The sequence below is a fragment of the Thiomonas sp. SCN 64-16 genome, from assembly GCF_001725585.1.
Taxonomy (GTDB): domain Bacteria; phylum Pseudomonadota; class Gammaproteobacteria; order Burkholderiales; family Burkholderiaceae_C; genus Thiomonas; species Thiomonas arsenitoxydans.
The window spans coordinates 1-54,395 of sequence record NZ_MEGQ01000022.1; the positions used below are offsets into that span (position 1 = coordinate 1).

The 54,395-nt window shown below is 63.5% G+C and carries 48 protein-coding genes, 1 tRNA gene and 2 pseudogenes; 23 read left to right on the forward strand and 28 right to left on the reverse strand.

Annotated elements, in window-relative coordinates:
- On the forward strand, positions 1 to 270 hold a 270-nt coding region (locus ABT24_RS07595), incomplete at its 5' end, for a hypothetical protein (RefSeq protein WP_276708570.1).
- A 159-nt stretch (positions 271 to 429) separates the two neighbouring features.
- Positions 430 to 819, forward strand: a complete 390-nt coding sequence (locus ABT24_RS07600) for an excalibur calcium-binding domain-containing protein (RefSeq protein ID WP_276731832.1) — start codon at positions 430 to 432, stop codon at positions 817 to 819.
- 27 nt (positions 820 to 846) lie between these two features.
- Here ABT24_RS07600 and ABT24_RS07605 read toward each other — a convergent pair whose 3' ends face one another.
- The 5 genes from ABT24_RS07605 to ABT24_RS07625 all read right to left on the reverse strand — a co-directional run bounded on the left by ABT24_RS07605 (position 847) and on the right by ABT24_RS07625 (position 6,234).
- Positions 847 to 2,247, reverse strand: coding sequence for an MFS transporter (locus tag ABT24_RS07605; RefSeq protein WP_276731835.1), 1,401 nt, complete (start codon positions 2,245 to 2,247; stop codon positions 847 to 849).
- A gap of 102 nt (positions 2,248 to 2,349) precedes the next feature.
- Positions 2,350 to 3,351, reverse strand: coding sequence for a serine/threonine protein kinase (locus ABT24_RS07610; protein WP_276731837.1), 1,002 nt, complete (start codon positions 3,349 to 3,351; stop codon positions 2,350 to 2,352).
- A complete protein-coding gene (locus ABT24_RS07615) occupies positions 3,348 to 3,890 on the reverse strand; it encodes a YaeQ family protein (protein WP_013104774.1) in 543 nt (180 codons plus the stop codon). The genes ABT24_RS07610 and ABT24_RS07615 overlap by 4 nt, the downstream gene beginning before the upstream one ends.
- A 52-nt stretch (positions 3,891 to 3,942) precedes the next feature.
- Entirely contained in the window at positions 3,943 to 5,313 is a 1,371-nt protein-coding gene (locus ABT24_RS07620; RefSeq protein WP_276731840.1) for an MDR family MFS transporter, read from the reverse strand.
- Positions 5,314 to 5,571: 258 nt separating this feature from the next.
- Positions 5,572 to 6,234, reverse strand: coding sequence for a hypothetical protein (locus ABT24_RS07625; protein WP_276731843.1), 663 nt, complete (start codon positions 6,232 to 6,234; stop codon positions 5,572 to 5,574).
- A 316-nt stretch (positions 6,235 to 6,550) separates the two neighbouring features.
- On the opposite strand from ABT24_RS07625, the gene ABT24_RS07630 reads away from it, so the two are divergent.
- Both ABT24_RS07630 and ABT24_RS07635 read left to right on the forward strand, forming a co-directional pair.
- Complete coding sequence (locus tag ABT24_RS07630; RefSeq protein WP_276731846.1) at positions 6,551 to 8,950, forward strand: putative bifunctional diguanylate cyclase/phosphodiesterase; 2,400 nt, start codon at positions 6,551 to 6,553, stop codon at positions 8,948 to 8,950.
- 166 nt (positions 8,951 to 9,116) lie between these two features.
- The gene (locus ABT24_RS07635; protein ID WP_276731849.1) at positions 9,117 to 11,522 is read left to right on the forward strand and encodes a putative bifunctional diguanylate cyclase/phosphodiesterase; all 2,406 of its coding nucleotides are present in this window, start codon (positions 9,117 to 9,119) and stop codon (positions 11,520 to 11,522) included.
- 5 nt (positions 11,523 to 11,527) lie between these two features.
- On the opposite strand, the gene purT is transcribed toward ABT24_RS07635, so the two are convergent.
- Positions 11,528 to 12,733 (reverse strand): formate-dependent phosphoribosylglycinamide formyltransferase, encoded by a 1,206-nt coding sequence (gene purT, locus ABT24_RS07640; RefSeq protein WP_276731852.1) that lies wholly within the window; start codon positions 12,731 to 12,733, stop codon positions 11,528 to 11,530.
- Between the two features lie 18 nt (positions 12,734 to 12,751).
- Entirely contained in the window at positions 12,752 to 13,399 is a 648-nt protein-coding gene (locus ABT24_RS07645; RefSeq protein WP_276731855.1) for a DUF1345 domain-containing protein, read from the reverse strand.
- 119 nt (positions 13,400 to 13,518) lie between these two features.
- On the opposite strand from ABT24_RS07645, the gene argB reads away from it, so the two are divergent.
- The 3 genes from argB to ABT24_RS07660 are packed head-to-tail and all read left to right on the forward strand — an operon-like array spanning position 13,519 to position 15,753.
- Positions 13,519 to 14,433, forward strand: coding sequence for an acetylglutamate kinase (gene argB / locus ABT24_RS07650; RefSeq protein WP_013122296.1), 915 nt, complete (start codon positions 13,519 to 13,521; stop codon positions 14,431 to 14,433).
- Positions 14,430 to 15,113, forward strand: coding sequence for a Dph6-related ATP pyrophosphatase (locus tag ABT24_RS07655; protein ID WP_276731859.1), 684 nt, complete (start codon positions 14,430 to 14,432; stop codon positions 15,111 to 15,113). The genes argB and ABT24_RS07655 overlap by 4 nt, the downstream gene beginning before the upstream one ends.
- A complete protein-coding gene (locus tag ABT24_RS07660; RefSeq protein WP_286737626.1) occupies positions 15,103 to 15,753 on the forward strand; it encodes a pyrimidine 5'-nucleotidase in 651 nt (216 codons plus the stop codon). The genes ABT24_RS07655 and ABT24_RS07660 overlap by 11 nt, the downstream gene beginning before the upstream one ends.
- A 201-nt stretch (positions 15,754 to 15,954) precedes the next feature.
- Here ABT24_RS07660 and proC read toward each other — a convergent pair whose 3' ends face one another.
- Positions 15,955 to 16,815, reverse strand: coding sequence for a pyrroline-5-carboxylate reductase (proC, locus tag ABT24_RS07665; protein ID WP_276731866.1), 861 nt, complete (start codon positions 16,813 to 16,815; stop codon positions 15,955 to 15,957).
- Positions 16,816 to 16,870: 55 nt separating this feature from the next.
- Here proC and tsaB point away from each other — a divergent pair, with 55 nt between their 5' ends.
- The 4 genes from tsaB (at position 16,871) to ABT24_RS07685 (ending at position 19,646) form a co-directional block, all read left to right on the forward strand.
- Entirely contained in the window at positions 16,871 to 17,698 is an 828-nt protein-coding gene (gene tsaB, locus ABT24_RS07670) for a tRNA (adenosine(37)-N6)-threonylcarbamoyltransferase complex dimerization subunit type 1 TsaB (protein ID WP_276731869.1), read from the forward strand.
- Positions 17,695 to 18,249 carry a ribosomal protein S18-alanine N-acetyltransferase gene (rimI, locus tag ABT24_RS07675; protein ID WP_156054352.1) on the forward strand — a complete coding sequence of 185 codons (555 nt, stop codon included), beginning with the start codon at positions 17,695 to 17,697 and terminating at the stop codon, positions 18,247 to 18,249. Before tsaB ends, rimI begins: the two co-directional genes overlap by 4 nt.
- 15 nt (positions 18,250 to 18,264) lie before the next feature.
- Positions 18,265 to 19,131: a uracil-DNA glycosylase gene (locus tag ABT24_RS07680; protein WP_276731872.1), complete on the forward strand. Its 867-nt coding sequence runs from the start codon at positions 18,265 to 18,267 to the stop codon at positions 19,129 to 19,131.
- Positions 19,132 to 19,346: 215 nt separating this feature from the next.
- A complete protein-coding gene (locus tag ABT24_RS07685; protein WP_013122289.1) occupies positions 19,347 to 19,646 on the forward strand; it encodes a hypothetical protein in 300 nt (99 codons plus the stop codon).
- Between the two features lie 74 nt (positions 19,647 to 19,720).
- Here the strand turns inward: ABT24_RS07685 and ABT24_RS07690 are convergent, their stop codons facing one another.
- The 3 genes from ABT24_RS07690 to ABT24_RS07700 form a co-directional block, all read right to left on the reverse strand.
- Positions 19,721 to 20,086 carry a c-type cytochrome gene (locus ABT24_RS07690; RefSeq protein WP_156054350.1) on the reverse strand — a complete coding sequence of 122 codons (366 nt, stop codon included), beginning with the start codon at positions 20,084 to 20,086 and terminating at the stop codon, positions 19,721 to 19,723.
- Positions 20,087 to 20,104: 18 nt separating this feature from the next.
- Entirely contained in the window at positions 20,105 to 20,470 is a 366-nt protein-coding gene (locus ABT24_RS07695) for a c-type cytochrome (RefSeq protein ID WP_013122287.1), read from the reverse strand.
- A 110-nt stretch (positions 20,471 to 20,580) separates the two neighbouring features.
- Entirely contained in the window at positions 20,581 to 21,195 is a 615-nt protein-coding gene (locus ABT24_RS07700; protein ID WP_276731874.1) for a hypothetical protein, read from the reverse strand.
- Positions 21,196 to 21,429: 234 nt separating this feature from the next.
- Between ABT24_RS07700 and ABT24_RS07705 the strand changes: the two genes are divergently transcribed.
- Positions 21,430 to 22,251, forward strand: coding sequence for an undecaprenyl-diphosphate phosphatase (locus ABT24_RS07705; protein WP_276731876.1), 822 nt, complete (start codon positions 21,430 to 21,432; stop codon positions 22,249 to 22,251).
- 65 nt (positions 22,252 to 22,316) lie between these two features.
- Here ABT24_RS07705 and ABT24_RS07710 read toward each other — a convergent pair whose 3' ends face one another.
- Together ABT24_RS07710 and ABT24_RS07715 are read right to left on the reverse strand one after the other, a co-directional pair.
- Positions 22,317 to 23,141: a LytR/AlgR family response regulator transcription factor gene (locus tag ABT24_RS07710; protein WP_276731878.1), complete on the reverse strand. Its 825-nt coding sequence runs from the start codon at positions 23,139 to 23,141 to the stop codon at positions 22,317 to 22,319.
- On the reverse strand, positions 23,138 to 24,172 hold the full coding sequence (locus ABT24_RS07715) for a sensor histidine kinase (protein ID WP_276731879.1): 1,035 nt from the start codon (positions 24,170 to 24,172) through the stop codon (positions 23,138 to 23,140). The genes ABT24_RS07710 and ABT24_RS07715 overlap by 4 nt, the downstream gene beginning before the upstream one ends.
- Positions 24,173 to 24,272: 100 nt before the next feature.
- Here ABT24_RS07715 and argH point away from each other — a divergent pair, with 100 nt between their 5' ends.
- Complete coding sequence (gene argH / locus ABT24_RS07720; protein WP_276731881.1) at positions 24,273 to 25,673, forward strand: argininosuccinate lyase; 1,401 nt, start codon at positions 24,273 to 24,275, stop codon at positions 25,671 to 25,673.
- 10 nt (positions 25,674 to 25,683) lie between these two features.
- Here argH and dcd read toward each other — a convergent pair whose 3' ends face one another.
- From dcd to ABT24_RS07765, 9 genes and pseudogenes are all read right to left on the reverse strand, one after another.
- Positions 25,684 to 26,250 carry a dCTP deaminase gene (gene dcd, locus ABT24_RS07725; RefSeq protein ID WP_013122281.1) on the reverse strand — a complete coding sequence of 189 codons (567 nt, stop codon included), beginning with the start codon at positions 26,248 to 26,250 and terminating at the stop codon, positions 25,684 to 25,686.
- 177 nt (positions 26,251 to 26,427) lie between these two features.
- Positions 26,428 to 26,865: pseudogene (locus tag ABT24_RS07730) on the reverse strand (histone); the annotation flags it as partial.
- A 428-nt stretch (positions 26,866 to 27,293) separates the two neighbouring features.
- Complete coding sequence (locus ABT24_RS07735) at positions 27,294 to 28,496, reverse strand: ribonucleotide-diphosphate reductase subunit beta (protein WP_276731941.1); 1,203 nt, start codon at positions 28,494 to 28,496, stop codon at positions 27,294 to 27,296.
- Positions 28,497 to 28,650: 154 nt separating this feature from the next.
- On the reverse strand, positions 28,651 to 31,587 hold the full coding sequence (locus tag ABT24_RS07740; RefSeq protein ID WP_276731887.1) for a ribonucleoside-diphosphate reductase subunit alpha: 2,937 nt from the start codon (positions 31,585 to 31,587) through the stop codon (positions 28,651 to 28,653).
- A 351-nt stretch (positions 31,588 to 31,938) separates the two neighbouring features.
- On the reverse strand, positions 31,939 to 32,526 hold the full coding sequence (gene ampD, locus ABT24_RS07745; RefSeq protein WP_276731890.1) for a 1,6-anhydro-N-acetylmuramyl-L-alanine amidase AmpD: 588 nt from the start codon (positions 32,524 to 32,526) through the stop codon (positions 31,939 to 31,941).
- Positions 32,527 to 32,528: 2 nt separating this feature from the next.
- Complete coding sequence (locus ABT24_RS07750) at positions 32,529 to 34,073, reverse strand: sigma-54-dependent transcriptional regulator (RefSeq protein WP_276731892.1); 1,545 nt, start codon at positions 34,071 to 34,073, stop codon at positions 32,529 to 32,531.
- Positions 34,074 to 34,076: 3 nt separating this feature from the next.
- Positions 34,077 to 35,741 (reverse strand): sensor histidine kinase, encoded by a 1,665-nt coding sequence (locus ABT24_RS07755; RefSeq protein ID WP_276731943.1) that lies wholly within the window; start codon positions 35,739 to 35,741, stop codon positions 34,077 to 34,079.
- 43 nt (positions 35,742 to 35,784) lie between these two features.
- The gene (locus tag ABT24_RS07760; protein ID WP_013104740.1) at positions 35,785 to 36,012 is read right to left on the reverse strand and encodes a PP0621 family protein; all 228 of its coding nucleotides are present in this window, start codon (positions 36,010 to 36,012) and stop codon (positions 35,785 to 35,787) included.
- A complete protein-coding gene (locus ABT24_RS07765; protein ID WP_276731894.1) occupies positions 36,009 to 36,848 on the reverse strand; it encodes a cytochrome C assembly family protein in 840 nt (279 codons plus the stop codon). The genes ABT24_RS07760 and ABT24_RS07765 overlap by 4 nt, the downstream gene beginning before the upstream one ends.
- A gap of 127 nt (positions 36,849 to 36,975) precedes the next feature.
- Between ABT24_RS07765 and ffh the strand changes: the two genes are divergently transcribed.
- On the forward strand, positions 36,976 to 38,325 hold the full coding sequence (gene ffh, locus ABT24_RS07770) for a signal recognition particle protein (RefSeq protein WP_276731897.1): 1,350 nt from the start codon (positions 36,976 to 36,978) through the stop codon (positions 38,323 to 38,325).
- Between the two features lie 22 nt (positions 38,326 to 38,347).
- Here the strand turns inward: ffh and ABT24_RS07775 are convergent, their stop codons facing one another.
- Positions 38,348 to 38,995 carry a lytic transglycosylase domain-containing protein gene (locus ABT24_RS07775; RefSeq protein ID WP_276731900.1) on the reverse strand — a complete coding sequence of 216 codons (648 nt, stop codon included), beginning with the start codon at positions 38,993 to 38,995 and terminating at the stop codon, positions 38,348 to 38,350.
- A 20-nt stretch (positions 38,996 to 39,015) separates the two neighbouring features.
- On the reverse strand, positions 39,016 to 40,746 hold the full coding sequence (locus ABT24_RS07780) for a proline--tRNA ligase (RefSeq protein WP_276731903.1): 1,731 nt from the start codon (positions 40,744 to 40,746) through the stop codon (positions 39,016 to 39,018).
- 176 nt (positions 40,747 to 40,922) lie between these two features.
- Between ABT24_RS07780 and ABT24_RS07785 the strand changes: the two genes are divergently transcribed.
- The gene (locus tag ABT24_RS07785) at positions 40,923 to 41,519 is read left to right on the forward strand and encodes an RNA pyrophosphohydrolase (RefSeq protein WP_276731907.1); all 597 of its coding nucleotides are present in this window, start codon (positions 40,923 to 40,925) and stop codon (positions 41,517 to 41,519) included.
- On the forward strand, positions 41,516 to 42,082 hold the full coding sequence (locus ABT24_RS07790) for a CNP1-like family protein (protein WP_276731910.1): 567 nt from the start codon (positions 41,516 to 41,518) through the stop codon (positions 42,080 to 42,082). Before ABT24_RS07785 ends, ABT24_RS07790 begins: the two co-directional genes overlap by 4 nt.
- Before the next feature lie 20 nt (positions 42,083 to 42,102).
- Here ABT24_RS07790 and proB read toward each other — a convergent pair whose 3' ends face one another.
- The 4 genes from proB to rplU form a co-directional block, all read right to left on the reverse strand.
- Complete coding sequence (proB, locus tag ABT24_RS07795; protein ID WP_013104733.1) at positions 42,103 to 43,230, reverse strand: glutamate 5-kinase; 1,128 nt, start codon at positions 43,228 to 43,230, stop codon at positions 42,103 to 42,105.
- Position 43,231: 1 nt separating this feature from the next.
- Positions 43,232 to 44,296: an Obg family GTPase CgtA gene (gene cgtA, locus ABT24_RS07800; protein WP_276731916.1), complete on the reverse strand. Its 1,065-nt coding sequence runs from the start codon at positions 44,294 to 44,296 to the stop codon at positions 43,232 to 43,234.
- Between the two features lie 138 nt (positions 44,297 to 44,434).
- Positions 44,435 to 44,692 (reverse strand): 50S ribosomal protein L27, encoded by a 258-nt coding sequence (rpmA, locus tag ABT24_RS07805; RefSeq protein ID WP_013104731.1) that lies wholly within the window; start codon positions 44,690 to 44,692, stop codon positions 44,435 to 44,437.
- Between the two features lie 12 nt (positions 44,693 to 44,704).
- A complete protein-coding gene (gene rplU / locus ABT24_RS07810; RefSeq protein ID WP_276731919.1) occupies positions 44,705 to 45,016 on the reverse strand; it encodes a 50S ribosomal protein L21 in 312 nt (103 codons plus the stop codon).
- Between the two features lie 311 nt (positions 45,017 to 45,327).
- Here rplU and ABT24_RS07815 point away from each other — a divergent pair, with 311 nt between their 5' ends.
- The 7 genes and pseudogenes from ABT24_RS07815 to ABT24_RS07845 all read left to right on the forward strand — a co-directional run.
- Positions 45,328 to 46,338: a polyprenyl synthetase family protein gene (locus ABT24_RS07815; protein ID WP_276731920.1), complete on the forward strand. Its 1,011-nt coding sequence runs from the start codon at positions 45,328 to 45,330 to the stop codon at positions 46,336 to 46,338.
- Between the two features lie 72 nt (positions 46,339 to 46,410).
- Positions 46,411 to 46,487 (forward strand) — tRNA-Pro (locus ABT24_RS07820).
- A 960-nt stretch (positions 46,488 to 47,447) separates the two neighbouring features.
- The gene (locus tag ABT24_RS07825) at positions 47,448 to 48,560 is read left to right on the forward strand and encodes a replication protein RepA (RefSeq protein ID WP_276731924.1); all 1,113 of its coding nucleotides are present in this window, start codon (positions 47,448 to 47,450) and stop codon (positions 48,558 to 48,560) included.
- Entirely contained in the window at positions 48,557 to 49,612 is a 1,056-nt protein-coding gene (locus tag ABT24_RS07830; RefSeq protein WP_276731926.1) for a site-specific integrase, read from the forward strand. The genes ABT24_RS07825 and ABT24_RS07830 overlap by 4 nt, the downstream gene beginning before the upstream one ends.
- A gap of 109 nt (positions 49,613 to 49,721) precedes the next feature.
- The gene (locus ABT24_RS07835; protein WP_276731928.1) at positions 49,722 to 50,783 is read left to right on the forward strand and encodes a Fic family protein; all 1,062 of its coding nucleotides are present in this window, start codon (positions 49,722 to 49,724) and stop codon (positions 50,781 to 50,783) included.
- On the forward strand, positions 50,783 to 53,650 hold the full coding sequence (locus tag ABT24_RS07840; RefSeq protein ID WP_276731932.1) for an SNF2-related protein: 2,868 nt from the start codon (positions 50,783 to 50,785) through the stop codon (positions 53,648 to 53,650). Before ABT24_RS07835 ends, ABT24_RS07840 begins: the two co-directional genes overlap by 1 nt.
- Positions 53,650 to 54,395 (forward strand): annotated as a pseudogene (locus ABT24_RS07845) (TrlF family AAA-like ATPase); the annotation flags it as partial. The gene ABT24_RS07840 and the pseudogene ABT24_RS07845, both read left to right, overlap by 1 nt.

Consider the following 54,395-nt stretch of genomic DNA (forward strand, 5'->3'; position numbering starts at 1 on the left):
CTGATTGCTTTGCGCTTCCGCCGTCGCGCGACTTTTGACGTCGTCGAGGCTTCGGTCCAACGATATCTGGATGGCTTGGTCGATGCCAGCGGTCACTGGGATCATGAAGTTGAGCAAGAATTGTCCGACGTGTGCGCTTGCGAGCGAATGCCCAAGATACTGACCCCGAGAAACAAGGCTGATGCAAATGGACGAACCGCTTTATGGGCGACGAAACTGCTACTCAGGCTTGGGCTAGAAGTTGCGCCTGTTTCTTCCGGCGCAGGATAGGACTTTATTTTGTGCGTTTGGCGCATGCACGGCGCCAGTTGATCAAGTCAGGATAGGAGTTTTCGATTTGGAGCGAGAGATGTAGTCTATTTAGATCAACAACTTGCCGACTTTTTAGGATAGAACTTTATTTGATGCAAACAATTCCTGGGTGCCGCTTTGTTTTTTGCTTTGTTCACTTCTGCCGTTGAGGCGGCGCCGATGAACAAATGCGTGGTGAATGGCACAGTCACTTTTCAGCAAACGCCCTGCCCATCTGCTCAAGTGCGAAATCCGCCGTCAATCGAAGAACTGAACGCCGCTGAAAAAAAGAAGCGCGCAGCGCAAGCCGAAGCACAAGCCGCGAAGCAAACCACGCAACCACATGCCACATCGCTGTCGGGCTCCCCGGCGGCAACCGTTTCCGGTTTCACCTGCGATGGACGCATCCATTGCTCGCAGATGCGCTCTTGCGCGGAAGCCAAGTACTTTCTAGCCCACTGCCCCGGCGTGAAGATGGACGGCAACAGGGACGGCACTCCCTGCGAGCAGCAGTGGTGCAGCCGCTAACCCGAGCGCTTGTGCTGACCCGGCGTCTCACGATTTTGCCGTCCCGCCCTGCGCTACACGCATCACGCTGAACAAGGCGCCCAGCGCGGCCAGGCCGGTGGCAACCAGCAGGCCAACCTGAGGGGCGTGGGCTCCGGCCACCAGGTGAAACACCAGCGAGCTGGCCACGGCGCCCGCGGTCTGGCCTGAGAGGCGCGCGGTGGCTTGCATGCCGCCGGCCGCCGCGCTGCGTGCGCGGGGGGCGGCGAGCAGCATGTTGCGGTTGTTCGGCACCTGGAAGAATCCGAAACCCAGGCCGCACAACACGGTACTGGCGACGAGGGGCAGCAGACGCTGTTCCTGCGTCATCCAGGCGGCCAGCAGCAGGCCCGCAGCCAGACAGACGGCGCCAAAGGTGCAGAGAGCGGCGGTCGATACGCGGTCGGCCAGGCGCCCGGCCCAAGGGGCAGCCACGGCGACCGTCAGGGGCCAGGGGGTCAACGCCAGGCCAGTGACCAGCGCGCTTTCGCCGAGGCGGTTTTGAAAGTCGAAGACCAGGGCGACGATGCCCGCGATCTGCGCCGCGAAGCAGCAGATCGAGGCGAACACCGACAGCCGGAACGCGGGCACGCGCAGGAGATCGAGCGGAATGAGCGGCGCTTCAACCTGCCATTCGCGTGCGATCAGCGCCGCAAAGGCCGTGACAGCCACTGCCATCAACACAGCGCCTTGCGCGGGGGAGGCCGCGAGCCAGTCGACGCCGAGCACGAGCGTGGCAAAACCCAGGGCATTCAGGGCCATACTGGGCAGATCGAGCGGGCGCTGACCCGGTGCGCTCTGCGGCAGCCTCCGCAGCGCCAGCAGGGTGATCAAGCCAACCGGCAGGTTGACGGCAAACAGCCAGCGCCAGTCGGCCAGCGAAAGAATCACCGCGCCGAGGGTCGGCCCGGCTGCTGAGGACAGGGCCACGGTCAGTGCGCTCCAGCCGATGGCCCGGCCCAGCATGCGCTGCGGCACGATGGCGCGCAGCAAAGCGGCGTTGAGCGCCATGATGCCCGCACCGCCCAGACCCTGAATGAACCGCGCGGCCACCAGCCAGCCGAAGCTCGGCGCCATGACACACAGGGCCGAGGCCAGGGTGAACACCGCAACGCCGCCGACGTAGAGCGTGCGATGCCCGATCTTGTCGCCGATGGCCGCGCAGGGGAACAGCGCCATGACCAGGGCCATCTGGTAGGCCGTGACCACCCAGATCGCCTGCGACGCGCTGACGTGCAATTCGGTGGAAATCGTGGGCAGGGCGACGTTGACGATGGTGCCGTCGAGCACGACCAGCACCGTCGCGAGCAGCACGCCGACCAAGGCCCAGAGCTGCCCGGGTTCGAGGGAGTCGCCAGTCTCGGTCTGCGCATGGGGCGCTGCATCGCGGCGAGACGGTATCGGTTTCACGGGAAAAGGCAGGGCATGGGGGGAATGATGGAACGCGAGCATAGATGCAAAGAACAGCATCGATGGACCGCCAATGGTTGCATTGATCTCTCCAGGCGGCTCCTAAATCCGCGGCGGTTCCTGCATCAACGCGACTTGCTCGCGCAACTCCAGGATGCGGTCCTGCCAGTAACGCACGCTGCCGAACCAGGGAAACGCCGCGGGAAATGCGGGATCGCTCCAGCGGCTGGCGATCCAGGCGCTGTGATGCAGCAGGCGCAGGGTGCGCAGGGTCTCGACAAGGTGTTTCTCGCGATCATCGAACTCGCGGAACATCTCGTAGCCGCGCAGCAGCGCCGCGAACTGACGTCGCATGTCGGCTTCGTCGCCCGAGAGCAGCATCCACAAATCCTGAATCGCGGGGCCGCTGCGGCTGTCGTCGAAGTCGACGAAATGCGGGCCCTCGTCGGTCCAGAGCAGATTGCCCGGATGGCAATCGCCATGCAGCCGGATCAGCGACACGTCCCCGGCCCGCGCATAGGCCAGGCGCACGGCATCGAGCGCCTGATCGACGACGGCGAGCCAGGCGGCGCGCAGGTCTTCAGGCAGCCAGCCGCCGTCGAGCAACAAGTCGCGCGACGCCACGCCGAAGGTCTGCACATCCAGCGTGGGGCGGGCTTGGTAGGCACGCGCGGCGCCAACGGCATGGAGCCTGCCGAGAGAGCGGCCCAACCATTCCAGCGTCTCGTCCTGTTCGATCTCCGGAGTGCGCCCGCCCTGGCGCGCGAACAGGGCCAGCCGATGCCCGGAGACGGCATGCAGAGTGCGGCCGCCCAAGAGCAGGGGTGGCACGACCGGCACCTCGCGCTCGGCCAGTTCCAGGGTGAAGGCGTGTTCTTCCAGAATGGCCGCGTCGCTCCAGCGGCCGGGGCGGTAGAACTTGGCGATGCGCTGGCTGCCGTCTTCCAGACCTACCTGAAAAACCCGGTTCTCGTAACTGTTGAGCTGCAGCAGCGTGCCGTCGCAGCGCAGGCCCAGGCTGTCGATCGCGTCGAGCACGCCGTCGGGGCTGAGATCGGCGTAGGTGGGAGAGGTCGGGGCGTTCACGCTGGCGGCCTCGCTCACGCGACAGTCTGCAGCGTTTCGAGTTCGACAGCGATCGTTGCCGCTGCGCTGCTCAGCGACACTGCGCCATCCTGCACCAGACATTGCAACTGCATCGTGCGCTCGGTGAGGCCGCCCAGAGCCTGGCTGACCTCAGGCGGCAGACGCAGCACGGTGAGGTTTTTCAGCCGCGCGAGCTTTCCCGCGTTCTGCTTCCACCACACCGGGCAACTGCTGGCATGGCAGACCACGACAACCTGATCCGCGCGCCCGCAGGCTTTGCGCACGCGGCTCTCATCGGGCTGGCCGATGTCGATCCACAGCTTGATCGCGCCGGTGAGGTCTTTCACCCAGATGTCGGGCTCGTCCACGTCGAACAGACCCTTGGTCAGGGCGATGCCCTCCTGCGCGTACAGCGCGTAGAGCAGCACCCGCACCATCATGCGCTCCTCGGTCTCGGAGGGGTGGCAGGCCAGGGTCAGGGCATGGTCGGCGTAGTAATGCCGGTCCATGTCGGCCACCTGCAGGTCGGCTTTGTAAATCGTTGCTTTCAGCGCCATGGCATGCATCACTCGGGAAGGAAACTCTGCATTGTGCGTTGCCGCGTCACTGTCACCCGCCATTCTGCGGCGCCACATGCCCGCTGACGATGGCGCCGTCGTGCGGCTGCAGGCGGGTAAAGACGGGCAAGGCGAGCAGCGGCAGCGCGGCGAGCAGCAGAAAAGATAGATGAAAGGTCGCCAGCGAGGGCATCAAGTGGTGGGGCGTGAACAGGCCCAGCCACGCAGCGCCCAGTGAAACGCCGAAACTCACGGTGAGTTGCTGCAGCAGCCCGCCCAGGCTGGTGGCGCGACTCAGGCGTTGCGCATCGATGTCGGCATAGGCCAGGGTGTTGGAGGTCATGAACTGGGTGGAGCGCACCAGGCCGTAGAACACGATGGCCGCCGCAATCCACGCCGTTTCGGTGTGCGGCCCGATGAGGGCGAAGGTGGACAGGCTGGTGGTGCAGGCCAGGGCACTGATCAGCAGCAGGGTGCGAAAACCCAGCCGCCGCAGGGCGGTGCCGACGAACACCCGCACCACCGGCGAGGCCACGGCCGACAGAAAGGTGAGCGCGCCCGACTGCACCGGGCTCATGCCCAGCCCGAGTTGCAGCATGAGCGGCAACAGATAAACCGGGCCGTTCATCGCAATGCGGCACAGCCCGCCCGCCAGGGTGGCAATGCCGAAGGCGCGCTCGCGCAGCAGACCCAGATCGACCGCCGGATGCGACCGGCCGCGGCTGTGGTGCCAAAACAGGCCCAGCAGCGCCACCGCCCCCAGCAGCAGCGCGGCCAGCCAGGCGACCGGCAGATGGTCAGCGCCTTCCAGACAGACCTGCACCAAGCCCACCGCCAGGCCGAACAACACGAAGCCCCACAGATCGAAAGCTGGCGGCGCTGGGGCATCGAGGTCGCGGATGAAGCGTGCGGTCAGCGCCATGCCCAGCAGACCGAAAGGCAGGTTGACATAGAAAATCCAGCGCCACGACAGCGCCGTGGTGAGATAGCCGCTGAGCAGCGGCCCGATCACCGGCCCGATGATGGCGGGCAGCGTCGCATAGGTCATGGCGCGAACCAGCTGCGAGCGCGGAAAGCTGCGCAGCAAAATGAGGCGTCCGACCGGCGTCATCATCGCCCCGCCCAAACCCTGCAACACCCGCATGGCCACCAGCATGGGAAAACTGTCGGCCAGCCCGCACAGCACCGAGCCGGTGGTGAACAGCCCCAGTGCGGCCACGAACACGCGGCGCCCGCCGAAGCGGTCGGCACACCAGCCGCTCAGCGGAATGAACACGGCCAGGGTCAACACATAGGCGCTCACCGCCAGACTCATCTGCACCGCGCTGACCTGCAGCGAGCGCGCCATGTCGGGAATGGCAGTGGTGACGATGGTGGCGTCGAGCTGCTCCATCAAGAAGGCGATGGCCACGATGATGGCCACCAGCGGGCGTCCTTGCTGAGCCGAGTCGTCCGTGTTCGGCGACGGCTGTTCAGCGGAAGGGGGGATTTGAGACAACGGGGTGGGCGACAAAAAACGAGGGAGGATCAGCGCTGGCGGTGTTGCGTGATTGTCCGCCAGGACACGAATCACCGCTGCGGCAGTCCCACTTGCTTTTGCCCCGCGCCGAAAAGCACAACACCCCGCCGGGGCGGGGTGTTGTGGGGCGTCGTGCAGACGAGGCGTTTACGGCCGCCCGGTTTACTGGCGCTTGAACAGTTCTACCAAATCGTCGCGCATCGGGGCGGTGGCGGCGACGTTGAGTTTGTAGTCTTTGCCGTCGAAAGTGATTTTGTTGATCATGGCCTCTTTTTTGTTCAGATCCAGCGTGACGGCGCGCAGGGTGGCGGTTTCAAAATATTTGGCGATTTTGGGGTTGCGCGCGGCGATCTCTTGCGGCTGCTTTTGCGCCCAAGTGGTGACGTGGAAAATCACACTGCCCTTGTAGTTGTGCTCGGCCAGTTGTTCCAGCGCAACTTCGAGCAGCGCCATGTTTTCTTCCTTCTTCCACTCGCCGCCAAAGGCGAGATAAATGCCGTCTGACGGCAGGAGGTGGGCGACGGCGGAGGCGATCTCGGCCTTGTCCTTCACCGACTCGAAGGTCAGCTGGGAGTCGGCCTTGTTCACCGTCAAGGTGCCGCCGATGCCGCCGGCCAGATCGTTGCAGATCACGGAACGGTTCACCAGAAGGCCCAGATGCGGACGCTGCATGGTCTGAGCCAGGGCGTTGCCCACCACCCCGCCAGCCATGATGCGGATGGTCTGGATTTCGCTGAAGGTCAGCGGCTTTTTCGCTTCTTGCGCAAACGCGGCCGACGAAAAGGCCAGGGCGGAGAGCGCGACGGTTAACAGAGCTTTTTTCATGGACTTCCTTTCAAAAAGAAAGCATGAGTATCAATTAGTTACATGCACTCAAGTCGATTCCATCCACCTCCGCTTTGATGCAGATCAAGCAAATGCTCGACTGTTGCGCAGCAGACCCTTTTCGGTCCGCTTGTGGCGAAAACGTAATGAGTTGTGTGGAAAAAGTACGTTTCCGTCAGATGATCGCCCTTAATTTACAGTGCCTTTCAAGGTCAATCCCTAAACTACGGCAGTTCCGTTGACCTCCAACACGAGACCCCGACACCCCGGGCGACTCGCCCCAGACTGCAGCCCCTTGCAATCCGTTTTCGCACCGATGGATCAATCCCACCCTTCCAACAGATCGCGGCGTCCGCAGCGGGCCCTGTTGGCGCTGAATCTGGTCGGATACGCTGCGGGCGCCCTCACGATTCTGGGCTACGGGCTGATCGGGCTGCTGCCCACTTTTGTGGCCTGGGCCTACTTTCTGGCCGGGGCGCTGGGCAACATCGGGCTGTATTTCTGGATACAGGGCCTGAGCGACGAAGCGGTTCGCACCAAAACCTACCCCACCTACGTCTTTCTGCTGCTCAACGTGGGCGTGCAGCTGGGCTTTGCCATCTGGCAACCGCAGATTGCGTTCATCGCCATGCTGATCCTGATTGGCATCGTGCCCATCGAAGTGCTGCGCTTTCGCCGTCGCCAGATCGTGTTCATGTACGGCCTGATCGCGGCGATGACCCTGATCGCTCTCTTGTTGAGTGCGGGCCGCTGGAGCATTCCCACTAACGGCTGGACGCAGCAGACGCTGCTGTGGATTGCGTTCACCGAAGCGCTGGCTTTCAGCATCGCCACGCAGTTGTTCAAGGAGCGCTTCAGCCGCAAGCTGGTGCAGCACAACGAGCAGATCCGCGACGAGTACAAGACCTATCGCACCATCGCCCATCGCGATGATCTCACCGGCTTGGCCAACCGCCGGGCGTTCATGCAGAAACTGAGCGCCACGCTGGTCAAGCATCCGCATCAGGCTCTGGCCGTGGGCATGATCGATCTCGACCGCTTCAAGATCGTCAACGACCGTCTGGGCCATTCGGTGGGAGATCAACTGCTGGTGGCCGTGGGCCAGCGTCTGCGTAGCGTGCTGCGCCAGACCGATGTGCTGGCGCGGCTGGGCGGAGACGAGTTCGTGGTGATGTTCACCGGGTACACCTCGCTCGACCAGCTGCGCGCAGTGGCCGACCGATTGGTCAAAAGCATGGAGCAGGAGTTCACGGTGCAGAGCCACGCCCTGCAGATCGGGCTGTCGCTGGGCATCGTCATTCAGCAGCAAGCGCAGCCGGTGGATGCGCTCACCTTGATGCGCCGCGCCGATCTGGCGATGTACGCCTCCAAGGAAGGCGGCCGTCAGCAGTACCGCTTTTTCGACCAGCATATGGAAGACGCCCTGCAGGAGCATGATCGCAAGCTCAACTGGGTGCTCGACGCGCTGCATCACAACCGGCTGGAACTGCACTACCAGCCCATTCTGTCACTCGATGGCGGCACGGCTGCGGGCGTGGTTGGCGTCCACAGCGCCGAAGCGCTGCTGCGCCTGCGCGACGCCGACGGCGTGCATACCGCGGGCGCCTTCGAGTCGGTGCTGGATGACGAGCAAATCGGTGTGCCGGTCGGGCGTTTCGTACTGTCTGCCGCGCTCGATCAGGCGCAGCGCTGGCATCTGCAGGGCCGGGAGATTCAGGTCAACGTCAACATCAGCCCGCGCCATTTTCTCGATCCGCAGTTTCTCTCCGACCTGCGCACCGCGCTGGAACGCCATCCGCAATGTCCGCCGGAACGGCTCGTGCTCGAAGTCACCGAGCATGGCTCCGAGCTCGACAGCCGCATGGCCAGCTTTGTCGTCAGCCGGTGCCGCCATCTCGGCGTGCGGGTCGCGCTCGACGACTTCGGCACCGGCAGCGCCAGCCTCACCCATCTGCAACAACTCGAGGTCTCGTCGGTCAAGATCGACCGCAGCTTCACCCGCGACCTGTTCACCAGCGGCGCCGGGCTGAGCATCACTTACGGGCTGCTGCGCACCGCCGCGCTGATGGGCCTGGCCGTGGTGGCCGAGGGGGTGAGCACGCCGCAACACGCGCTGGCGCTGGCCTCCATGTCGTGTCGCCGTTTTCAGGGCTATGCCATCGCCCGGCCGATGACCGCCGAAGCCATGGATGCCTGGCTCACCACCTGGCGCTCGCAACTGCCTTGGGCGGCCTTGCTGCCCAAGCAGGCGCAAATCTCGCCCGATGCGATCCACGCCCTGGTGCAGCACAACAACACCGCGCTGCACGCCGAGCGCGGCACCATCAGCGCGGAAGAACGCAAGCAGCTCATCGAGCCAGATGCCCAGAACGCCTGCGCCCTGGGCCTGTGGTGCCACGAAAACGGCGCGCGTTACAGCAACCGGCCCGGATTTCTGAGACTGATGCGCGAACATCATGTGTTTCACAACCGGCTGCGCGAAGAACTGGCCGAGGCCCCGCTAAGCCCGGAGTCGGCCAGGATCAAGAGCCTGGGCGAGCAAAGCCGCATCATTCGGCACCAGTTCTGGAATCTGATTCTGCTGGGCGTCGACAAGCCCGTCGAATCTGACCAAGAGGAAGTCAACTCAACCGAATTCAACAGCGTGTTCGAGCCGGCTCCGGCCGAGTCCATCGAAGCGCCCTCCACCCCGCCAGCACTCAAACTCGTTCTGTGAGTATTTTTTGGTGAAATGAGCGGGCGCTGCAAGCCTTGCCGCTTGCATTGCCTCTGCGCCGCATGAACACTCCATCACAACAAGACGCTTTCGCTCGTGCGCAGCATGTCCGGCCTCCGCCACTCGTGGGGTGCCCGCCTGCAGCGTGCCGCGGCCCAGACTGAACATGACGCAGCGCGCCCCTGATCAAAACCCAGACAACCGCCCCGCACCGTCCACCGCCCTGCTGAACCGCACTCTCGCAGGTTATGTGCTCTACGCGGTGCTGCTGCTCGTCTATGCCGCAACGGGGCTGCTGCCCTGGCTGGCTGCCGTCGCCTACGGCCTGCTCGGGGTGACGGTCAATCTGCTCCTGCTCAACTGGCTGCTCTACTTCCCCCGGACGCAGAACAGCGCAGAGGATTTTCCGGTCACGCTGTTCCTGCTGCTCAACGCCGGGCTGCAGTTCCTGTTCTTCGCCTTGTTGCCGTCAGTGGGGGCGCTGTTCCTGCTGCCGCTGTTTGCGCTGATTCCAATCGCCGCGCTGCATGTGCGTCGGCTTCAGATTGCCGCCAGCCTGCTGCTGCTTGCGGCGCTCAGCGCGGTGGCGATAGGACTCAGTCCTGGCCGAATTCAGTTGCCCATGGCGGACGGGCAGCAGCGCACACTGGCATGGGCTGCCGTGCTGACCGTGCTTGCCTTCGGCGCCACGCTCATGATGACCGTCGAAGGCTTCAGCCGCGCGCTCATCAAGGACAACCTGCGGCTGACCAAGGCGTTCAAGGCGCTGCGCCGCTTCGCCCTGCGCGACGAGCTGACCGGGCTGGCCAATCGCCGCATCTTTCTCGATCACCTCAACGAGCTGATGCAGCGCCGCCCGAACCAGACGCTGACCATCGGGCTGATGGATCTCGACCGCTTCAAATCCGTCAACGACCGGCTGGGCCACATCATCGGCGATCAGTTGCTGGTCGCCGTGGGACAACGGCTGCGCGGTGTGCTGCGCGAGGGCGATCTGCTGGCGCGTTTCGGCGGCGATGAGTTCGTGGTGCTGCTGCCCGGCTACAGCACCGAACAGCAGCTCAGCTACATCGCCAAACGGCTGGTGAACTGCATCGAAGCGCCGTTCATCATTCAAGGCAACAGCCTGCAGATCGGGCTGTCGCTCGGTCTGGTGGTACAGCAGCCCGATGCGCCCGTCGACGCGCAAACCCTGGTGCGGCGGGCCGACATGGCCATGTATGCGGCGAAGAAAAACGGCCGACAGCAATACCGCATCTTCGATCAGCAAATGGAAGACGCCATGCAGGAGCGGCACCGCAAGCTGCAATGGGTGCAGTCGGCGCTGCGCGACAACCGGCTGGAACTGCAGTATCAGCCGATCCTGTCTCTGCAGGCGGCATCGGCCGCCAAAGGGGCGGAACCGCAGGTGCAGATCGACGGCGCCGAAGCCCTGCTGCGGCTGCGCGACGCGGCGGGCCTGCACCGCGCAGCGACTTTCGAGGCCGTGCTCGACGACGACACCCTGGCCGTGGCGGTGGGCCGTTTCGTGCTGGCCGCGGCCATGCGCCAGGCCGACGCCTGGTTCGGTGCGGGGCGCGCGCTGCAGATCAGCGTCAACATCAGTCCGCGGCATTTTCTCGATCCGCAATTTCTTTCCGACCTGCGCAGCGTGCTGGCCCAGCACCCGCAGTGCCCGCCCGGCCTGCTGGCGCTGGAGCTGACCGAGCACGGCTCCGAGCTCGACGGCGCGATGGCGCGCTTCATGGTCGCGCAATGCCGCCAGCTGGGCGTGCAGGTCATCCTCGACGACTTCGGCACTGGCAGCGCCAGCCTGATCCACCTGCAGCAGCTCGAAATCACCTCGGTCAAGATCGACCGCAGCTTCACCCATGACCTGTTCACCAGCGGCGCGGGCCTGAGCATTTCCTACGGCCTGCTGCGCATCGCCGAGCTCATGGGGCTGGAAGTGATCGGCGAAGGCGTGGGCTCGGCGCAGCATGCGCTGGCGCTGTCGTCCATGGGCTGTCGGCGCTTTCAGGGCTACGCCATTTCGCCGCCGCTGTCGCTGTCCGACTTCGAAGTCTGGCTGGCCAACTGGCCCCAACTCATCCCCTGGACGGCCTCGCTGCGCCACCAGCCGGCCATCTCGGCCGATGCCATTCAGGCCCTGGTGTGGCACAACGCCGTGGCGCTGCGCGCGCAGCAAGACACCCTGAGCGAGAGTGAGCGTCAGCAGTTTCTCAAGCCGAACGGCGCGCTGCAAAGCGAGCTGGGTCTTTGGTGCCAGACCCATCAGGCGATGTATGAAGATCGGCCCGCGTTCCTGCGCCTGATTCGCGAGCTGCACATCTTTCACACCCGACTGCGCGAGCAGCTGGCGACCAGGGCGCCGATCGAGCCGGCGCAGGCCGCGCAGCTCAAGGCGCACAGCCGCGTGGTGCGGCATCAGTTCTGGAATCTGGTGCTGGTGAACATTCCGCCCATGGCGGCGGAATCGGCGTCACGCCAAGCGGGCCGAGATGCCGACCGAAACGCCGACTCGCGCTCCGGCGGTTTCGACAGCTCGATGCACCCCACCTTGCCGCTATAACGCTCTCAGCTTGACGCCAGCACCCGCACCTGCTGCGCGGCGAGCTTGGCGTTGGCGCGCGCGGCGTCGGTCGATTCGGCGCGGGCCAGCGCCACGCCCATGCGGCGTTTCACAAAACTCTCGGGTTTGCCGAACAGCCGCAGATCCGTTCCGGGTATGGCCAGCGCCGCCTCCACCCCTTCGAAGCGCACGCCGCGCGCCTCGACTGCCCCGTAGATCACCGCGCTGGCGCCCGCGGTCTTGAGCGACGGGTCCACCGGCAGGCCGAGTATGGCCCGGGCGTGCAGCTCGAACTCGCTCTGCCACTGGGTGATGAGGGTGACCAGCCCGGTGTCGTGCGGGCGCGGGCTGACCTCGCTGAACCAGACCTGTTCGCCCTTGACGAACAGTTCCACGCCAAAAATGCCGCGCCCGCCCAGCGCTTCGGTGATGCGCCGCGCCATGTCTCGGCTGCGCTCCAGCGCCACCGGGTTCATGGGGTGCGGCTGCCAGCTTTCCACATAGTCGCCAGCCACTTGCACATGGCCGATGGGTTCGCAGAAGTCGGTGCGCACGGCGCCGTCGGCGCCCACGCTGCGCACGGTGAGCTGGGTAATTTCATAATCGAAGTCGATGAAACCCTCGACGATCACACGGCTCTGCGCCACGCGCCCGCCCGACATCGCCGCCTCCCAGGCGGGGCGCACGTCGGCCGGGCCGTCGAGCTTGCTCTGCCCCTTGCCCGAGGAACTCATCACCGGCTTGACCACGCAGGGATAGCCGATGCCGCCATCGATCGCGGTCTGCAGTTGCTCCAGCGAATCGGCGAAGGCATAGGGCGAGGTGGCCAGACCCAACTCTTCGGCGGCCAGTCGGCGGATGCCTTCGCGGTTCATGGTCAGCCGCGCCGCGCGGGCTGTGGGAATGACGGTCACCACACCGGCAGCCTCCAGCTCTTCGAGCACTGGCGTGGCGATGGCCTCGATTTCCGGCACCACCAGATGCGGTTTTTCCTTGAGGATGAGGGCGCGCAAAGCCTCGGGATCGGTCATTTGAATCGTGCGGGCATGGTGCGCCACCTGCTGCCCCGGCGCGTGGTCATAGCGGTCCACCGCGATGGTTTCCACGCCCAGGCGCTGCAGCGCGATGAGCACTTCCTTGCCCAGTTCGCCCGCGCCGAGCAGCATCACGCGGGTGGCCGTAGGGGAAAGCGGGGTGCCAAGGGTCGTCATGTCAAAGTCCTTCACGATTTAGAAAGCGCCGGCCAAGGCATTGACCGTCAGCGCCAGAATCACCACATTGAAAAAGAACGCCGCCACGCTGTGCAGCAACACCAGATGGCGCACATGCCGCCCGGCGATGTTCACGTCCGAGGTCTGAAAGGTCATGCTCAGCACCACGGAAAAATAGAGATAGTCCCAATAATCGGGCACCTGATTGTTGGGGAACATCAGCGCAGGCGTGCCCGCCGTGCGCGCGGTGTAGTCGCTATGGGCGTATTGCAGGGCGAAGATCACCGAAAAAAACAACCAGGACAGCACGATGCTGCTCCCGGCCAGCGCCAGCGTGCCGGGGTGACCGCGCACCGCATGCAACTCCACCGACAGCGCAGCGAACACCGCACCCGACAGCACCAGGCTGAACAGCAGCACCGTCCAGCGTCCTTCGGCCTCCAGCTCGGTGCGGCGCTTGAGGGTTTCGGTCGTGGCGTGCGCCATCATCCAGGCGGTGCTGACAAGAAACAGCAGCGCACTGGCATCAAACGCCCAGAGCAGCGCAATGGTGTGCGGCAAAGTGGCACTGAGCACCACCCACAGCACCACGCCCAGCGCAATGGCCGCGCTCAAACGCGGGCGGTGGCTGAGTGTGCGGTAGAGGGTGAGAAGCGGATTGCGCATGGGACATGAAGTGTAGGGTGAGTTCAAAGCGACATGCCCGGCGATGAATCCGTCGGGCTCCTAGAATTGCGCACCGCAACATCGCGCCCGCCTCTCTCCCTTCACGACCAAGGTTCGCCATGACCGCCGACACGTCCACCGACTTCCCCGATCTGTCGCATATCGCCCCCCGCGAAAAAGCCGAAATCCTCGCCCAGGCCCTGCCCTATATCCGTAAATTTCACGGCAAAACTCTGGTCATCAAATACGGCGGCAACGCCATGACCGACCCGGCCCTGCAGCAAGACTTTGCCGAGGACGTGGTGCTGCTCAAGCTGGTGGGCATGAACCCGGTGGTGGTGCATGGCGGCGGCCCGCAGATTGACGAGGCTTTGAGCCGCGTGGGCAAGAAGGGTACCTTCGTGCAAGGCATGCGCGTGACCGACGACGAAACCATGGAAGTGGTGGAATGGGTGCTGGCCGGCCAGGTGCAGCAAGACATCGTCGGCCTGATCAACCACGCCGGCGGCAAGGCAGTGGGACTGACCGGGCGAGACGGCGGCTTGATTCGCGCGCGCAAACTGCGCATGCGCGACCGCGAGAATCCTGAAGCCGAGATCGACGTGGGCCAGGTGGGCGAAGTGGCGGCCATCGACCCTTCGGTGGTCAAGGCGCTGCAGGACGATCAGTTCATTCCGGTCATCTCGCCCATCGGCTTCGGCGAGGACAACGCCTCGTTCAACATCAACGCCGACGTGGTGGCGGGCAAGCTGGCCGAAGTGCTGCGCGCCGAAAAGCTGCTGCTGCTCACCAATATTCCCGGGGTGATGAACAAGAAAGGCGAACTGCTCACCGATCTCACCGCGCATGAAATCGACGACATGTTCGCCGACGGCACCATTTCCGGCGGCATGCTGCCCAAAATCTCATCCGCGCTGGAAGCCGCCAAATCCGGCGTCAACTCGGTGCACATCGTCGATGGCCGAATTCCGCACGCCATCCTGCTGGAAGTGCTGACCGAACAGGCCTTCGGCACCATGATCCGTTCGCATTGAGTACCCTGGCGCTGGCCTCGTTCAGCGGCGGCAAGGATTCGATGCTCGCCGTGCAGCGCGCCCGCGAAAGCGGGCTGGAGGTGCGCTGGCTGCTGGCCATGCTCGAAGAAACCGGTCAGCGTCTTCGCAGCCACGGCGTGCCGCTGGCGTTAATGCAGGCGCAGGCAGACGCCTTGGGGCTGGAACTGGTGACGGCCGCAGCAAGCTGGGACAACTACCACGCCAGATTCGTCGCGCAGTTGAAGGCGCTGGCCGCGCGCGGCGCGCAGGTCGCGGTGTTTGGCGACATCGACCTGCAGGCCCACCGCGACTGGGAAGAACGGGTCTGCACCCAAGCCGGTTTGCAGGCATGCCTGCCGCTGTGGGGGCAGGCGCGGCTGGCGCTGGTGGACGAGTTTCTGGCGCAGGGCTGGCACGCCCGCGTGGTTTGCGTGGACAGCCGTTTTCTTGACGACGCGTATTGCGGTCGGGAGTTCGATGCCGAATTCATCGCCAGCCTGCCAGCGGGCATTGACGCCTGCGGCGAGAACGGCGAGTTCCACACCTTCGTGTTCGACGGCCCGGCGTTCTCCCGCCCGGTGGAGCATCGCGTTACCGGGCTGACTCCCTGGACCGCACCCGCACGCTTCGGCGCGGTGCGCTACTGTTTTGCCAATCTGGATTTGCCACATGCCGCGTAATCCGGCTTGCGCAGCAAGTCAGACCGTCTGGCTGCTCGACCTCGACAACACCCTGCACGACGCCTCCTGGCGTGTGTTTCCGCTGATGAATGCGCAGATGACTGCCTTCATCGAACGCCATCTGGGCGTGGAGCGAGCGGAAGCCAACCGCATTCGCGCCCATTTCTGGCAACGCTACGGCGCCACACTGCTGGGCCTGATGCACGAGCACGGCGTGGACGCCGCGCAGTTTCTGCGCGAGACGCACGACTTTCCCCACCTGCCGCGCATGCTGCGCTGCGACGGCAGCGAACGCGCCGCGCTGGCGCGTCTGCCGGGTCGCAAGCTGGTGCTCACCAATGCCCCGCGCAACTATGCCCGCCGCGTGCTGAAAACACTCAAACTCTGGCCGCTGGTCGACGGCCTGATCGCGGTGGAAGACATGGGGATGTTCCACAAACTGCGCCCCAAGCCGGATGCGCGCATGCTGCGCCATGTGCTCGCCCGCCACCGACTCAGGCCCGCGCAATGCGTGCTGGTCGAAGACACGCCCGGGCATTTGCAAGCCGCCCGCCGCATCGGCCTGCGCGCGATCTGCCGATGGAACGCACCGGCCTGCACGGACGGCCGGATTTCGTCGCCGCGCGCATACGCAGCCTGAATGAACTCAGGCAAATCTGAATTCAACCCAGATTTTCCATTAGGACATGGGATGATGGTGCGACGGATTGGGGATGGATTTGGCACTGCGCGACAAGCCCATAGCCGTAGCTATGGGCGCGAAGCGCGGGGGCGAAGACGCCCCAATCCGCCCGCCAGCGCCCATGTAGGGGCGTAGCCCCGCCTAATAGAAATTCTGGGTTCAACCCAGATCATCCAGCGCGTCGCCCAGTTCCTTGGCGCGCTGATCGGCCGCGTGCAAGGCGCGGATGATCGTGGTCTGCATATCGGCCGCATCGAACACGCCCAGCGCCGCTGCGGTGGTGCCGCCTTTGCTGGTGACGTTGGCACGCAAGGTGGCCAAGGGCTCGCTGCTGCCCTGCGCCAACGCGGCTGCCCCGGCCAGCGTGGCTAGAGCCAACTCGCGCGCCTGCGCGCCGCTCAAACCGAGTTCTTCGCCAGCGCGCGTCATGGCTTCGGCCAGGTAAAACGCATACGCCGGGCCCGAGCCAGACACCGCGGTGACCGCATCGAGCAGGTCTTCACGCTGCACCCACACCCGCCGACCCGCAGGGGCCAGCAGGGCATCGGCCAGGGCGCGATCGGCCTCGCTGGCCTGCGCGCTGGCGAACAGTCCGGTGATGCCCTGACCGATGAGCGCCGGGGTGTTGGGCATGGTGCGCACCATGCGCTGCGCGCCGGTCTGCCGCTCGATGGCACGGCAGCGCACCCCGGCCATGATGCTGACGTGCAGCGCGTCGCCCAGATGCGCTCGGCAGTCGGCCGCAGCCTGCGCGAACTGCTGCGGCTTCACCGCCCAGACCACGGCCTGCGCGTCGCGCAACGCGGCGTTGGGCGCTTCCAGAATCTGCACACCGGGAAAACACTGCTGCAACCGCGCGCGCTGTTCGGCGAAGGGCTCGACCACGCGCAGGCTGGCGGGTTGCGCCCCCGAGGTCAGCAGCCCGCCGATCAGGGCGCTGCTCATATTGCCGCCGCCGATGAAGGCGGTGATGGGCAGGGAAACGGAGTGGATCGCAGGAGAAGTCAGGTTCGCATTCATGCCGCACATTATTCCTGCAAGTCGGCGCCTGCAATTCACCGATAATTCTTGCTCCATGCGTGTTCTTGCCCTCGATACCAGCACCGAAGCCCTGAGCGTTGCGCTCAGCGTGGACGGCCACTGCCGCAGCTTCGACGAAGCCGGCGGCCCGCGCGCCTCGCAGCGGCTGCTGCCTTTGTGCGCCGAGTTGCTGCGCACGGCCGGGCTGCAATTCGCCGATCTCGATCTGATCGGCATGGGCGCCGGGCCGGGCGCGTTCACCGGGCTGCGCACGGCCGCGTCGGCGGCGCAGGGGCTGGCCTATGCCCTGCACCTTCCGGTGGCGCGCGTCGACACGCTCATGGCGCAGGCGGAAACCGCCTTTGCGCTGCTGCGCAGCGACGGCACGGTGTTGCCCGATCCGGTGCAAGCCGAGCCGGGCACGGTGGTGCTCGTGGCGAACGACGCGCGCATGGGCGAGTTGTATTGGGAGCTGTTTCGCGCCCAGGCATCGGGCTGGCAAAGTCTGCACCGGCCGACCGTGCAGCGGCCCGAGCACGCGGTGCTGGCCTGGGCCGAGGTGCTGGCCGATCTGCCCGAACATCTGGAGACCGGTGTGCTGCCCCGCTTGCTGGCCTGCGGCAATGCCTGGAGCGAGCATGCAGACGCCCTCTCCGCCGCCTTCGCCTCGCACGCCAGCGACAACCCGCGCCTGTTCGCCCTGAACCGCGCGATACTGCGCGCCGTGGCCTGCACGCCGTCGGCCGCCGCCGTGGCCCGGCTGTCGCTGCAGCAACACGCCGCCGGACTGACCGTCTCTGCGGCGCTGGCGCAACCTATTTATGTCCGCGACAAAGTGGCCTTGACCACGGCGGAGCGCGAACTGGCTCGCGCTGCCTTATGAACGCCCGGCTGCGTCCGCACGACTCGTCTGGCGCCATTGCCCCGGCTGGGCAGTCGGCGCACGCCCTGCGACCGATGACCCCCGCCGACCTCGACGCCGTGGCGCAGATCGAAAACACGGTGTACGACTTTCCCTGGAGCCGGGGCAACTTCGCCGACTCCCTCACCGCGCAATATCACGCTCAGGTGCTCACCGACGAGACCGACACCGTGCGCGGCTATTTCGTGGCCATGCCCGGCGTGGAAGAAATGCATCTGCTCAATATCTCGGTCGATCCCGCGGTGCAGGGCCAGGGTTTGAGCCTGCTGATGCTCGATGCCGTGGTTTTGCTCAGCCGGGCCGATGGCGCCTACCTGCTCTGGCTGGAAGTGCGTCCGAGCAATACCCACGCCGTGCGCATTTACGAGCGCTACGGCTTCTACCCCATCGCCCGCCGACGCGACTATTACCCCTCGGTCGATACGCAAGGCCGCGCCAGCCGGGAAGACGCACTGGTGATGTCCGCGCAGGTGGACGATCTGCTGCAACGCCGCGGCCTGCGTCCAGCCTGACCGCGCCCAGCCCGCATGACTGAGCCCAGCCCTCGCCTCACCCCGCAAACCCTGCAGTGGACGCAGACGCTCGGCCTCGGGCCGCTGTTCGTGCGGCGCGAAGTTCTGCGCGAGCAGCAAGCTCAGCCCGTTCCCGAAGCTGCACCGGAAGTCATCGCAACCCCCGCCACTGCAAAGCCGGTCGCGCAGCCGCCCAAGCCCAACCGCCCCATCCCGCCGCCACGACCTGCGTCCTCCATCCCCATCGCGGATGCCGCGCGGATTGAAACCATCGCCCGCATGGACTGGGACGAGCTGCAAGCCGGCGCTCAGGCCTGCCGCGCCTGCAAACTCGGCAGCAGCCGACACCAGGCCGTATTCGGCAGCGGCTCCACGCAAGCCCGCTGGATGATCATCGGCGAGGCGCCCGGCGCCGAAGAAGACCGCCAAGGTCAGCCCTTTGTCGGCGCCGCGGGGCAATTGCTCGACGCCATGCTGCAGGCCATCGGCCTAGACCGCAGCGCCAACGACCCCGAGCGCGCGGTTTACATCGCCAATGTGCTCAAGTGCCGTCCGCCGGGCAACCGCAACCCCGAGCCCGAAGAAGTGGGCCAATGTGCGCCCTGGCTAGAGCGCCAGGTGGCCCTGCTGCAGCCGCAGCTCATTCTCGCTCTGGGCCGGTTCGCGGCGCACAGCCTGCTCGGCAGCCAAGCGCCCATCAGCCAGTTGCGCGGGCAGGTGCACGAGTTCGCCGGCATTCCCGTGATCGTGAGCTATCACCCGGCCTATCTGCTGCGCAACCCGGCCGACAAGGCCCGCGTCTGGCGCGATCTGTGTTTCGCCCGCGATCTTGCCGACGCCGCGGCAGCAAAAACCGCAGAAACTCAGTCCGAGTCCGAATAAGACCGGCCTGTCTGCGCCATGCGCAACACGATTTCTGCGACTTTTTTCACGCTTTTTGGCGCCGCGATCACAGCGCATGGGGTTGACCCTGAGCGGCGCCCGCAGGTCAATCCAGAACAATGTAAAGAATCAAACAAAGGGCGCAATGCCGCGTTTTGCACCGCAAAGTCATACCGGGGGTATGACCGGCACCGCCCGCAAACCTGGAGAGAGACATGCAGATCGACACCGCTTTTTTCATCAATGCCATCGGCATTGCCATCATGATCTACGGCCTGGTGGATGTTTTGCTGCTGCGCAGCAAGATTCCCGGCGGGCAGGTGGGCAAAGCGTGGAAGGGCCTGACCCTGTTGATCGGGCTGTTTACCGCGGGCTATCTCGTCTCGCCCTTTTTCAGCACCCTGCCCGCAGATTCCATCCGCATCATCGTCTCGCTGATTTTCCTGTTTGGCGCGGTGTACGTGATCCTCACCGTGCGTCTGCTTTACCGCATCATCGCCGAGCTGGCGTCCTGACCGCATTGTGCTCAACAAAAAAGCCCGGTTAGACCGGGCTTTTTCGTAGGTGCGAATGAAGACTTCGCAGACGATTAGTGCATTTCGTCGCGGATGTAGAGATCGCCCTTCAGGCTGGCGATGTAGGCCGCGATGTCCTGCAGATCCTGCGTGTTGTACTGCGCCACCATGCCGCTCATGATGGCGTTGTTGCGGCCATATAGCGGGGTCTGGTGCTTGGCCTGGTATTGCTGCAGGGCGTGGAACAGATAGCTCTGGTATTGACCGGCCAGTTTGGGATAGTTGGGGGCGATGGGTTTGTCGAGACCCGCGCCGTGGCAGGCAATGCAGCCGCCTTTGTTCACCAGTTCTTCACCCTTTTTGATGTCGGCGGCGTTGGCCAGTTGGAACATTTGGGCCAGGGCCAAGGCAGTCGCTGCCAGCAGAACAATTTTTTTCATCAAGGATCTCCGCGCTTGTTATTTGATGGGCTGGCCTTTGGCCGTAGCGTAGTAGGCGGCAATATCGGCCATTTGCTGGTCGGTCAGCGACGCGGCGATGGCGCGCATGGTCGGGAAACGGCGGTTGCCGTTTTTGTATTCCTTCAGCGCATCGACGATGTATTGCGCGTTTTGCCCGTTGATCATGGGCACGGCAAAAATTTCAGGGAAGGAGGAGCGATAGCCGCCCCCCATGTTGTGGCAGCCCTGGCAGCTGGCCACGAGCTTGGCGCCTTCTGCGGCATTGCCAACGACGTTCTGCGCGTGGGCGGACGCCGCAAGCATCAGGGAAGCGAGAAAGAGGACTTTTTTCATCATTGCAGGCGCGAGAGTCTTGAGAGCCATCAAACAAGCGCCCCATTATAGGGAGGCAGCACGCCTCATCGCGTCATTTTGTCGCAGTCAAGACTTAACGCGTTCCTGAATTGACAAAACGCAGACTCCATGCCTTTGAATCAGGATGTAACCAGCTCCTGACCGGCAAAGCTTTGCCGATAGTCTTCGGGCAGCATGTCGCACAGTTGCTGCCTGACCTTGTCCGCCTGCACTGATCCGGCGATTTCGGTGATGAGTGCGAGACATTCCTGCAGCGCGGCCAGCACGGCCTCCGGCTGGTCGGCGGCGCGCAGGTGCGCCCGTGCCGGCCCGCTCTGAGCGCCGAGCAGTCGCTCCAGCATGTCGAACATATACATGCGCGACAAGGCTATGGAGCGCCGGGGCGGCGGCGCTACGGCTTGCGCCAGTTGCGACGCCGCCACGCTGGATGGGCTCGGCTCGGGTGCCGAAGGAGCCTGAACGGATGCATTTGAGGTCCGCTTCAGCGGCGCCTCCACGGGCTCCGGCGCATTCGCAAGCCCCACGCGCTCGACATAGCCAGCGGCGAGCAGTTCCCGCGCGAGTTCCTGCACCTCTTGCCCCATCAAGGCGCACAACTCGCCGATGGCGCGCTGGCCGTCGCACAGAATCAGCACATGCCGCTGCCTTGCACTCAGTGCCTGACTGCGCTGCTGTTGCTCGCGGCGGCCGGCCGAGGTTTTTCGCAACACATCAGCCAAGGTCAAGTTGCTCATTTCACCCCCTTAAAAGAGGGGGTACTGTAAAGATTGCAAATGACCGCGGCGTGACACCGCAAGCGTAAAAAGCGCAACAAAAACAGCAGTCTCTCAAGGAAACGCCGGGCCGCCCCAAGTTTCCTTGACCCCCGCGGGGGGCGGGTCGGCGAGCCGGCCCTGGGGGTGCTCAGACGAACCTAAGTCTGCCTCTGTCAGAATCTGCGCCACAAAACCACAACCCCTCACCACACCATGCACCTCTACCTTCTGGCCATCGCCGCCCTTCAAGGCGTGACCGAGCTGTTTCCCATTTCCAGCCTGGGGCACAGCATTCTGATTCCGGCCCTGTTTCATTGGCCCATCGACCGCACGGCAGACTGGTTTCTGCCCTTCATCGTGGTGCTGCATCTGGGCACGGCCACCGCGCTGCTGATCTATTTCTGGCGCGACTGGGCGCGGCTGATCGGTGGCTGGCTGCGCGCGGGCGGCAAGACGTCCAACCCCGACGCCCGTCTGCTCTGGCTGATCGTGGCGGGCACCATTCCTGCCGGGCTGCTTGGGCTGCTGCTGGCGCACAAGATCAAGGCGCTGTTCGGCGGCTTCACCTTCGCGGCGATCGCGCTGATGCTCAACGGCCTGCTGCTGCTGGGCGGCGATGCACTCAAGCACCGGCGCGGGCTGATCGCCCTGCCGGAACTGGGCTGGCTGCGCGCCTTCCTCATTGGCTTGGCGCAGGCGCTGGCCCTGATTCCGGGGTTTTCGCGCTCCGGGGCCACGCTGGTCGCCGGTCTGGGCCTGGGCTTGAACTATGCCGACTCGGCGCGGTTTTCGTTTTTGCTCGCCACGCCCATCATCGCGGCAGCGGGCGTACTCGAAGTGCCCAAGCTGATGCACGCCGGCGTGCCGCATGAACTGCTGGGCACGATTGCCGCGGCCGGGGTGCTGGCCGGGGTGTTCGCCTGGCTGTCCACCTGGTTTTTGATGCGCTGGTTCACGGACCACGAAATGAAGGCGCTGCGGCCGTTCGGCATTTACTGCCTGCTGCTGGGCGCGGTGGCGTTACTTGTCGGCTGAGCCTACGTTTTGCCTGAAATTTCGCCTGACAAACACGCCGCCGGGCAGCCCCACGCGTTTCTCGCCTACTTGGGGGGCTGACGCGCTGCGGCAGGTCTGGAGGCAGTCAACAGCGCTTGCACCGCGGCCACGCGCCGTCGGCTGACGGGCAGGGTGTCGGGCACGCCGTGCAGATGCAAAGTCCAGGTGGCGTTGTCGGTCTCTGTACTTCCGGCCTCGGGTTCCGGCGCGATGCCCTCCGGCGGAGTCATCGGCCGCTCCAGGCTGCGAATCGCGGGCGCCGCAACCAGCGCGCTGCGGTGAATGCGCACGAGATGCTCGGCGTAGCGCTGCTCCAGATCGGTCAATGAGAGGTCCACCAGATACTGCTGCTCAGCGGTGCGCAGGGTGGTGTATTTGGCCTCGGCGCGGCAATACAGAATGTCGGCCAGCGGCACGCGCTTGAGCGCGCCATGATGCTGCACCGTCAGGTACACGGTTTCCACCGCAGCGGGTGCTTGCTGCTCCGCACCCTGGGCACGCAGCCACAGCACGGCCTTGCCCATCGCCTGGGCCAGGCGCTCGCGCCGCACCGGTTTGGTGAGATAGTCGACGGCCGATACGCCGAAGGCATCGAGCGCATGCTGCTCGTGGGCGGTCACGAACACGATGGCGGGATGGTGCAGGCCGGGATCGCCCGTCAGCCGCCGGGCCAGTTCCATGCCCGTCTGCCCCGGCATCTGGATATCGAGCAGCAGCACGTCAAAACGCTGCGCACGAAGCAGCACCCAAGCCTCGGCCGCGTCGGCCGCTTCGTCCACTATGGCCTGCGCGGTTTCGGGCAGTTCGGCGAGCAGGCGGCGCAGGCGGCTGCGGGCCAGCGGTTCGTCGTCAACGATGAGCACGTTCATAGCGGTAAGCGTAACCGCGCCCGCCAGCGGGCCAGGCCGTCCTCGACGACTTCGCCCTGATCGACCTCGGCCGCAATGTCGTACAGCAGATGCAGGCGCTGGCGAATGTTGCGCAGCGCCGTGCCGGTGCCATGACGGCGCGGCGGGGGCGTGTCGCTCAGCGCGGGCAGATCGTTGCGCACGGTGACTTCGATCTGCCCCAGCCGCCGGGCCACATCGATGTCGATCTGCACCCTGCGGCTGCTGCGCTCGACGCCATGCCGCACCGCGTTCTCCACCAGCGGCTGCAGGGTCAGCGCCGGAATGCGGATTTGCAGCAGGGTGTCGTCGACCTGCCATTGCACTCGCATGCGCTCGCCGAAACGCACCGACTCGATGTCGAGGTAGCGCCGCGCCAGATCCATTTCCTGCTCCAGCGTCACCAGCGTGCCCGGCTTGCCCACGCTGGCGCGGAACAGTTCGGCCAGATCGTCGAGCACGGTCTCGGCGCGCTCGGGCTGCTCGCGCACCAGGGCGCTGGCGGCGTTGAGGGTGTTGAACAGAAAGTGCGGGCGGATGCGCGACTGCAGTTCACTCAACCGCGCCTGCATGTCGATCGGCGTGAAGGCCCGTGCGCGCAGTTGCAGATAGTGCACAAAGACCAGCGCCAGCGCCGCCCCCGCCAGCGCAGCCTGCCAGGGCTGCTGTGCAGCGCGCGGCGCAAGCGCGTCGAACAAGGGCTGCACCAGCAGATTCAAACCCAGCGCCGAAAAGGCGCCCAGCGCCATGGCCACGGCCAGCACCGCTGCTGCACCCCGCAGCCGCCAAAGCCGCTGGGTCATGCACATCAGCGCCAGCCAGAGCAGCGCGGCGGGCTCCACCCACGAGAGCAGCAACAAGGCGCCGATACGGCCTTCCCCTTGCGGCCATTGCAGCAACACGAGCAGCGCCAAAAGCAGATTGAGCGCCACCAGCGCGCGCACCAGACTGCCAGCGCCGCAGATGTCGAGGCGCACTGCGGTTTCGGTGGAAGGGGTCGGTTCAGCAGTCATCTGGGGCATCAAGCAGCTTGATCCTGAAGGCTTCTCTAAAATTGGCGGTTTCGACCCAGGCGCCCATGGCGTCACAACGCTCGCTTTGCGAGGCCAATCCATGCACGATCAATTCGAACACAAGCAGCAAGCCTGGTCCGCGCGTTTTTCCGAGCCGGTCAGCGCTCTGGTGCAGCGCTACACCGCCTCGGTGGATTTCGACCGGCGGCTGGCGCTGTTCGACATCGACGGATCGCTGGCGCACGCCACCATGCTGGCCGAACAAGGCATTCTCAGCGCGGACGACCTCGCCGCCATCGAGCGCGGCATGGCGCAGATCCGTACCGAAATCGACTCTGGCGCGTTCGAGTGGAAGCTCGAACTCGAAGACGTCCATCTCAACATCGAGGCCCGCCTGACCCAGCTTGCGGGCGATGCCGGCAAGCGCCTGCACACCGGTCGCAGCCGTAACGATCAGGTGGCCACCGACATCCGCCTATGGCTGCGCGACAGCATCGACCAGAGCATCGCTCAACTCCGTGCGCTGCAGCGTGCGCTGGTGCAACTGGCCGCACAGCATGCCGACACCATCATGCCGGGCTTCACGCATCTGCAGGTGGCGCAGCCGGTAAGCTTCGGCCACCATCTGCTGGCTTATGTGGAAATGTTCGGTCGCGATGCTGAGCGTCTGCGCGACTGCCGTTCCCGCGTGAATCACCTCCCCTTGGGCGCTGCTGCGCTAGCCGGCACCACTTTCCCGATCAACCGCCCGCGCGTAGCCGAGCTGCTGGGCTTTGACGGCGTGTGCCAGAACTCGCTCGACGCCGTGAGCGACCGCGACTTCGCCATCGAGTACAACGCTGCCTGCGCGCTGATCATGGTGCATATCAGCCGCTTCAGCGAAGAGCTAGTGCTGTGGATGAGCCCGGCCTTCGGCTTCATCGATCTGGCGGACCGCTTCTGCACCGGGTCGAGCATCATGCCGCAGAAAAAAAACCCGGACGTGCCCGAGCTCGCCCGCGGCAAGACCGGACGGGTCACCGGCCATTTGATGAGCCTGCTGATGCTGATGAAGGGCCAGCCCCTGGCCTACAACAAAGACAACCAGGAAGACAAGGAGCCGTTGTTCGACACCGCGGATACCGTGATCGACACCCTGCGCATTTTCACCGACATGGTGGGTGGCATCCGCGTCAAGGCCGAGGCGATGGAGCGCACCGCGCTCCAGGGCTACTCCACCGCCACCGACCTGGCCGACTATCTGGTGAAAAAGGGGCTGCCCTTCCGCGACGCGCACGAGGCGGTGGCTAAAGCCGTGCGATTTGCAGTGGAGCGCGGCATCGGCCTGGAAGACATCAGCCTGAACGATCTGCGCAGTTTCTCGCCGCTCGTCGGCGAAGACGCGCCCGAAGCGCTCAAGCTGCAGGGCTCACTCGCCGCGCGCGACCATCTGGGCGGCACGGCGCCGAACCAGGTGCGCGCGCAGGTGGCGCGCTGGCAAGCCGCACTCGGCGACGCGTAAAACGAAGCGCTCAGGCACGCGGCAAGGTCACGCCGTGCTGCCCTTGGTACTTGCCGCCGCGATCCTTGTAGCTGACTTCGCAGACTTCATCGCTCTCGAAGAACAGCACCTGCGCGCAGCCCTCGCCCGCGTAAATCTTGGCGGGCAGCGGCGTGGTGTTGGAGAACTCCAGCGTCACATAACCTTCCCACTCGGGCTCGAACGGTGTGACGTTGACGATGATGCCGCAGCGGGCATAGGTGCTCTTGCCCAGGCAGATGGTGAGCACATTGCGCGGAATGCGGAAGTACTCCATCGTCCGCGCCAGCGCGAAGCTGTTGGGCGGGATGATGCACACGTCGCCCCGAAAATCGACAAAGGACTTTTCATCGAAATTCTTCGGATCGACGATGGTGCTGTTGATGTTGGTGAAGATCTTGAATTCGTTGGCGCAACGAATGTCGTAGCCGTAGCTCGACGTGCCATAGCTGATGATGCGGTGTCCATCGACCTCGCGCACCTGCGCGGGCTCGAACGGCTCGATCATCGCCGTGTTTTGCGCCATGCGGCGGATCCATTGATCTGATTTGATACTCATGATGTCGGGGCAGTCTGGCTCAACCGGGCTGCTGTAATAAGGCAGATAGACGCAACCATACCGCACCCGCCAGGTCGTCGGAGTGAAGCTAGCCGGGATAGCGGCTCGAGGTAGGCATGCGGCGTGCGGAAATAAAAAAACCCGGGCGATCAGCCCGGGCTCAATTGCACTGAATGCTCAGGGCTTGCTGGTCGGAAACGGCCAGGCCGCTTGCGGATTCAGCTTGGTTTGCGCGGTCGCTGCTTTTTTGGCGGGAGCAGCTACGGCCTTCTTCGCCGGCGCCGCTTTTTTCGCAGGCGCAACCTTCTTCGCAGGTGCAGCTTTCTTAGCCGGTGCGGCCTTCTTTGCAGGAGCAGCCTTCTTCGCCGGAGCAGCCTTCTTCGCCGGTGCGGCTTTCTTCGCCGGCGCGGCCTTCTTCGCCGGCGCGGCCTTCTTCGCAGGAGCCGCCTTCTTAGCCGGTGCGGCCTTCTTCGCAGGAGCAGCCTTCTTCGCCGGTGCGGCTTTCTTCGCCGGAGCCGCCTTTTTCGCGGGTACAGCCTTCTTCGCCGGTGCTACTTTCTTCGCGGGCGTCGCTTTCTTCGCCGGTGCCGCTTTTTTTGCAGTTGCCATGGTGATTCTCCTTGATCAAGTCTTTTGAAGTTGAGCCGGTCGCCAAATCGCGTCCGAGCGCCTCACGGCCCCGCCTCCCGGCGGTTTCCAGTACGGGACATCGGCACGGCGTTCAGCCGGCACCACCTGCGATCGGCTCAGCGCTGATCCGTGCAGGGGATTCACTTCCGCCGGCGACAAAGCCAGTGCGGGAAGGAATGGGGAACGGCGCGCCGTGCGCTCACCTCTGGTCATCCAGAGCATGAGGCGCAGACCGGCGCACCAGAATTGATCGAGCGGGGAGTCAGGCATCACCATGGACGCCCCCATGCGTTGCGCGACAAAAAACAGAGGAGGAGACTCCACCCGCCGACTCTGCGCGGCCGGACGTATCGGGGTGGAAGGGACTCGGTCAACAATCACTCTGTAGTGCGTGCTCGCAGGTTATTCACGTGTCATTCCCAGGACAGCGCGCCGCCGGATTGGTACTCGATCACCCGGGTCTCGAAGAAGTTGCGCTCCTTCTTCAGGTCGATCATTTCACTCATCCAGGGGAAGGGGTTCTCTTCATTGGGGAAGATAGCGTCGAGACCGATCTGCACCGCACGGCGGTTGGCGATAAAGCGCAGATAGCCTTTGAACATCGATGCGTTCAGACCCAGCACGCCGCGGGGCATGGTGTCTTCGGCATAGCGATACTCAAGCTCGACCGCCTGATGGAAGAGGCCGGTGAGCTCGCGCTTGAATTCCGGGGTCCAGAGATGCGGATTCTCCAGCTTGATCTGGTTGACCAGATCGATGCCGAAGTTGGTGTGCATGGACTCGTCGCGCAGGATGTACTGGTATTGCTCGGCCGCACCAGTCATCTTGTTCTGCCGCCCCATCGACAGGATCTGGGTGAAGCCGACATAGAAGAACAACCCTTCCATCAGGCACGCGAACACGATGATGGAACGCAGCAGCTCCTGATCGTTACGCTCCGAACCCCCGAAAGCCGAAGTGCGAAACTCGGGGTTGGTCAGGGTATCGATGAAGGGAATGAGGAACTCGTCCTTGTCGCGGATGGACGCGATCTCGTGATAGGAGTTGAAGATCTCGCTTTCATCGAGGCCTATGGATTCGACGATGTACTGATAGGCGTGGGTGTGGATGGCTTCTTCGAAGGCCTGGCGCAGCAGATACTGGCGGCACTCGGGGTTGGTGATGTGGCGATAGGTGCCCAGCACGATGTTGTTGGCGGCGAGCGAATCGGCCGTGGTGAAAAAGCCGAGGTTGCGCTTGATGATGAGGCGCTCGTCATCGGTCAGGCCGTTGGGGTCTTTCCACATCGCGATGTCGCGCGACATGTTGATTTCCTGCGGCATCCAGTGATTCGCGCAGGAGGCGAGGTATTTATCCCAGGCCCATTTGTATTTGAACGGGACGAGTTGGTTGACATCGACACTGCAGTTGATGATGCGCTTGTCTTCGGCGCGCACCCGCGCGGTGGAGGCCGCGCGTTGGCTGTAGAGGTCTGCGGCCACCGCCAATGCTGGCGTCGATGCGGCTGCGGATTGAAGCGAAGCCGAGGCACCGCCCAGGGATTGAAGTGAACGCTCCGCCAGCGCACCTTGCGCGGGGCTTGCAGAGTTCTGTTGTGGTTCGTCCCAAGTAAGCATGTTCATGACCTTCCGTGAATTATCAAGTGTTCAGCGCAAAGGCTCAACACCGATGCAATGAGGATGCGTGGTTTGTGCGGCGCATGTTGTGCAGGCGCATCGCAAGTGGCATGCCGCTTGATCACTTGTGATGCGCCGCAACGGTTTGCAGCGCTTACTGACAGGCTTCGCATTCCGGGTTGTCGATGGCACAGTAGCGGATGTCGCCGGACTGCACCACGGCCTGTGCCGAAGCCGAAGCTAAAGCCGAAACCGACTCGCTTGGCGACTGCGGCACGGCGTTGAGCTGACCCGCCTTGACCGTGGACTTCTCGGCATGCGTGGCGCCGATGGTGCGCAGGTAGTAGGTGGTCTTGAGGCCACGCAGCCAAGCCAGCTTGTAGGTATCGTCGAGCAACTTGCCCGATGCATTGGCCATGTAGATGTTGAGCGACTGCGCCTGGTCGATCCATTTCTGGCGGCGCGCCGCAGCCTCGATGATCCACTGGGTATCGGTCTCGAAGGCCGTGGCATACAGGGCTTTGAGATCGGCGGGAATGCGGTCGATGCGCTGGGTGCTGCCATCGAAGTACTTGAGGTCGGCCACCATCACCGCGTCCCACAGGCCACGCGCCTTGAGGTCGCGCACCAGATATTGATTGATGACGGTGAACTCGCCCGACAGATTCGACTTGACGTACAGGTTCTGGAAGGTCGGCTCGATGCAGGCGTCCACGCCGACGATGTTGGAGATGGTGGCCGTGGGCGCGATGGCCACGCAGTTGGAGTTGCGCATGCCGTGCTGCGCGATCTGCGCGCGCAGCGCGTTCCAGTCAAGAGTGCTGGAGGTATCGGCCTCGACATAGCCACCGCGCTGTTCGGCTAGCAGCTTCAGACTGTCCATGGGCAGGATGCCTTGATCCCAAAGCGAGCCGCCGTAACTGCTGTAGCGGCCGCGCTCGCGTGCCAGTTCGCTCGACGCCCAGTAAGCCTCGTAGCAAACCGCTTCCATCGACCGATCGGCAAATTCCACGGCTTGTTGCGAACCATAGGGAATGCGCAGCTGATAAAGACAGTCCTGAAAGCCCATGATGCCCAGACCCACTGGCCGATGCTTCATATTGGCGTTGCGCGCCTTGGCCACGGCGTAGTAGTTGATGTCGATCACGTTGTCGAGCATGCGCATCGCGGTCTGGATGGTGCGCTTGAGCTTGGCCTGGTCGATGACTTTGGTGCCGTCTGGCGCGTCTTTCAGATGCGCGACCAGATTGACAGAGCCGAGATTGCACACCGCGATCTCGCTCTCATTGGTGTTGAGCGTGATCTCGGTGCAGAGGTTGCTCGAGTGCACCACGCCCACATGCTGCTGCGGGCTGCGCACATTGCACGCATCCTTGAAGGTGATCCAGGGATGGCCGGTTTCGAACAGCATGGACAGCATCTTGCGCCACAGTTGCACCGCGGGCAGGGTCTTGAACAGCTTGATTTCGCCCAGCGCGGCCTTCTGTTCGTAGCGGGTATAGGCCTGCTCGAAGTCCTTGCCGAACTTGTCGTGCAGATCGGGCACGTCGGCCGGGCTGAACAGCGTCCAGTCGCCCCCTTCCATCACCCGCTTCATGAATAGATCGGGTACCCAGTTGGCGGTGTTCATGTCGTGCGTGCGGCGGCGATCGTCGCCGGTGTTCTTGCGCAGTTCCAGGAACTCTTCAATGTCGAGGTGCCAGGTTTCGAGATAGGCGCAGACCGCGCCCTTGCGCTTGCCGCCCTGGTTCACTGCCACCGCAGTGTCGTTGACCACTTTGAGGAAGGGCACGACACCCTGGCTCTTGCCGTTGGTGCCTTTGATATGGCTGCCCAGGGCGCGCACGCGCGTCCAGTCGTTACCCAGACCGCCGGCGAACTTGGACAACAGCGCGTTCTCCTTGATGGCCTCGTAGATGCCGTCCAGATCGTCCGCCACGGTGGTGAGGTAGCAGCTCGAGAGTTGCGAACGGCGGGTGCCCGCATTGAACAGGGTGGGCGTGCTCGACATGAAATCAAAGCTGGAGAGCAGCTCGTAGAACTCGATGGCGCGCGCCTCGCGGTCGATTTCGTTGAGCGACAAGCCCATGGCCACGCGCATGAAAAAGGCCTGCGGCAGCTCGATGCGACGGCCATCCTTGTTCACCCGCGTATCGGCACGATTGGCGAGGAAATAACGGTCGTACAGCGTTTGCAGACCCAGGTAATCGAACTGCAGGTCGCGCTCGGCCTTGAGCGCGGCACCCAGACGGGCCAGGTCGAACTGCCCGAGCCGCTCGTCGAGCAGTTCGAGCTCGACACCCTCCTTGATGCAGCGCGGAAAATACTCGGCGTAGCGCTGGGTCATCTGCTCCTGCGGAATGTCCTCGTTCAGCGTCTCGCGGCGCATGGTGTGCAACAGCAGGCGAGCAGTGACCTTGGAGTAGTCGGGGTCGCGCTCGATCAGGGTGCGCGAGGCGAGGATGGAGGCCTTGTAAACCTCGAGCATCGGCACGCCGTCGTACAGATTGCGCAGAGTTTCCGCCACGATGGGGGCCGCCTTCACATCCGCACTCAGATTGACGCAGGCGGATTCAATCAGGCTCACCAGAGCGGCCTGATCGAGCGGTTTGCGCAGACCGCCGTCGAGCACATGCAGCACCGGGGCGCTCTCTTGTTGCTCTGCAGCCGCTTTCTGCTTGGCCCGCTCTTGTGTGCGGCGTTCGCGGTACAGCACATAGGCGCGCGCCACCTCGTGCTGGCCAGTGCGCATCAGCGAGAGTTCGACCTGGTCCTGAATGTCTTCAATATGAAAGGTGCCGCCGCTGGGACGGCTACGGAGCAGGGCGCGCACGACGTTTTCGGTCAGCGCATTCACTGTTTCGCGCATGCTGGCCGAGGCCGCACCCTGCCCGCCTTGCACGGCCAGAAAGGCCTTGGTCATCGCCACGGCGATTTTGCTCGGCTCAAACCCGACCACGGCCCCGTTGCGACGGATGATCTTGTAGTCTGAAAAATCACCCAGTGCGACCTGCTGTTGCGTATCCACCTCGGGGTGTGCGAGGTGTTGCGGGACGGCAGTGGATTCGGTGGCAGCGGTGGTCTGGGACATCGGGACTCCTTGAGGGCAGATGGGCCGCGCAGCAAATCTGGCTGGCTCACGGCGCTGCGAGCGCACATGAACGCCGCATGAAAGCAGCACGGACAAAGCAATAAAGACGAATGAGGGCAAATCGGGGACGAACCGAGAGAGCGCGTAAGCATTTCCAGCCTTCCGATACCGCAGTCTCAGACCGCGATCCGGCATCTCTCTCAAACCGGCAAGACACTATATCTAGCGTCTGGCGGAATTTCAACCACTATTCGTAGTGTGGGACAAATTGACAGCCAGCCCACAGCTTATGCACAGGTTCATGCACAAAGTCTGCCCCTGGAGCGGCCTCGGACAAACCCGCAGGGGTGCTCAAAACCGCTGAAATGGAAAGGCCGATGTCGACAGGGCCAGGCCGTTTTTGATCTGGCGCCAGTTGAAGCCGACGCCTGGGTCGGTCTTGCGCCCTGGCGCAATGTCGCTATGCCCGACCCATGCGCGCAAGGGATAGCGCGCGAGCAGTTCAGATCCCAGTGCGATCAGGGTGTCGTACTGCTCGGGCTCGAACGGCTCATCGTCGCTCCCTTCGAGTTCGATGCCGATGCTGAAATCGTTGCATCGCTCGCGCCCGGCATAACGCGATGCGCCGGCATGCCAGGCGCGCCGGTCACAGGACACATATTGCGTGAGCACACCATCGCGCTGCACCACAAAATGCGCCGAGACCCTAAGACCTTCGAGCGCGGCAAAAGCCGGGTGCGCCCGCGGATCGAGCCGATTGCAAAACAACTGCTCGATCGCCTCGCCGCCATATTGACGCGGCGGCAGAGCGATGCAATGGATCACCAGCAAATCGATCGGCATGCCCGCGGGCCGCTCATCCTGATTGGGAGACGGCATATGTCGGGCGTGGGGCATCCAGCCTGCGTCCCGACTAGCCGTACTGAAGGGGGGCGACATGATCAGAAAGGATCGTCCGGCGGCGCTTCAGCCGGGTCGCGCACGTCGAGGCGCTCCATGCGGTAGCGGATCTGACGCAGATTCAGCCCCAGCAACTGCGCGGCCGCGGTGCGATTGAAGCGGGTGCGCCGCAGCGCCTCGCAGAGGATGCTGCGTTCAACCTGATCGAGGTAGGCCCCTAAGTCGGGAGGCAGGGGCGATTGCGCTTCGAACCGGGCCATGGGGGGCTGGGGCGACTGAGGCGGCTGAGGCTCCGGGGCATGCTGCGCAACGATTGGGGTGATCGGCGGGTCGGCCGGTCGCTGCATGGACGGCGCCGTCGTGTCGGGCAGGATCGCGGTAATCGGCAAAGCCGTCGCAGAGGTCAGCACTTCGGCGGCGCGGGCGCCACTGCCCTGCAGCTCGATGTCTTCAGGGCCGATCAGATCTTGTGCAGCCAGCGCCGCAGCCCGGTGCAGCAGATTCTCCAACTCGCGCACATTGCCTGAGAAACGATGCTGGCGCAGGTGCTCAAGCGCAGCCGGGCTCAGCCGCAGACCGGGCCGCGCATTGTCGCGGCGGATGTCGCCCAGCAACGCCTCGACGAGCACCGGCAGATCATCCAGCCGGTCGCGCAGCGGCGGCAGAGTGACCCCGATGACGTTGAGGCGGTAGAACAAATCCTGCCGAAACTGGCCCTGCTCCACCATGCGTTCCAGATGACGGTGGGTGGCGCTGACCAGGCGCACATCCACCGCGATTTCGGCCGTCTCGCCCACCGGGCGCACGCGCCGCTCCTGCACGGCGCGCAGCAGCTTGGCCTGCATCGCCAGAGGCAGTTCGCCGATCTCGTCGAGAAACAGCGTGCCGCCCTGCGCCGCAGCAAAGAAGCCGGCATGGTCGGACATCGCTCCGGTGAACGCGCCCTTGCGATAGCCGAAAAACTCGGCCTCCAGCAATTGCTCGGGAATGGCGCTGCAGTTCACCGGAACGAACGGCCCGCTGGCGCGGGCGCTGCATTCATGCACGGCCTTTGCGGCCAGCTCCTTGCCGGTGCCCGACTCGCCCTGGATGAGCACGGGCGCCATGCTGCGGGCCACGCGCTGCAAGGTCTGTTTAAGGGCGCGCATCACCCCAGACTCACCCACCATGCGTTGCAATGCGCTGCTGGTCGGCGCCTGCACTTCCACATCGACCGCTGCGAGGGCCGCATGCACGGTGCGACGCAGCGCCGCCAGATCGACCGGCTTGCTCAGGTAGTCGAACGCTCCGGCCTTGAGCGCCGCCACCGCGTTGCCCGCACTGCCGTAGGCGGTAATGACGATGGACTTCTCAAAGCGGTCGGGCTGCGCTTCCAGCCAGCGCAGCAACTCCAGCCCCTCGCCGTCAGGAAGACGCATATCGGTGAGCATGAGGGCGTAGCGCCTGCGCGCCAACTGCTCGCGCGCCTGCGCCACGGTTTCAGCCACGTCGATCTGCCAGCCTTCATGCACCAGGCTCAGGGTGTAGAGCTCGCGCAGATCGGGTTCGTCGTCGACGATGAGAATACGCACATCCGCTGGATTCATGCCTTAAGGGCCCGGTGCGATTTGAATGACAAAAGAACCGCGCTCCTGCGGCGTGCCCTCGCGCTCGAGGCGGTAAAGCAGACGCGCGCCGTTGCGCAAACACAGTTCGTGAGAAATATACAAGCCCAACCCGACGCCCCGGCTGCTCGTGGTGCGAAACGGCTCGAACAGCTGCGCGCGCAGTTCGGCGTCGATCAGCGGCCCATCGTTGGAGACCTGGATTTCCCGCACCTGCCCGGCGCCGAGTTGCCGCATCTCGATCGCCCGTGGCTGGTTGCTCGCATAGCGCCGCGCGTTACTCAGCAGATTGACCAACACCCGTCGCAGATGCAAGGCATCGAAGCGGATCTGCGCCGCGTCGTCCTGAATGAACAGACCGATGCGTCCCTGATCCGGCTGGTCGAATTCGGCATGCAGCTCGCGCATCAACGGCGCGCAAAGCATCAGCCCGATTTCACGCGGCGCGGTGCGGCCCAGCTCCAGCACATCCTCGACGGTGCGGTTGATGCGCTCGACGTTCTGGCCGATGAGATGATGCAGGCGTTCGAGCTGCACCGCATCGCCCGCGAATTCGCGGGCGAGCTGGTTGGCCTGCCCGATCGCCCCCAGCGGATTGCGAATCTCATGCGCCACGCTGGCCACCAGACGCCCCATCGCCGCCAGCTTTTCCTGCTGAATGCGCGCATCGATCTCCCGCAGATCCTGCAGCACGATGAGATAGCCCACGCCGCCCGGCAGGTTGTCCAGCGTGGAAAGACGAAGCAGCAGCTTGCGACCCGCGGGCGTGCGCACCTTGACCTCCCGCGCCTCCTCGCCGTCAATGGCCATGCGCTCCACCTCTTTGCGCACCACCTCGGCCACCGGCAGATCGCGCAAGGCCTTGCGCCCCCCGAGCCAGCGCGCCGTGACCGCATCGCTCCAGGGCAAATCCAGCAGCTGTTGCGCGGCCGGATTGAGCGCTTCGAGCACCATGTGCCGATCGACCACCATGACGCCATCGCGCTGCGCCTCGATCACCCGCTGGTTCAAGGCCATCTGCCGCCGGGCGACGGACTCGCTGGCCGCCGCACGCGCTTCTTGCCTCGCCAGTCTTTGCGACAACTGCCAGGTCAGCACCGCCACTGCAAAATAGGCGATGCCGACAAAGGCCGCATTGAGCAGGCGCTGCTCGGCCTCCGCCGCCCCGCCCAGCATGGCGAACCCGGCGCTGCCCAGCAGAATCATCGTCACCAAGGCAGCCACGAACAAGGTGAGCGACAGCGTGCCGTAAATGCCCGCTGCCAACACGGGCAAGGCGTAGATCAGGGCGAATTCGCGCACGGGATATCCCGCAGTGAACTGCAAGGTGGTGAAGGCCAGCAGATCGACGGCAATCGCGATCAGCACCTGCCAGGCCAGGCCCTGCGTGCGAACGAAACTCCACCAAAGGCTCGCGACCGTCAGCGCCACATACAGCAGCGCCACCCCGTAACCCAGTGTGGCGACGGCGGGTTTTTCGGCATGGGGGGCTGCCTGCATCATGGGCAGCAGCACCAGCCAGCCCAGCAACATCAGCGACATGAGCACGCGCGCCGCAGCCAGCACCCGGTAGGTTCGCAGGCGTTCTCGGCCCAGACGCGAAGAAGGCACGAAGGCCGAACCTGAAGAGGCCGCCGCCGGGGCGAACATGGATCGCGCGAATGCGCTTTCAGCGGCGACCGCAGCGCCCGGCTTACGACCCCAGACGGGCATGCTCGTCGCTGCAGTACGGCTTGCCATCGCGCCAGACGCAGCGGCTGGCGGGCGAGTGCACGCCGCAATGCGCGCACGGCAACATCGCCTCGGGAACCTGCGGCGGTTTATTGGGCGAAGGCGGCTGTCGCACGCTGCGGGGTTGCTGCGATTTTTTGATGAGCATCAGCCCGACAATCACCACCACAAACAGAACGAGGTACTTCATCGGTGCAAAATCACCTGCAGCACAAAACGCGAACCGACATAGGTCAGCATCAGCAGCACCGTGCCGCCGAACAGCCAAGCCAGCGCCCGCGTGCCCCGCCAGCCCAGAAACACCCGACCCACCATCAGCACGGCAAAAATCAGCCAGGCCGCGATACCGAAAACCGCTTGATGATTGAACTCGAACGGCTTGCCAAACAATTGCTCGCTGAACGTCGCCGCAAAAATGAGCGAGGCCGTCAGCAGCACAAAACCCACCGCCGCCAAACGATAGGTCAGCTTTTCCAGGGTGAGCAAAGGCAGGCTGCGCGACACGCCCGACACCGCGCCCTTGCGCCGGTGCAGCGAACGCTCGGCCGTCCACAGCAAAATGCCGTGAAGCACGGCCGCGCCGAACAGGCCATAGGCGGCGATCCCCATCGCCCAGTGCAGCGCGAAAGTGGGCCCAGCGCCGTAAGGCGGCGTAAAGCCTCCGGGGAAAACCCAGCTCAGCAAAATGGAAATGGCCGCCAGCAGACAGATCCAGCTTCTCAACATCTGCAGGGGGTAATACAGACTTTCTACCCAATACACTGCCGCTACCAGCCAGAACGTGACCGAAAGCGCCTGGGCAAAGCCGAAATGCGGCTGCAACTCGCCGTGCAGCACCATGGCGAAGGTGATGGTCTGCGCGATCCAGGCCAGCGCCATCACCCAGGTCGACCAGCGCTCGGAACGTTGCGTCGCCCCGCTAGTCTCCCCTTCCGCATGGCCCAGCACCAAAGCAGGTTTCGGGCGCGACAACACCGCAGCCAACATATAGAAGGCGAAGGCGAGGCTATTCACTAAAATCGACATGTTTCAAGTTTAACCGACCCCCCTGCGGTTCTTCAGTGCCGCGCGCGGTGAATGCCAGACTGGCCTCAGGCTCTGCGACGACCAAACTGCGCAAACGCCCAAACCTCGCTCCAACCTTCCACGCCCCATGCTCAACAACCTCACCCAGCGCCTGTCCCGCGTGGTCAAGACCCTCAAGGGCGAAGCGCGCATCACCGAAGCGAATATCCAGGACATGTTGCGCGAGGTACGCCTCGCGCTTCTCGAAGCCGACGTGGCGCTGCCCGTGGTACGCGAATTCACTGCCCGCGTCAAGGAAAAAGCGCTGGGCCAGGAAGTGGTGGGTTCGCTCACCCCCGGTCAGGCGCTGGTCGGCGTGGTGCAGCGCGAGCTTGCCGATCTGATGGGCGGCGACGCCGTGCCGATCAACCTCGCCACCCAGCCGCCGGCCATCGTGCTCATGGCCGGTCTGCAGGGCGCGGGCAAAACGACCACCACCGCCAAGCTGGCGCGGCTGCTGACCGAGCGGCAGAAGAAAAAAGTGCTCACCGTGTCGTGCGACGTCTATCGCCCGGCAGCCATTGCGCAGTTGCAGACGGTGACGGCGCAGGCTGGGGCGGAATTCTTTCCCTCCTCACCCGACGACAAACCACTGGACATCGCCCGCCGCGCCGTCGAATTCGCCCGCAGTCACCATTTCGACGTGCTGCTCGTCGACACCGCGGGACGACTGTCGGTGGACGAAGCCATGATGCGCGAAATCAAAGAGCTGCACGCCGCGCTCAAGCCCATCGAAACCCTGTTCGTGGTGGACGCCATGCAGGGCCAGGACGCAGTGAACACCGCGCGCGCCTTCCACGACACCCTGCCGCTGACCGGTATTGTGCTCACCAAACTCGACGGCGACGCCCGCGGCGGCGCGGCGCTGTCGGTGCGGCAGGTCACGGGCGCGCCGATCAAGTTCGCCGGGGTGTCGGAAAAGATCGACGGGCTGGAGCCCTTCGACCCGCGCCGCATGGCCGACCGGATTCTGGGCATGGGCGACATCCTCGCTCTGGTGGAGCAGGCGCAGCGTCAGGTCGATGTCGATGCTGCGCAGCAACTGGCCGCCAAGGTCAAGTCGGGCGCCCAGTTCGATCTCAACGACTTTCTGATGCAGCTGCAGCAGATGAACAAAATGGGCGGCCTGCAGGGCATGCTCGACAAACTGCCGGCCGAGATGCAGGCCAAGGCCGGTCAGGCCGATATGTCCCGCGCCGAGCGCGACATGCGCCGCATGCAGGGCATCATCCACAGCATGACCCCGCAGGAGCGCCACAAGCCCGACGTCATCAAAGCCACCCGCAAACGCCGCATCGCCGCAGGCGCCGGGGTGCAGGTGCAAGAAGTCAACCGCCTGCTCAAGCAATACGAGCAGATGCGTGACATGATGAAAAAAATGAAGGGCGGCAAGATGTTCAAAATGATGCAGCGCATGGGCGGCATGATGCCGCGCTGAGTGCTCGGCGGGACGGGCGACTTCAGCCGGAGCCGCCCGCCACCAGCCAGCGCTGGCGCGCGGCGAGCACCGCGTCGGGATAAGCCGCTTTGCCGCGCGAGCCGTTGTAGCGGCCCAAAGCGTAGAACAAGCTGCCGTTTTCGATGTTGAGGTAATGCCGCAAAATCACGCAGCCATAACGCAGATTCACCTGCATGTGAAACAGGCTGGTGATATCGCCATTGCCGATCTGCTGGGTCCAGAACGGCATGACCTGCATATAGCCCATCGCCCCGGCCGATGAAATGGCATACTTCTTGAAGCCGCTTTCCACCTGAATCAAGCCCAGGATCAGCGCGGGCTCCAGCCCGGCGCGGTGCGCTTCGTACCAGACGGTTTGCAGAAAATCGCGCCGCACCGAGAAGCCCGGAATGCGGTTTTGCAGCCGCGCCGACTCGGTCGCCAGCCACACCCAGTATTGGGCGAAATGATTGGCGTCGCGAAAATGCGGCTGCGGCGGTGGAGCCTCGGCAATCTGCGCGGCGAGCGCGGTGCGCACCGCGTCGCTGAGCTGCTCTTCCTTTTGCGCGCCAGCCCAGGCAGGCGCAGTGGGCAAGCCCCAGCCCGCGCCGATCGCAGCGCCCGCTCCCGCCACCTGCAACAGCCACCGACGGCGAGACAGGCCAGGCATGCAACAGCCCTCGGACGGAATCAGCGCTGCAACCGGGCCTGCAACTGCGCGCAGGCGTCAGCCAGCGGCAGCACCGTCGGCGCACTCTCTCGGCGGTGCTGATACTCCACCGTGCCCGCAGCAAGACCGCGGTCGGAAATCACCATGCGGTGCGGCACGCCGATCAGTTCCCAGTCGCCCAGCATCACGCCCGGACGCTCGCCGCGGTCGTCCAGCGCCACATCCACGCCTGCGGCGATGAGTTCGGCGTAGAGCGCGTCCGCCGCCTGGCGCACGGCTTCGCTGCGGTCATAACCGATGGGGCAGATCACCGCGGTGAACGGGGCGATCGCATCCGGCCAGATCATGCCCTTGGCATCGTGATTCTGTTCGATGCAGGCCCCGAGGATGCGCGTGATGCCGATGCCGTAGCAGCCCATTTCCAGCGTTTGCGATTTGCCCTTGTCGTCGAGGAATGTCGCGCCCATCGCGGCCGAATATTTGGTGCCCAGATAGAACACATGCCCCACCTCGATGCCGCGGCAGATCGACAACACGCCCTTGCCGTCCGGGCTGGGATCGCCCGCCTGCACATTGCGGATGTCGGCCACTTCGGGCTCAGGCAGATCGCGCCCCCAGTTGACGCCGGTGTAGTGGAAATCCACCGCATTGGCGCCGACGACGAAGTCGCTCATATTCGCCACGGTACGGTCGGCAATCACGCGCACGGGATGCACAGTGCCAATCGGCCCAAGGTAGCCCGGCGGCGTGCCAAACGTGGCCACAATCTCAGCCTCGGTCGCCATGCGGGTGCTGGCCAGACCGGCGAGCTTGCTCACCTTGACCTCGTTGACCGCATGATCGCCACGCACCAGCAGCAGCACGATGGTTGCGGCCTGCCCGGGCTTGTCGCCATCCACTGCGAGCACGACCGACTTGAGGGTCTGCTGCAAGGGAATACCCAGCAGCGTGGCGACATCCTCGCATTTGGCCGCGCCCGGCGTGGGCGTCTTTTGCAGCGTCTGCGTCGGCTCGGCGCGCGCGGCGATCAACGGCAGAGCTTCGGCCTTCTCGATGTTCGCGGCAAAGTCGGAACCCTCGCAGTAAGCAATGGCATCTTCGCCGGTGTCGGCAATGACGTGAAACTCATGGCTGAGCGAGCCGCCGATGGCCCCCGAATCCGCCGCCACGGCGCGGAACTCGAAGCCGAAACGCTGGAAGATGCGCACATAGGCATCGAACATGACGCGGTAGCTGATCTGCGCCGCCTCGAAATCGCGATCGAAGGAATACGCATCCTTCATGGTGAATTCACGCGCGCGCATCACACCAAATCGCGGACGACGTTCATCGCGAAACTTGGTCTGGATGTGATAGAAATTGAGTGGCAGTTGACGCCAGCTCCGCACCTCGCTGCGCACCAGATCGGTCACGACTTCCTCGGAGGTGGGCTGGATCACAAAGTCGCGGTCATGGCGGTCTTTGATGCGCAACAGTTCGGGACCGAATTGATCCAGTCGCCCGGTCTCCTGCCAAAGCTCGGCCGGCTGCACCACGGGCATGAGCAACTCGATGGCGCCCGCGCGATTCATTTCCTCGCGCACGATGGCCTCCACCTTGCGGATGCTGCGCAGGCCCAGCGGCAGATAGCTGTAAAGCCCCGCTGCATGTTTTTTGATCATGCCCGCGCGCAACATCAGCGCCTGGCTGCGAACGTCGGCATCCGCCGGATCGTCCTTCTGAGTGGATATGAAAAAGCGGGAAATTTTCATGCGTAGCGGCGCGTGGCCGGCATTTGAGGAAAAATGAATTCGAAGATCAGCGTGATCGCCGGGGTCTTAGCCGTGTTGGGCGTTTGCAGGCTCTGCCGCACTCTGCAAACACCCTCTCCCGGCGGCCGCGCTGCCTATAATCAAACGGAGAATTCTAAAAGATCGAGGATCAGGCGATGTTGGATCGCGAAGGCTACCGTCCCAACGTGGGCATCATCCTGCTCAACGCCAGAAATCAGGTGTTCTGGGGCAAGCGCGTGCGAGCGCATTCGTGGCAGTTTCCGCAGGGCGGCATCAACCCGGGCGAAACGCCTGAGCAGGCCATGTACCGCGAGTTGCACGAAGAGGTCGGCCTCAACCCCTGTCATGTCCGCATCATTGCCCGCACCCGCCAATGGCTGCGGTATGACGTGCCCAGCCATTTCGTGCGCCGCGACAGTCGGGGTATCTACAAAGGCCAGAAGCAGATCTGGTATTTGCTGCGCCTGACCGGGCGCGATTGCGATGTTTGTCTGCGCGCCACCGAGCACCCTGAGTTCGACGCCTGGCGCTGGAACGAATACTGGATACCGCTCGACAGTGTGATCGAGTTCAAGCGCGACGTCTATCAAATGGCGCTGACTGAGCTGGCGCGTTTTCTGCCCCGAACCGAACCGCGCACGCGTTTCCTGCGCGCCAATCTGCGGCACCGCCATGAGGGCGCCGCCACTGCAGACGAGGCCGTCACGACGGATGCTTCGGCTTCTCCTTTCACCACACCGGATCCAGCATGACCTTTTCTGCTTCAGCACGCCTGCGCGCGACGCTGCTGGTCGGCCTTTTGCTCGGCTTAGGCTCCAGCCCTTTGACTCACGCCCAGTCTGCAGACCAAAGCGGCTTGTTCGGCGCCAAGCAGAGCATTGCCGAAGCGCCTGTCACCTTTCCCCGCGCCCCGGCGGATCTGTTGCATGTGCACATCACCGCGAGCGGCGCGCTGCAGTTTTATGTCGATCGGGGCTCGATCTCGGTCGAACCCGGCCAGACGGTGCGCTACACCTTGGTGGGAAAAACGCCCGACGGGCCGCGCAATATCACCTATGAAGGAATCAACTGCGCCACGCGACAGTGGACGCTCTATGGTCTATGGAACGACGCCAGCCAGAAATGGGTGGCCGCAAGCGGGGGGGACTGGCAGCGCATTCCCGAAAACGGTGCAACGCGGGTGCACTCCACGCTTTACAGCGACGATTTTTGCCACAACCGGGCTGTTCGCGGCACGCCTGCTGACTTGGCTCGTCGCATCGAGATGGGCTTGCATGCGCTCTCGGACAATTCTCTGATGACGAATGAGCGCTGAAGCACCTCTCCCGCTGCGTCCTACAGGAAAACCATATTGTCCCGGTGAATCAGCTCGGGCTCCTCGCTGAAACCAAGTATGGCCTCGATGTCGGCAGACGGGTGGCGCATGATGCGCCGGGCCTGTGAAGCCGCGTAATTACTCAGGCCCCGCGCCACTTCCGCTCCGCTTGCATCGCGCACGGCGATGACGTCACCTCGATCGAAGTCGCCCTGTACCTCCACCACGCCAACCGGCAGCAAGCTGGCGCCTTGTGCGCGCAAACGCCGAGCTGCGCCTTCATCCACCCTGACCCAGCCGCGCAGTTGCAGATGATCGGCCATCCACTGTTTGCGCGCGGCAAGCTTGGCATGCCCGGCCAGCAACTGAGTACCAACGATCTCGCCCCGCGCCAACCGGAGCAGCACATCGGGCTCGCGTCCGCTGGCAATCACGGTATGCGCGCCACTGCGCGCCGCACGCCGCGCTGCCGTGACCTTGGTCGCCATGCCGCCGGTGCCGATTCCCGTTCCAGCACCGCCGGCCATGGCCTGCAGCGTGGCGTCCTCGGCGTCGGCTTGGGCGATCAGCGTGGCATCGGCATGTTTGCGCGGGTCCGCGCTGTACAGGCCCGATTGGTCAGTGAGGATGATCAGCACATCGCCTTCCACCAGATTGGTGACCAGCGCACCCAAAGTGTCGTTGTCACCAAACTTGATCTCGTCGGTGACCACGGTGTCGTTTTCGTTGATGACCGGCACGACACCCTGCTCCAACAAGGTCAACAAGGTCGTGCGGGCGTTGAGATAGCGCTGGCGATCCGCTAGGTCGGCATGGGTCAACAACACCTGTGCGGCGACCATGCCGCGCTCCCGGAAGGCCGTTTCGTAAGCTTGCGCCAAGCCCATCTGGCCGACGGCCGCAGCCGCCTGCAACTGGTGCATTTCGCGCGGACGTTGCGACCAGCCCAGGCGACGCATCCCTTCGGCGATGGCGCCGCTGGAGACCAGAATGACGTCCTTGCCTGCCGAGCGCAGGCCGGCGATCTGCCCCGCCCAACGGGACACGGCATCGAGATCGACGCCACGCCCTTCATTGGTGACCAGACTGGAACCGGCCTTGATGATGACGCGCCGCGCCGACTGCACGACAGAGCTGGAAGGCTGCATTTCAGGGGCTGACATCGTCACGGAAGCGGGGATCGAGTTCGACGGTTTCTACCGGTTTGCTTTGGCCGATATGTTCGGCAATCGCGTGCAGCAGTGGGTCAAGGCCCTCGCGTGCCAGTGCCGAGATCGGGAACACCGGGCCTTTGTAACGCAGACGGCGAAGCAGGTTTTTCACCGCCGCCTCGCGCTCGTCTTCGGGCAGCAGATCGAGTTTGTTGAGCACCAGCCAACGAGGCTTCGCGGCCAGTTCCGCGTCGTACTTTTTCAGCTCGGCCACAATGGCGCGAACATCCTTGACGGGATCTGCGCCCTCTTCAATCGGCGCCATATCCACGATGTGCAGCAGCAGTTTGGTGCGCTGCAAATGCCGCAGAAACTGATGCCCGAGCCCCTGGCCTTCCGCCGCGCCCTCGATCAGCCCGGGAATGTCGGCAATGACGAAGCTCCGGCCAGGCCCCAGACGCACCACGCCGAGATTGGGATACAGCGTGGTGAACGGATAGTCGGCAATCTTGGGACGGGCATTGGACACGGCGGAAATCAAGGTGCTCTTTCCCGCGTTGGGCATGCCCAGCAGCCCCACATCGGCCAGCACCTTGAGTTCGAGACGCAGCTTGCGATGCTCGCCCTCTTGTCCCTTGGTCGATTCGCGCGGTGCGCGATTCACGCTGGATTTGAAGTGCAGATTGCCCAAGCCGCCTTGCCCGCCGCGGGCGATGATGATCTCCTGGCCGTCCTGCACCAGATCGGCGATGAGCTCATCCGTTTCGGCATCAAAGATCAGCGTGCCAACCGGCATGCGCAGCACCTTGTCGTCGCCACCGGCGCCGTACTGATCCGCGCCGCGCCCGTGCTCGCCGTTGCGTCCGCGATGCAGCTTGGAAAACCGAAAGTCCACCAGCGTGTTCAGATTGACATCTGCGCGCGCGATGACATGTCCTCCGCGCCCGCCGTCACCGCCATTCGGCCCACCAAAGGGAATGAATTTCTCACGGCGAAACGACACGCAGCCGTTGCCGCCGTTTCCGGCGTGCGCTTCGATCACGACTTCATCGACAAATTTCACGGTGGGCTCGCTTCGCTGAAAAAACAGAAAACCCCGGCTGGCGAACCCGGCACACACGCTGTGTGCCTTGTGTCACCACGCCGGGGCGTTGATGGGGCATTGCCCCAACCCGGCCTGACAGCGGCCGAGTCTCACACGTCAGTTGGCTACAACCGTCACGGTCTGCCGATTGAACGCGCTCTTCACTTCAAATTCAACGCGGCCATCGACCAGCGCAAACAAGGTGTGGTCTTTGCCGATGCCGACATTGTGTCCGGGGTGGAACTTGGTGCCACGCTGACGCACGATGATGCCGCCGGCCGAGATGCCTTGGCCGCCATACACCTTCACGCCGAGTCGTTTGGCTTCTGAGTCGCGCCCGTTGCGGGTTGAGCCGCCGCCTTTTTTCTGTGCCATGTCTGAATCTCCTTAGGCCGAGATCGTTTCAATCTGAAGCTCGGTGTAATTCTGCCGATGCCCCTGATGCTTCTGATAGTGCTTGCGGCGACGCATCTTGAAAATGCGCACCTTGTCGTGCCGCCCGTGCGACAGCACCTTGGCCGTTACCTTTGCACCGTCGACCAGGGGAGCGCCGAACTTGGCGTCTTCACCGTTGACCACGGCGAGCACCTCTTCCAACACAATATCCTGACCTACGTCTGCCGGCATCTGTTCTACCTTGATTTTTTCGCCAGCTGCAACACGGTACTGCTTGCCGCCGGTTTTTATGACCGCATACATAAGTTCACCTCTTGGAAATCGTGCAAACGGCCTCTTTTATCGACCCCGCACGGACAACCAGACCCCCGCAAGCCGCCTCAGAAAATAGGAGGCTCGCCGGTTCGCCCGGAAAAATCCTGCAATTCTAGCACGGCTCAAGTCTTTCACCAGTTCTGCTCAAACATCGTTGTCCACGCACCATGTCGTCAGTTTCGACCTCCGTCCCTGCCACTGCACCTTCTTAGAATGGCGGCCTGTAGGAGGGTGTTCATGAACCTCTCCTTAAAGCTCAAATATTGTCAACCCGCATCTGATTCGCAACCGACTCCTCCATGTCGCCTTCCTCAACACAAACGCCAGACATGGCGCAAGCACCGACGATTCATTCCGTCTTTGCGCCGATCACCGAAGACATGGAGAGCGTCGACCGGGCCATTCACACCCACCTGGCCTCCGAAGTCGCGCTGATCAACACCATCGGCGGCTACATCGTTGCGGGCGGAGGCAAGCGACTGCGTCCCGCCTTGCTGCTGCTCGTCTCCCAAGCACTGGGGTTTCGCGGGCCGCAACAGCACATCATGGCCGCTGTGGTGGAACTGATCCATACCGCCACCCTCCTTCATGACGACGTGGTGGACGAGTCATCCATGCGACGCGGGCGCGAAACCTCCAACGCCCTCTTCGGCAACTCGGCCAGCGTGCTGGTCGGCGATTTTCTGTACTCACGGGCATTTCAGATGATGGTGTCCGTGGGGAGCATGCGCATCCTCGACATCCTGGCCGACGCCACCAATGTCATCGCCGAAGGCGAAGTGTTGCAATTGCTCAACATGCACGACCCGGAAGTCGATGAGCAACGGTATCTCCAAGTCATCCGCTTCAAAACCGCGAAACTTTTCGAGGCTGCAGCCCGAATCGGCGCCGTACTCGCCGATGCCGATGCGAACACGCAGGAAGAGATGGCCCTGGCGGGACGCAGCTTCGGCACCGCATTCCAGTTGATTGACGACCTGCTCGATTACAGCGGCAACTCCGCAGAACTGGGCAAGAACATTGGCGACGACCTGCGCGAAGGCAAACCCACCCTGCCGCTGATCATCGCCATGCGACAGGGCACTGCCGCGCAGCGCACTCTGATCGAAAATGCCATCCGCCAAGGCGACACCAGCGCACTCGACGACGTGATGGACATCGTGCACGCTTGCGGCGCCATGCAGGCCGTGCGCAAGGCCGCGCAGGGCGAGATCCGCGTTGCCGAGTGCGCGCTTTCCCCCCTGGCACCTAGCCCTGCCCGGCAGGCTCTGCTAGACTTATGCGCTTACTCTTTAGGACGCACGGTCTGATTTCTCGGACAACAGCACGGGCAACAATACCTGAGCGGCGAGATGATGCAAACCGCGCGTACCATTAAAGATCGGGGTGTAGCTTAGCCTGGTAGAGCGCTACGTTCGGGACGTAGAGGCCGGAGGTTCGAATCCTCTCACCCCGACCAGACATTTTTAGAAAAAGCCCAAGTGAATCAAGCACTTGGGCTTTTTTGCTTTTGATCGTCATGAATGACGATTCAGAGTAAGTCTCGGCCCTCGATGGCCCAAGAATGGCCCAGCAAGTCGATGTGGTTTTGACTGGCAACCCGTCCCGCGCGTAGCGCAAGCCAAGCTTACGACTTGACGCTGCTGGGAATTTCCCCATACTGTCATTCACGGGTGAACACACAGTGGACCTGCCAGACACCCTCGTAAAAACTGTGTGGGCTACGGTCACGGGCAGGTGCGGTTCGAGCGAACGAGAGATAGCCGAACCAAGAGAGCAACTCAACGCTCGGCGTGTACCCGCCGGGGTGTAGATGCAGGTGCGCAAGCGCAACCGACACCTGTCATCAAGCCCAAGTGAAACAAGCCCCGTGAGGTGCGGCGAATCAACTTCAAGTCCCAGTACTTGATGCGCCTCCACCAACAGCATCGGCTCTCGCAAGCGCGCTTGCTTGTGAGACCCCTATGCCGAGATCATTTCCGGTCGCCCGTACTGGCGACTCATCACGCCCCGCAAGGTCAAAAAGCGCAACCAAGCCGGTCGCGCAAGCTGTGGCAGAGGGATTCGCCCCCGTCTGCATCGCTCCGTCGTTGCCGCCCGTGGCCCCGCCTGCCGATCTGCCACGGATTCTGTTCATCGAGCAACTTGCCTCCCTCATCGGCAAGACAGAAACGACCATCAGGACGTGTGCTACCAACGCCAAGTACGCGCACCTGATCCCCCGGCCATTCAAGCTTCCGAATAGCCGCCGTCTGTGCTGGTACGAGCGCGATGTTCTTCAGTGGATCGAGTCCACCCGCCCCGCCGAGCCACCACCGCCGCGCCGCCCCCGTGGCCGCCCAACGAAAGCCGAGCAGCTGTCGCGGGCTCGATGGGCGCAAAACAACACAGCGCAGCCGTCAGCCAAGGGAGGTGAGCAATGAGCCCCCTTGACGACTCCCCTATCGACGACGACGCGGCCCTCCGTACCGAGTATGCCGCTGCGTTGATCGCACGCGGCGTCTCCAGGGAAGATGCTCAGGCGCTTGCGGCTAGAACGCAGTACTTGCCGCAAGCGGCTCGGGCGGCAAAGCCCTCGCCGCGAGCAGACGCCCTTCTGTTATCAGATACGCCACCAAAGGCGCTCAGCGTCCGTGACGCCAAGCTGCTTGAAGCAGGGGTCGCCATCGCGCAAGACCCACCAGATTGGAATGAGTTGATCTTCCATCACTCCATCCTTTGTCAGACCGGCCTGCCGCGTCGGAAAGTGAAGGAGCGGGAGTTCCAGCGTCGTGTCGGTTCGGCATGGCTGCACGTGCAGGCAGGCATCCTCAGCATTGCCGGCGTCCCGGTTCCCCAGCCCATCCCGTACGGCGCTACCCCGCGCCTTGCTTTGGCATGTATCGCCACGTTAGCCCTGCGAAGCAGTTCGCCGGCCATCGAAATTGGTCGTACGCCCGCTGACTTCATGCGCTTGATTGGCCTCGCTGACACGCAAGGGGGTCGATACAAGACCCTGCGCTGCCAGCTCAACGCCATGGCTGCCTGTCGGCTTCAGATGGGCTTCGCCGACCATACCTTCAACAGCATGGCCGTGAAGCAGTACGAAGCTTGGCTGCCGCGTTCTGCCGGTGAACTCAACAAGTGGCCCAATGTTCTTGTTCTCACCGACGACTTCTACAAAGAGTTGCGCGCACACGGCGTTCCACTGGATCGTCGTGCGCTTCACGCTTTGACCGGGTCCGCCCTGTGCATCGACATCTACACATGGCTGGCCTACCGGCTTCACCTCATCAAGGGGCCACCCGTGACCGTCCCGTGGGCGGCGCTGCGCCTGCAATTCGGGCAAGAGTACTGCGGCGTTCGTGCCGAGGACGATTTCCGCACGAGCTTCTTGCTTGCCCTACCCAAAGTGCTGGCGGAATACCCGCAAGCGAAAGTCACCCGATACCCAGGCGGGCTGGAGCTGCACGCCTCGCCTCCGCCCGTGCAACCACGAGTCTTTGCGGTGAGTCCGCCCCGCCGTCCGCGATGCGAGAGGAGCGGTGCATGAGCAAGCTCATACAAAGCCTAAAAGCCAAGATGCTTCAAAGCACCAACCTTCTACAGCAGCTTGCGTCCGACCGCTCGCGCAATGCCGGTCGCTCTCCCGACACGGAGCACGACTACCTGCGACTTGGGCAATCGCTGCTCTCCCGTGCCAAGGTGGCGCAGGACGGGTTGATCGGCGTGGTGTCCGACACCCGACGCCCATCCACGTTCCAGAAGCGCATGTCCGCCCTGCGGTTCACCCTGCAGCAAAGGCAGTTGGAACTGTTGGGCAGCATCATCGAGCCCGTTTCCGATGACCAGGCACAAAGACACATCGCTGCGTTCGACGAACAAATCGCGTGCGTGCAGGCCCTGCTCGAACTTCGGCGAAGAGGCCTGGGCGGTCTGCGAGCCCTACGCAACAGCAAACGGCGAGCCCTCAGTGGGCTTCCCCCTGACTGGCGTGTCCAACTCTGCAATCGCGGCCGTGCGGGACGGTACGGTGCTGCCTTGCTGGTCGCAGCGCTGACGGGATGCCGCCCCAGCGAACTGGAGAGAGGCGTCAAGGTTTGGCAAACGCAGGATGCAGCGACGCAGGAGATCGAGATCCACTTTGAGGTCGCTGGTGCGAAGGTCAAACGGGAACAAGGGCAGCCGCATCGCCGCCTGACGTACGCGGCGGGAGACACGCATCCGCTGTTGTCGATGATCAAGGCGCTGTTGCCCGGCACGGCCGAGACCCGTGTCGTCGTTCAGGTCGCGAGCGCCATGAACTTCTCTGCAGAGGTACAGCGCTTAGCTGGCTGCTTGTGGCCTTCGCACCCGCACACCGTGACGGCGTATTGCCTCAGGCATCAATGGGGGGCGGATGCCAAGCGGAACGGCGACGCAGACGCGGTCAGCCGGGGGCTGGGCCACCTATCCCGAAAGACTCAGAGGGTCTACGGCACCGCATCACAAGGCAAACCGGCACATCGGCTGAAGCCACTGCGGCTTGAGGCAGAGAGGCCGGTCAAGGGCACAACGCCGGAAGTGGCACCGACCGATCCCGACGAACCGGAGTCCGCAAGTTGATCCGGCAGGGCCAATTGGGGTAAACATCGAGTTATTGGGGCAATGAAGATCAAACATACCCCAATTTGCAGTAGTATTACCCCATTCTTCCTTGTCCGGATGCTGCTGCATGCAATCACTCTCGCCAGACTACCTCGCCAAGCTGCGCTTCGACGCGCAGCAGCTGGCGACCCTGCGCGCCCTGGGTGAGTACAGGGGCAAGCAGCAGCTCTTCGTGGCGCAGTCGCCGGAGGTCTTGAGCGATCTGCGGCAAGTGGCAGTGGTCGAGTCCACCGAGTCGTCGAACCGCCTGGAAGGCGTGGTCGTCGCCGCGCACCGGCTCAAGTCACTGGTGCTCAAGAATGCCACGCCGCAAAGCCGTTCCGAGCAAGAGGTGGCAGGCTACCGCGATGCCCTCGGTCTGATCCATGAGAGCGGCGAGCAGATGCCGTTTTCCGAAGGCACGGTCCTGCAGCTGCACAACATGCTGTACCGCTACATGCCTCAACCCGGCGGGCACTGGAAGGCCACCAACAACGACATCGTCGAGCGCCACCCCGATGGCAGCTCACGCATCCGCTTTCGACCGGTCGCCGCGCACCTCACCCCCATCGCGATGGCGGACCTGATCGCGCGCTACCGCTTGGCCTTGGATCAGCACTTGGCAGACCCCTTGGTGCTGGTGCCGCTGGCCATCCTCGACTTCCTGTGCATCCACCCCTTCCCGGATGGCAACGGCCGCATGGCACGTCTGCTAACCCTGCAGCTGCTCTATCACTTCGACTATGCGGTGGGCCGCTTCATCAGCCTGGAGCGCATCTTCGAAGAGTCGAAGGAGAGCTACTACGAAACGCTGGAGGCCAGCTCCCAGGGCTGGCACGAGGCCGCACACGACATCGCCCCGTGGCTCGATTACTTCTGGGGCGCTCTACTGCGTGCCTACAGGGAATTTGAAGAGCGCGTGGGCACCATCGAGCGCGGCCGGGGCGCCAAGGGCGACCGCGTTCGCGCTGAAATTCTCAAACGCCAACTGCCGTTCTCGATCTCGGAGATTGAGGAGGCCTGCCCCGGCATCAGCCGCGACATGGTGCGCGTGATCCTTCGCGCCATGAAGGCCGAGGGGGTGATTGCCCCAACAGGAAAGGGACGCGGCGCGAAATGGTCGCAAGTCAAGGCGGAGGGGAATACCTGATGCAACAGACGCTGACGCCTTATCAAAGCCTGTACTACGCCTGGCTGTTGACCCGACGCGCGGCGGGCGACTCTGTCGAGTCGCTCGCCTCTACCTTGGTGGACTCGCAGGTTGACCTCAACCCCCATCAGGTTGAGGCGGCCTTGTTCGCCTGTGCAAATCCACTATCGCGCGGCGTCATCCTGGCTGATGAAGTGGGTCTCGGCAAAACCATCGAGGCAGGGCTGGTGATCTCCCAGCGCTGGGCTGAGCGCCGCCGTCGCATCCTGATCATCGTGCCCGCCAACCTGCGCAAGCAATGGCACCAGGAATTGCAAGACAAGTTCAACTTGCAGGGTGTTCTGCTGGAGGCCAAGAGCTACAACACCCTTCGCAAGCAAGACCGCCGCAACCCGTTCCAAGGCGCAACGGGCCCCGTCATCTGCTCGTACCAGTTCGCCAAGGCCAAGGCCGATGACATCAAGGCCGTCGAGTGGGATCTGGTGGTTCTGGACGAAGCCCACCGCCTGCGCAATGTCTACAAGACCAGCAACGTCATCGCCAAGACGCTGAAAGAGGCGCTGGCGCACGTCCACTCGAAGGTGCTGCTGACCGCCACGCCGCTGCAGAACTCGCTGCTGGAGCTGTACGGCCTTGTCAGCATGATCGATGACCGCGTGTTCGGTGACATCGACAGCTTCCGCTCGCAGTTCACCGCGCAGCCCCGTGAGCAGGCTTTTGCAGCGCTGCGCTCCAGGCTTGCGACCGTGTGCAAGCGAACGCTGCGCAGGCAAGTCCAGCAGTACGTGCCATACACGGCACGGCGTGCCATGGTGGAGGAGTTCACCCCCTCGACCGAAGAGCGCGAACTCTCAAACTTGGTGGCCGACTACCTTCGCCGCCCAAACCTCAAAGCCCTGCCCGAGGGCCAGAGGCAGCTGATCTCACTCGTGCTGTGGAAGCTGCTGGCCTCGTCCACGCACGCAATCGCAGGCGCGCTGGAGACAATGGCCAAGCGCCTCGAAGGCGAACTCGAAGCATCCCCAGATGTCCCTGATCTGGCGGAGGTACTCGACGACGACTACGAGTCACTCGACGAAACCGCAGACGAGTGGGATGGCAGCGCTGAGACCACAGACGCATCGCCAGCGGCCCAGCGCGACGCTGTTGCACAGGAGATTGCCGAGCTACGGCACTTCAAGACCCTGGCAACCAACATCCGCGAGAACGCCAAGGGCACCGCGCTGCTGACCGCCCTAGACAAGGCATTCGCCGAGCTTGAGCGGTTGGGAGCCGCCAAGAAGGCCATCATCTTCACCGAGTCCAAGCGCACTCAGGAGTACCTGCTCTCGCTCCTAGAGAAGACGCCCTACGGTGAAGGCATCGTGCTCTTCAACGGCACGAACAGCGACGCCCGCGCCCAAGCTGTCTACGCGGACTGGATCAAGCGCCACCAGGGCACCGACAAGATCACCGGCTCGCGCACGGCCGACACACGCGCGGCCCTGGTGGAGCACTTCAAAGTGCGCGGCACAGTGATGATTGCCACCGAGGCAGGCGCTGAAGGCATCAACCTCCAGTTCTGCTCGCTGGTGATCAACTTTGACCTGCCATGGAACCCGCAACGGATCGAGCAGCGTATCGGTCGCTGCCATCGTTACGGACAGAAGTTTGACGTTGTAGTGGTCAACTTCGTTGACCGCAGCAATGAAGCCGACGCCCGCGTCTACGAGCTGCTGGACCAAAAGTTCCAACTCTTCGAAGGCGTGTTTGGTGCCAGCGACGAAGTTCTGGGCGCCATCGGGTCGGGCGTCGATTTCGAACGCCGCATTGCGGAGATCTACCAAAACTGTCGCGATCCTGAGGAGATCAAGACCAGCTTCGAGCAGCTGCAGCGCGACCTGTCCGGCGAGATCAACGAAGCCATGGTCAAAACGCGGCAGATCCTGCTTGAGAACTTCGATGAAGAGGTTCAGGACAAGCTGCGTGTACGAGCGGAAGCTAGTAGCGCGGCGCGAAGCAAGTACGAGCGCATGCTGCTGGACTTGACGCGAGCAGAGCTCACGGGACACGCAACATTCGATGAAGAAGGATTCGTCCTACAGCGACTCCCAAGCTCCGCACTTGCTGGTGTCGAGCTGGGACGGTACGAATTGCCCCGGAGATCAGGCGAATCGCATCTGTATCGGATCGGGCACCCACTCGCCGAGTGGGTAACAGCCCAGGCCAAGTCCCGAAAACTGCCGATGGCCAAACTGGTGTTTGACTACGGCGCCTATGGCACGCAAATCAGCACCTTGAAAAACTATCGCGGCAAGTCTGGTTGGCTGTCCGTGAGCCTGGTCTCTGTGGAAGCGCTGGGCAACTTGGAAGAGCGGCTTGTCGTGGCCGCCGTCACCGTAGACGGTTCGCCGCTGGCCGAAGACGACCCCTCGAAACTCCTGCGCCTACCCGTGAAGCTGGAAGGGCCGTGCGATGGCAATGAGCCGGCGTCCGAACTCGCCGAGGACTTTCTGGGCCGCAGGCTGGGCATCTTGCGTGAGATCAACCAGCGCAATCTGGGCTACTTCGAGCAAGAGGTCCAGAAGCTGGACGCCTGGGCCGACGACCTCAAGCTGGGCATCGAGCAGGAGATCAAGGAGATTGATCGGCAGATCAAAGAAGTCCGGCGTACGGCAGCCAGTGCGCCGACGCTGGACGAGAAGTTGTCGTGGCAAAAAAAACAACGGGAGCTTGAGAGTACGCGTACGAAACTGCGGCGCGAACTCTTCAGCAAGCAAGATGAAATCGAGGCCCAGCGCAACGACATCATCAGTCAGTTAGAAGGCCAGCTCAAACAACAAGTCAAAGAGCAGCCTCTTTTCTGTATTCAATGGGAGCTAATCTAATGTCAAAAAGGGAGATCGCCAGAGGTTCAGTCTGGCGCCAGTGGGATCTGCACGTGCACACACCGGCGTCCTTCCACTGGACAGGCAAGAAGTTCGACGGAGACATGTCCTCTCCTGAGAACCGCACGCTGATCGATGAAATGATCGAAGCGATGAATGCCGCTGAGCCGGCCGTCTTCGCGATCATGGACTACTGGACGTTTGACGGATGGTTCGCGCTCAAGAGCCGACTAGCTGAACCTGGCGCACCTGTGCTGAAGAAGACCGTCTTTCCGGGTATCGAACTGCGACTCTCCGCCCCGACAACCAAGCGTCTCAATGCACACGTCATCTTCGCGGAGACGATCCCCGACCACCATCTGCGCGAGTTCTTGTCTGACCTGAAGCTTGAACGCACGGACAGGGCCGTGTCCAAAGAGTCCCTGATCGACTTGGCAAGAGGCACGGCTGAAGACATGCTCTTGAAGAAGGGGCACAAAAAGGCGGCTGTAGACGGAGACGACAAAGAAGCCTTGATGGCTGGGTACAAGCTGGCAGAGGTGAAGGCTGACAGCTACAAAGCCGCCATCAAGAAGGTTCCCGACGGACAAGCCATCGGATTCATGCCATTCGATACGAGTGATGGCCTGACAGAGGTGAAATGGGAGGACCACTATGCCTACTTCCTCGGTCTCCTTGAGTCGTCTCCCATCTTCGAGTCACGCAATGCCGAGCTCAGAACTGCATTCCTCTGCGAGGAAACGCC

Coding starts and splice junctions, on each gene's coding strand:
- ABT24_RS07735 (WP_276731941.1), bottom strand. CDS start 28,496: ATGCTTACTTGGGACGAACCACAACAGAACTCTGCAAGCCCCGCGCAA.
- argB (WP_013122296.1), top strand. CDS start 13,519: ATGACCGCCGACACGTCCACCGACTTCCCCGATCTGTCGCATATCGCC.
- ABT24_RS07760 (WP_013104740.1), bottom strand. CDS start 36,012: ATGAAGTACCTCGTTCTGTTTGTGGTGGTGATTGTCGGGCTGATGCTC.
- ABT24_RS07710 (WP_276731878.1), bottom strand. CDS start 23,141: ATGAACGTGCTCATCGTTGACGACGAACCGCTGGCCCGCAGCCGCCTG.
- ABT24_RS07705 (WP_276731876.1), top strand. CDS start 21,430: ATGCACCTCTACCTTCTGGCCATCGCCGCCCTTCAAGGCGTGACCGAG.
- ABT24_RS07750 (WP_276731892.1), bottom strand. CDS start 34,073: ATGAATCCAGCGGATGTGCGTATTCTCATCGTCGACGACGAACCCGAT.
- purT (WP_276731852.1), bottom strand. CDS start 12,733: ATGACGACCCTTGGCACCCCGCTTTCCCCTACGGCCACCCGCGTGATG.
- ABT24_RS07780 (WP_276731903.1), bottom strand. CDS start 40,746: ATGAAAATTTCCCGCTTTTTCATATCCACTCAGAAGGACGATCCGGCG.
- argH (WP_276731881.1), top strand. CDS start 24,273: ATGCACGATCAATTCGAACACAAGCAGCAAGCCTGGTCCGCGCGTTTT.
- ABT24_RS07715 (WP_276731879.1), bottom strand. CDS start 24,172: ATGACTGCTGAACCGACCCCTTCCACCGAAACCGCAGTGCGCCTCGAC.
- ABT24_RS07690 (WP_156054350.1), bottom strand. CDS start 20,086: ATGAAAAAAATTGTTCTGCTGGCAGCGACTGCCTTGGCCCTGGCCCAA.
- dcd (WP_013122281.1), bottom strand. CDS start 26,250: ATGAGTATCAAATCAGATCAATGGATCCGCCGCATGGCGCAAAACACG.
- ABT24_RS07790 (WP_276731910.1), top strand. CDS start 41,516: ATGACCTTTTCTGCTTCAGCACGCCTGCGCGCGACGCTGCTGGTCGGC.
- ABT24_RS07680 (WP_276731872.1), top strand. CDS start 18,265: ATGACTGAGCCCAGCCCTCGCCTCACCCCGCAAACCCTGCAGTGGACG.
- ABT24_RS07835 (WP_276731928.1), top strand. CDS start 49,722: ATGCAATCACTCTCGCCAGACTACCTCGCCAAGCTGCGCTTCGACGCG.
- ABT24_RS07700 (WP_276731874.1), bottom strand. CDS start 21,195: ATGAGCAACTTGACCTTGGCTGATGTGTTGCGAAAAACCTCGGCCGGC.
- rimI (WP_156054352.1), top strand. CDS start 17,695: ATGAACGCCCGGCTGCGTCCGCACGACTCGTCTGGCGCCATTGCCCCG.
- ABT24_RS07630 (WP_276731846.1), top strand. CDS start 6,551: ATGGATCAATCCCACCCTTCCAACAGATCGCGGCGTCCGCAGCGGGCC.
- ABT24_RS07775 (WP_276731900.1), bottom strand. CDS start 38,995: ATGCCTGGCCTGTCTCGCCGTCGGTGGCTGTTGCAGGTGGCGGGAGCG.
- ABT24_RS07695 (WP_013122287.1), bottom strand. CDS start 20,470: ATGGCTCTCAAGACTCTCGCGCCTGCAATGATGAAAAAAGTCCTCTTT.
- ABT24_RS07765 (WP_276731894.1), bottom strand. CDS start 36,848: ATGTCGATTTTAGTGAATAGCCTCGCCTTCGCCTTCTATATGTTGGCT.
- rpmA (WP_013104731.1), bottom strand. CDS start 44,692: ATGGCACAGAAAAAAGGCGGCGGCTCAACCCGCAACGGGCGCGACTCA.
- ffh (WP_276731897.1), top strand. CDS start 36,976: ATGCTCAACAACCTCACCCAGCGCCTGTCCCGCGTGGTCAAGACCCTC.
- ABT24_RS07840 (WP_276731932.1), top strand. CDS start 50,783: ATGCAACAGACGCTGACGCCTTATCAAAGCCTGTACTACGCCTGGCTG.
- ABT24_RS07755 (WP_276731943.1), bottom strand. CDS start 35,741: ATGTTCGCCCCGGCGGCGGCCTCTTCAGGTTCGGCCTTCGTGCCTTCT.
- ABT24_RS07645 (WP_276731855.1), bottom strand. CDS start 13,399: ATGCGCAATCCGCTTCTCACCCTCTACCGCACACTCAGCCACCGCCCG.
- ABT24_RS07740 (WP_276731887.1), bottom strand. CDS start 31,587: ATGTCCCAGACCACCGCTGCCACCGAATCCACTGCCGTCCCGCAACAC.
- tsaB (WP_276731869.1), top strand. CDS start 16,871: ATGCGTGTTCTTGCCCTCGATACCAGCACCGAAGCCCTGAGCGTTGCG.
- ABT24_RS07815 (WP_276731920.1), top strand. CDS start 45,328: ATGTCGCCTTCCTCAACACAAACGCCAGACATGGCGCAAGCACCGACG.
- ABT24_RS07685 (WP_013122289.1), top strand. CDS start 19,347: ATGCAGATCGACACCGCTTTTTTCATCAATGCCATCGGCATTGCCATC.
- ABT24_RS07615 (WP_013104774.1), bottom strand. CDS start 3,890: ATGGCGCTGAAAGCAACGATTTACAAAGCCGACCTGCAGGTGGCCGAC.
- ampD (WP_276731890.1), bottom strand. CDS start 32,526: ATGTCGCCCCCCTTCAGTACGGCTAGTCGGGACGCAGGCTGGATGCCC.
- ABT24_RS07830 (WP_276731926.1), top strand. CDS start 48,557: ATGAGCAAGCTCATACAAAGCCTAAAAGCCAAGATGCTTCAAAGCACC.
- ABT24_RS07825 (WP_276731924.1), top strand. CDS start 47,448: ATGAGCCCCCTTGACGACTCCCCTATCGACGACGACGCGGCCCTCCGT.
- ABT24_RS07785 (WP_276731907.1), top strand. CDS start 40,923: ATGTTGGATCGCGAAGGCTACCGTCCCAACGTGGGCATCATCCTGCTC.
- proB (WP_013104733.1), bottom strand. CDS start 43,230: ATGCAGCCTTCCAGCTCTGTCGTGCAGTCGGCGCGGCGCGTCATCATC.
- ABT24_RS07625 (WP_276731843.1), bottom strand. CDS start 6,234: ATGAAAAAAGCTCTGTTAACCGTCGCGCTCTCCGCCCTGGCCTTTTCG.
- ABT24_RS07635 (WP_276731849.1), top strand. CDS start 9,117: ATGACGCAGCGCGCCCCTGATCAAAACCCAGACAACCGCCCCGCACCG.
- ABT24_RS07660 (WP_286737626.1), top strand. CDS start 15,103: ATGCCGCGTAATCCGGCTTGCGCAGCAAGTCAGACCGTCTGGCTGCTC.
- proC (WP_276731866.1), bottom strand. CDS start 16,815: ATGAATGCGAACCTGACTTCTCCTGCGATCCACTCCGTTTCCCTGCCC.
- rplU (WP_276731919.1), bottom strand. CDS start 45,016: ATGTATGCGGTCATAAAAACCGGCGGCAAGCAGTACCGTGTTGCAGCT.